Source organism: Phocaeicola acetigenes (assembly GCF_027529745.1).
In the GTDB taxonomy this organism is placed as follows: domain Bacteria; phylum Bacteroidota; class Bacteroidia; order Bacteroidales; family Bacteroidaceae; genus Phocaeicola; species Phocaeicola acetigenes.
On record NZ_JAPZVM010000004.1, the window covers coordinates 115,343 to 173,013 of the forward strand.

At 43.1% G+C, this 57,671-nt stretch carries 43 protein-coding genes (2 of these 43 running past the window's edge); 34 read left to right on the forward strand and 9 right to left on the reverse strand.

The annotated features are described in order from the left end of the window. Positions 1-442, forward strand: the 3' portion of a protein-coding gene (locus O6P32_RS06895; RefSeq protein WP_269877639.1) for a polysaccharide biosynthesis/export family protein. It extends 356 nt beyond the left edge of the window; 442 of the gene's 798 nt are visible here — the last part of the coding sequence; the start codon falls outside the window, past its left edge; it ends in the stop codon at positions 440-442. Positions 443-560: 118 nt separating this feature from the next. Next, positions 561-2,978 (forward strand): GumC family protein, encoded by a 2,418-nt coding sequence (locus O6P32_RS06900; protein ID WP_269877641.1) that lies wholly within the window; start codon positions 561-563, stop codon positions 2,976-2,978. A gap of 155 nt (positions 2,979-3,133) precedes the next feature. On the opposite strand, the gene O6P32_RS06905 is transcribed toward O6P32_RS06900, so the two are convergent. From O6P32_RS06905 to O6P32_RS06915, 3 genes are all read right to left on the reverse strand, one after another. After that, complete coding sequence (locus tag O6P32_RS06905; RefSeq protein ID WP_269877643.1) at positions 3,134-3,565, reverse strand: N-acetylmuramoyl-L-alanine amidase; 432 nt, start codon at positions 3,563-3,565, stop codon at positions 3,134-3,136. Positions 3,566-3,752: 187 nt separating this feature from the next. Then, positions 3,753-3,860, reverse strand: a complete 108-nt coding sequence (locus O6P32_RS06910; protein WP_269877645.1) for a smalltalk protein — start codon at positions 3,858-3,860, stop codon at positions 3,753-3,755. Positions 3,861-3,951: 91 nt separating this feature from the next. Continuing rightward, positions 3,952-4,434 (reverse strand): HU family DNA-binding protein, encoded by a 483-nt coding sequence (locus O6P32_RS06915; RefSeq protein WP_269877646.1) that lies wholly within the window; start codon positions 4,432-4,434, stop codon positions 3,952-3,954. A 311-nt stretch (positions 4,435-4,745) separates the two neighbouring features. Between O6P32_RS06915 and O6P32_RS06920 the strand changes: the two genes are divergently transcribed. Further along, positions 4,746-4,997: a DUF4248 domain-containing protein gene (locus tag O6P32_RS06920; protein ID WP_269877647.1), complete on the forward strand. Its 252-nt coding sequence runs from the start codon at positions 4,746-4,748 to the stop codon at positions 4,995-4,997. A gap of 110 nt (positions 4,998-5,107) precedes the next feature. Here the strand turns inward: O6P32_RS06920 and O6P32_RS06925 are convergent, their stop codons facing one another. Further along, positions 5,108-7,219: a VapE domain-containing protein gene (locus tag O6P32_RS06925; RefSeq protein ID WP_269877649.1), complete on the reverse strand. Its 2,112-nt coding sequence runs from the start codon at positions 7,217-7,219 to the stop codon at positions 5,108-5,110. Between the two features lie 175 nt (positions 7,220-7,394). On the opposite strand from O6P32_RS06925, the gene O6P32_RS06930 reads away from it, so the two are divergent. From O6P32_RS06930 to O6P32_RS06980, 11 genes are all read left to right on the forward strand, one after another. Beyond that, positions 7,395-7,604: a hypothetical protein gene (locus O6P32_RS06930; RefSeq protein ID WP_269877651.1), complete on the forward strand. Its 210-nt coding sequence runs from the start codon at positions 7,395-7,397 to the stop codon at positions 7,602-7,604. 460 nt (positions 7,605-8,064) lie between these two features. After that, on the forward strand, positions 8,065-9,591 hold the full coding sequence (locus O6P32_RS06935) for a lipopolysaccharide biosynthesis protein (protein WP_269877652.1): 1,527 nt from the start codon (positions 8,065-8,067) through the stop codon (positions 9,589-9,591). 236 nt (positions 9,592-9,827) lie between these two features. Further along, a complete protein-coding gene (locus O6P32_RS06940) occupies positions 9,828-11,009 on the forward strand; it encodes a glycosyltransferase (protein ID WP_269877653.1) in 1,182 nt (393 codons plus the stop codon). 2 nt (positions 11,010-11,011) lie between these two features. Beyond that, complete coding sequence (locus O6P32_RS06945) at positions 11,012-11,548, forward strand: acyltransferase (RefSeq protein ID WP_269877654.1); 537 nt, start codon at positions 11,012-11,014, stop codon at positions 11,546-11,548. Positions 11,549-11,555: 7 nt separating this feature from the next. Further along, the gene (locus tag O6P32_RS06950) at positions 11,556-12,731 is read left to right on the forward strand and encodes a hypothetical protein (RefSeq protein WP_269877655.1); all 1,176 of its coding nucleotides are present in this window, start codon (positions 11,556-11,558) and stop codon (positions 12,729-12,731) included. A gap of 9 nt (positions 12,732-12,740) precedes the next feature. Next, complete coding sequence (locus O6P32_RS06955; protein WP_269877656.1) at positions 12,741-13,646, forward strand: glycosyltransferase family 2 protein; 906 nt, start codon at positions 12,741-12,743, stop codon at positions 13,644-13,646. 1,119 nt (positions 13,647-14,765) lie between these two features. Beyond that, a complete protein-coding gene (locus O6P32_RS06960) occupies positions 14,766-15,386 on the forward strand; it encodes an acyltransferase (RefSeq protein WP_269877657.1) in 621 nt (206 codons plus the stop codon). Between the two features lie 24 nt (positions 15,387-15,410). Continuing rightward, positions 15,411-16,457, forward strand: a complete 1,047-nt coding sequence (locus O6P32_RS06965) for a glycosyltransferase family protein (RefSeq protein WP_269877658.1) — start codon at positions 15,411-15,413, stop codon at positions 16,455-16,457. Between the two features lie 623 nt (positions 16,458-17,080). Beyond that, on the forward strand, positions 17,081-18,187 hold the full coding sequence (locus tag O6P32_RS06970; protein WP_269877659.1) for a glycosyltransferase family 4 protein: 1,107 nt from the start codon (positions 17,081-17,083) through the stop codon (positions 18,185-18,187). 6 nt (positions 18,188-18,193) lie between these two features. Next, a complete protein-coding gene (locus tag O6P32_RS06975; RefSeq protein WP_269877660.1) occupies positions 18,194-19,267 on the forward strand; it encodes a glycosyltransferase in 1,074 nt (357 codons plus the stop codon). Then, a complete protein-coding gene (locus O6P32_RS06980; protein ID WP_269877661.1) occupies positions 19,245-20,369 on the forward strand; it encodes a glycosyltransferase family 4 protein in 1,125 nt (374 codons plus the stop codon). The genes O6P32_RS06975 and O6P32_RS06980 overlap by 23 nt, the downstream gene beginning before the upstream one ends. An 8-nt stretch (positions 20,370-20,377) precedes the next feature. On the opposite strand, the gene O6P32_RS06985 is transcribed toward O6P32_RS06980, so the two are convergent. Continuing rightward, entirely contained in the window at positions 20,378-20,632 is a 255-nt protein-coding gene (locus O6P32_RS06985; protein ID WP_269877662.1) for a hypothetical protein, read from the reverse strand. Positions 20,633-20,687: 55 nt separating this feature from the next. Here O6P32_RS06985 and O6P32_RS06990 point away from each other — a divergent pair, with 55 nt between their 5' ends. The 11 genes from O6P32_RS06990 (at position 20,688) to O6P32_RS07040 (ending at position 40,510) form a co-directional block, all read left to right on the forward strand. After that, entirely contained in the window at positions 20,688-21,407 is a 720-nt protein-coding gene (locus tag O6P32_RS06990) for a WecB/TagA/CpsF family glycosyltransferase (protein ID WP_269877663.1), read from the forward strand. An 11-nt stretch (positions 21,408-21,418) separates the two neighbouring features. After that, a complete protein-coding gene (locus O6P32_RS06995; protein ID WP_269877664.1) occupies positions 21,419-22,756 on the forward strand; it encodes a nucleotide sugar dehydrogenase in 1,338 nt (445 codons plus the stop codon). Positions 22,757-23,324: 568 nt separating this feature from the next. Continuing rightward, entirely contained in the window at positions 23,325-27,146 is a 3,822-nt protein-coding gene (locus O6P32_RS07000; protein ID WP_269877665.1) for a GDSL-type esterase/lipase family protein, read from the forward strand. 113 nt (positions 27,147-27,259) lie between these two features. Continuing rightward, the gene (locus O6P32_RS07005; protein ID WP_269877666.1) at positions 27,260-27,589 is read left to right on the forward strand and encodes an L-rhamnose mutarotase; all 330 of its coding nucleotides are present in this window, start codon (positions 27,260-27,262) and stop codon (positions 27,587-27,589) included. A gap of 136 nt (positions 27,590-27,725) precedes the next feature. Next, positions 27,726-30,599: a bifunctional fucokinase/fucose-1-phosphate guanylyltransferase gene (locus tag O6P32_RS07010; RefSeq protein WP_269877767.1), complete on the forward strand. Its 2,874-nt coding sequence runs from the start codon at positions 27,726-27,728 to the stop codon at positions 30,597-30,599. 1 nt (position 30,600) lies between these two features. Next, the gene (locus tag O6P32_RS07015; RefSeq protein WP_269877667.1) at positions 30,601-31,806 is read left to right on the forward strand and encodes a sugar MFS transporter; all 1,206 of its coding nucleotides are present in this window, start codon (positions 30,601-30,603) and stop codon (positions 31,804-31,806) included. Positions 31,807-32,294: 488 nt separating this feature from the next. Then, entirely contained in the window at positions 32,295-35,315 is a 3,021-nt protein-coding gene (locus O6P32_RS07020; protein ID WP_269877668.1) for a SusC/RagA family TonB-linked outer membrane protein, read from the forward strand. Between the two features lie 21 nt (positions 35,316-35,336). Then, a complete protein-coding gene (locus tag O6P32_RS07025) occupies positions 35,337-36,848 on the forward strand; it encodes a RagB/SusD family nutrient uptake outer membrane protein (RefSeq protein ID WP_269877669.1) in 1,512 nt (503 codons plus the stop codon). 26 nt (positions 36,849-36,874) lie between these two features. Next, on the forward strand, positions 36,875-37,771 hold the full coding sequence (locus tag O6P32_RS07030) for a DUF4843 domain-containing protein (protein ID WP_269877670.1): 897 nt from the start codon (positions 36,875-36,877) through the stop codon (positions 37,769-37,771). A 21-nt stretch (positions 37,772-37,792) separates the two neighbouring features. After that, positions 37,793-39,403: a PKD-like family lipoprotein gene (locus O6P32_RS07035; RefSeq protein WP_269877671.1), complete on the forward strand. Its 1,611-nt coding sequence runs from the start codon at positions 37,793-37,795 to the stop codon at positions 39,401-39,403. Between the two features lie 27 nt (positions 39,404-39,430). Further along, positions 39,431-40,510, forward strand: a complete 1,080-nt coding sequence (locus O6P32_RS07040; RefSeq protein ID WP_269877672.1) for a thioredoxin family protein — start codon at positions 39,431-39,433, stop codon at positions 40,508-40,510. Between the two features lie 132 nt (positions 40,511-40,642). Here O6P32_RS07040 and O6P32_RS07045 read toward each other — a convergent pair whose 3' ends face one another. Together O6P32_RS07045 and O6P32_RS07050 are read right to left on the reverse strand one after the other, a co-directional pair. Then, positions 40,643-40,918: a putative quinol monooxygenase gene (locus O6P32_RS07045; protein ID WP_269877673.1), complete on the reverse strand. Its 276-nt coding sequence runs from the start codon at positions 40,916-40,918 to the stop codon at positions 40,643-40,645. A gap of 137 nt (positions 40,919-41,055) precedes the next feature. Then, on the reverse strand, positions 41,056-42,441 hold the full coding sequence (locus O6P32_RS07050; protein WP_178266732.1) for a threonine/serine exporter family protein: 1,386 nt from the start codon (positions 42,439-42,441) through the stop codon (positions 41,056-41,058). A gap of 85 nt (positions 42,442-42,526) precedes the next feature. Between O6P32_RS07050 and O6P32_RS07055 the strand changes: the two genes are divergently transcribed. The 7 genes from O6P32_RS07055 to O6P32_RS07085 all read left to right on the forward strand — a co-directional run bounded on the left by O6P32_RS07055 (position 42,527) and on the right by O6P32_RS07085 (position 53,164). After that, positions 42,527-42,835: a nitrous oxide-stimulated promoter family protein gene (locus O6P32_RS07055; RefSeq protein WP_178266723.1), complete on the forward strand. Its 309-nt coding sequence runs from the start codon at positions 42,527-42,529 to the stop codon at positions 42,833-42,835. Between the two features lie 223 nt (positions 42,836-43,058). Further along, positions 43,059-44,237 (forward strand): efflux RND transporter periplasmic adaptor subunit, encoded by a 1,179-nt coding sequence (locus O6P32_RS07060; RefSeq protein ID WP_178266722.1) that lies wholly within the window; start codon positions 43,059-43,061, stop codon positions 44,235-44,237. 36 nt (positions 44,238-44,273) lie between these two features. Then, positions 44,274-47,384, forward strand: coding sequence for an efflux RND transporter permease subunit (locus O6P32_RS07065; RefSeq protein ID WP_269877674.1), 3,111 nt, complete (start codon positions 44,274-44,276; stop codon positions 47,382-47,384). Positions 47,385-47,396: 12 nt separating this feature from the next. Continuing rightward, the gene (locus O6P32_RS07070; RefSeq protein WP_269877675.1) at positions 47,397-48,806 is read left to right on the forward strand and encodes an efflux transporter outer membrane subunit; all 1,410 of its coding nucleotides are present in this window, start codon (positions 47,397-47,399) and stop codon (positions 48,804-48,806) included. A gap of 192 nt (positions 48,807-48,998) precedes the next feature. After that, the gene (locus O6P32_RS07075) at positions 48,999-50,207 is read left to right on the forward strand and encodes an L-serine ammonia-lyase (protein ID WP_178266719.1); all 1,209 of its coding nucleotides are present in this window, start codon (positions 48,999-49,001) and stop codon (positions 50,205-50,207) included. A gap of 67 nt (positions 50,208-50,274) precedes the next feature. Then, positions 50,275-50,628 carry a hypothetical protein gene (locus tag O6P32_RS07080; RefSeq protein ID WP_178266718.1) on the forward strand — a complete coding sequence of 118 codons (354 nt, stop codon included), beginning with the start codon at positions 50,275-50,277 and terminating at the stop codon, positions 50,626-50,628. 265 nt (positions 50,629-50,893) lie between these two features. Then, positions 50,894-53,164 carry a TonB-dependent receptor gene (locus O6P32_RS07085; RefSeq protein ID WP_408636054.1) on the forward strand — a complete coding sequence of 757 codons (2,271 nt, stop codon included), beginning with the start codon at positions 50,894-50,896 and terminating at the stop codon, positions 53,162-53,164. Here O6P32_RS07085 and O6P32_RS07090 read toward each other — a convergent pair. Continuing rightward, the gene (locus O6P32_RS07090; protein WP_269877678.1) at positions 53,154-53,393 is read right to left on the reverse strand and encodes a hypothetical protein; all 240 of its coding nucleotides are present in this window, start codon (positions 53,391-53,393) and stop codon (positions 53,154-53,156) included. The two genes, O6P32_RS07085 and O6P32_RS07090, sit on opposite strands and share 11 nt — an antisense overlap. A gap of 157 nt (positions 53,394-53,550) precedes the next feature. Here O6P32_RS07090 and O6P32_RS07095 point away from each other — a divergent pair, with 157 nt between their 5' ends. Then, positions 53,551-55,755, forward strand: a complete 2,205-nt coding sequence (locus O6P32_RS07095; protein ID WP_269877679.1) for a sodium-translocating pyrophosphatase — start codon at positions 53,551-53,553, stop codon at positions 55,753-55,755. A gap of 6 nt (positions 55,756-55,761) precedes the next feature. On the opposite strand, the gene O6P32_RS07100 is transcribed toward O6P32_RS07095, so the two are convergent. Continuing rightward, positions 55,762-57,003, reverse strand: a complete 1,242-nt coding sequence (locus tag O6P32_RS07100; RefSeq protein WP_408636052.1) for a BamA/TamA family outer membrane protein — start codon at positions 57,001-57,003, stop codon at positions 55,762-55,764. A gap of 164 nt (positions 57,004-57,167) precedes the next feature. Between O6P32_RS07100 and pepT the strand changes: the two genes are divergently transcribed. Then, positions 57,168-57,671: the start of a peptidase T gene (gene pepT, locus O6P32_RS07105; RefSeq protein ID WP_269877681.1), read on the forward strand. The gene runs 723 nt beyond the window's last position; only the first 504 of its 1,227 coding nucleotides appear in the window; the start codon lies at positions 57,168-57,170; its stop codon lies beyond the right edge, outside the window.

The window sequence follows — 57,671 nt, forward strand, 5'->3', positions numbered from 1 at the left end:
TCAGGCAGAAGAATTAATTCGCGAAGGACTAAAGCCTTATCTGAAAGAGACCCCTATCGTTACCGTCCGTATGGTTAATTATAAGATTTCTGTACTGGGAGAAGTCAAGAACCCGGGTACCTTTACTGTTTCCAATGAAAAAGTCAATGTACTCGAAGCACTTGCCATGGCAGGAGATATGACTGTCTATGGAGTACGCGACAATGTAAAACTGATTCGTGAAGACGCACAGGGAAAACGTGAGATTATTATGCTCGACCTCACCAAATCCGATCTCGTGCTCTCTCCCTACTTCTACCTGCAGCAGAACGACATCCTGTATGTCACTCCAAATAAAACAGTAGCAAAGAACTCTGGTATCGGTAATGCCACCACCATTGCCATCTCGGCCACCTCTATCCTGGTGTCCATTGCCAGTTTGATTGCTACGCTTGTAAAATAATTTTTTAAGTCAACAAGGTAACCAGAAAAATTGACAATTGACAGTTGAGAATTGTCAATTGCAAACGCCTCGTTACCTGAAAAACAAACTAAAAAACTCAAAAACTTAAAACAATCTTATGAACGAAAACAACCTATTCGATACACCGGAACAGAAAGAAGAACACTTCAACCTCTACCGCGTGATTTTCAAATACCTTATTTACTGGCCCTGGTTTGTAGCCAGTGTCCTTGTCTGCGTAGTGGCAGCCTTTATCTATCTCCGCTACCAGACACCTGTATATAATATTACTTCAGCAGTCCTTATCAAGGAAGACGATCCCCGCACACGTGCCATGCAGGCAAACAGCGGAGCCTTGGAAGCCTTGCAAAGTATGGGAGGACTCTCCATGACCAGCAGTTTCGACAATGAGGTGGAAATCCTGAAATCACGTACGCTCATCCAGAAAGTAGTCACCCGCCTGGGACTCTATATCTCTACCGTAGAAGACCGCAGTTTCAGTTACGACCGTCCTCTGTATAAGAGTGCTCCCGTACAAGTGTACTTGACTCCAGAAGAAGCCGGCAAACTGGAAGGAGGAGCCAAACTAAAAATGACCTATACACCGGAAGGAAAACTGAGTGTAAAAGCAGAATATATCTTGAACCAGGAAAAACAGAGCGAAGAAAAGACCTTCGATGCTCTGCCTGCCGTACTTCCTACCCCTGTAGGAGTATTCAGTTTTACAAAAAACGACTCCGTTGCTGCTCCTACAAAAGAGGTTAAACTGACCACGTATATCAGCTCCCCTGTTGCTGTAGCGAAAGGCTATGCAAGTGCCTTGACTGTAGATCCTACCTCCAAGACTACTACTATTGCCAAAGTCAATTTCCAGAATAGCCACAAACAGCGTGCGGTAGATTTCATCAATACCTTAGTAGCTTTCTATAATCAGGATGCCAACGACGAGAAAAACGAAGTAGCACAGAAAACGGCTGATTTTATCGAAGACCGTATTGCCATTATCAACCGCGAACTCGGTACCACCGAAAGCCAGCTGGCAGACTTCAAGCAGAAATCAGGGCTGACTGACCTCACTACCGATGCCCAACTGGCACTTCAGGAAAACTCCAAGTACGAACAGCTCCGCATCGAAAACCAGACACAAATCCGCCTGGTAGAATTTCTGCGCGACTATATCAACAATCCAGCCAATGCCGACGAAGTCATTCCTTCTAATGTAGGTTTGCAGGACCAGAACCTCAGTACAGTCATCGACCATTACAATACCTTGATTATCGAACGCAAGCGTCTGCTCCGTACTTCTTCCGAAAACAACCCGGCTGTCATCAATATGAAGACCGGCATCGAAGCCATGCGCCACAGCGTACAGACCACCGTGGCCAGCGTACTCGAAGGATTACGTATTACCAAAGGCAACCTTGACCGCCAGGCAAGCAAGTTCGAAGGACGTATCAGCAATGCGCCCCAACAAGAAAAGGAATTCCTGACTATCGCCCGCCAGCAGGAAATCAAGGCACAGCTCTATATTATGCTGCTCCAGAAGCGTGAGGAAAATGCCATCACCCTGGCTGCTACAGCGACCAACGGGCGCATCATCGAACAGGCATTGCCTGACAAAGATCCTGTAGCACCTAAAAAGAAAATGTTCCTCTTGGCCGCTTTGGTGTTAGGCTTGGGTATTCCGGTCGGTATCATCTACCTGATTGACCTGCTGAAATACAAGATTGAAAATGCAGAGGATGTACAGAAACTGACTTCCGTTCCTCTGGTTGCCGAACTTCCTCACTGCCAGAAACCGGCACAGGGTGCCATCGTGGTACGCGAAAACCACAACGACATCATGGAGGAAACCTTCCGCGGACTCCGTACCAACCTGATGTTTATGATGGAAAGCGGAGAAAAGGTCATCATGGTTTCTTCTACCCAACCCGGAGAAGGCAAGTCTTTCGTAGCCGGAAATCTGGCAGTCAGCCTGGCCTTGCTCGGCAAGAAGACCCTGATTGTAGGCATGGACATCCGCAAGCCCGGTCTGAACCGTGTATTCAATCTCTCGCACCGTGAACATGGTATCACCAACTACCTGAGTGATCCGGAACATACTGACCTCTTCGCACTGGTACAGCCTTCGGGTATTCATACCAATCTTGATATCCTACCGGGAGGAGCTGTACCGCCCAATCCTACCGAGCTGGTAGCCCGTCCGGTACTGGATCATGCCATTGTACAGTTGAAAGAACGCTACGACTACATCATTCTCGATACCGCTCCTATCGGTATCGTGACCGACAGTGCCATCGTAAGCCGTGTGGCCGACCTCTGCCTCTATGTCTGCCGTGCAGAAGTCACTCCGAAAGTAGCCTACCAATACATCAACGAACTGAAAGCCGAAAAGAAGTTTGCCAAACTGGCCACTGTCATCAACGACATCGACATGACCAAGCGCAAGAACAGCTACGGATACGGCTATGGCAAGAAATACGGTTATGGGTATGGATACGGCTATGGATACGGATTCCAGAAGAATGAAAAATGAATAATGTAGAATGGAGAGCGAAGAAAATATTATTAAGGAATGAAACACAAAAAATGAAGAGCCGGCAGGCTAACCGACACTAAACTTATGTATTAATAAATTAATTTCTGCCGGAAAACCGGAGGCTCTTCACTCTTCAATCTCCGTTCTACATTTTATAGCTCCGCATACTCCTTCCTTGCATCAAAGCAGGGACAGGCTTTACGGATATAGGGACTCAGTTGGGTATGCCCTACAATCCGTGCCTGTGGATAGTCCGCCTTCAGCTGGCGAAGCAGATCCAGCAAGGCACATTTCTGGGTCAAGGTACGGGTATCGGCAGGACGGCCTTTCCGGCTCAGTCCCCCTTCGTAACACACTCCGATGCTGTGCTCGTTCCATCCGGCTGCATGTGCACCGATCTGATGCAAAGGCCGGCACGGATGAATCACTCCGTCGCGGGTAATGTAAAAGTGATAGCCGATATCGGCAAATCCCCGTTCCCGATGGCAGCGCCGAAGTGCTTCCACCGGAAAATCCCGGTCTTCACGCGTCGCACTGCAATGGATCACGATGGTATCTATTTTTCGGAAGTTCTGGAAGTACATGGGTGATGAGTTTTTAAGTTAGGTTACAAGGTATCAGGTAACGAGTTGACAAGGCACTTGTTAGTATAAGTTTGTAAGTTTTTTAGTTTGCCAGTTTGTTGATGTCCTCATACGCAAACTCATAAACTTAAGAACTACGAAACTCATAACACCTTGTTCCCTTGTCAACTGGTCAACTCGTCAACTTCTACACAAACGAACTCAGTCCCAGCGCTCCGGCAATAGCCGTAGCTACGGTGATGATGACTTTGAGGACGATGCCCCACACATTTTTAGGTTTTGAAGAATTTTCCATATAAAGATAAATCTAACAAATATAATTCTAATTTAGTTTTAGGTTAGGTCCGGGCCGCCTGCGTGAGCAACCGGTCCCGGAATTTTTTTAATCAGACAAGAGGATCTTCGCCGGCTTTTTCCGGGGTGATGTCTACGGTGGTTTCACCAGCCTTCTGAGCTTTCAATACTTTACGCACGGCATCACGGGTCGGAACCGGTGTAAATTCCATTCCGGCAAAGATGTTTTTCAGGTCTTCACCCGGTACAAACTGGATGTTTACATCCTTGATGTAATCCGAAGTAAAGGTTTCCGCATTTTCGGCACCCTCGCTGCTGATTTGCAGACGAAGCTTGCCCAGTTCGCCCAGGTCTACCTGGTTGCCCTCACGGAGCACTTCAAAGATGTTGTCCACCAGGGCGGTAAGTACCGCCATCACATCGGCACGGTTCACCGTGGTCTGCGAAGCGATTCGCTTCGACATGGTTTTCAGACTTACGTTGCTGCCGATCTGAGCTTTTGCATACGCTTTTTTCACTGCTTCCGGATCCGTAGGATTGGAAGATCTCATCGAGATACTGTAATTTAAGGCCATAAGCTTTAAGTTTTTAAGGTTATTAATTAGGTTACAAGGTTTCAGATGACAAGTTGACAAGGCGCTTGTTTAGATTACAAGGTTTCAGGTAACGAGTTAACGAGGCTTTTCTTGTTCCCTTGTCAACTCGTCAACTTGTTCCCTCTCTCAATCTGAAACAAAGATACAACACGGAAAAAGAGGTGTGGAAGAAGAGAAAAGAACATAGAAGAAGATGCAATAAAATCGTATAAAATAATTCTCTCAGGCAATGGATATTAGCGGATTTTTTGCTATATTTATAGTAATAAAACAATAATATTCAAGCAATTATGAGAGACACAAGTATTCCTGAAGAGAAGATAGAAAAAGAGTGGGAAATCCATCCTTACTACCGTAGAGAACTGGCCATGGCCTATGCGCCCCAACTGACTCCCGAAGCGGCGGTGAACCGGCTGACGCGATGGCTGAAGCAGAATAAGGCGCTGTTCAAGGAACTTCAGGACTACGGCTACCGTCCCAACCAGCAGATGTTTACCTCCATTCAGGTGGAAATTCTTTTCCGCTATCTGGGACGGCCCTGAATCCGGCTAAAACGTGACTTGTATCGTAAGCCTGCGATACAAGTATCATTCGCTGACGATACAAATCACGCAAGCCATCGGTACAGGTCACGTACAGTCTCCGTCTTTGTTCAGACAGAGGCTTCTCCTTCGGCAGGAGGCTCGGTATACCGTCCCATTGCCAGACGGTTGTGGTGAATTTCCTCATCGTTCAGCGGAATCACCCGGTAGCCCCGTTTTCCGGCAGCCCGGACCTGTTCGAAGCCTAATTTCTTCAGTGCCAAACCGATTTTTACCGTACTGAGCGGCATTTTCAGCATAAATCCGGCACGGGCCATGATGTCCGTAACGGTCATGAACTGACACTCCTCTCCCGGCATGGGACGGCGGTATCCGGTCTGAATCACTTCCAGCTCCATGTTGGTCGTTTCAAACTGTTCGTTGTGCGCATTGATTTCACGAATCTCGTCGTTGGCAAACCAGAAGCAGAATCCCTCCTTCCAGAGCGCCAGCGCCTGGGCATAGACTCCTTCGTAGTCGATGGGCGTATCGTAGGGATTCTGGATTTGCTTCACTTCGAAAGGCAGCCAGCGGCGGTGTCCGGTGGGGTCGTTCAGAAAGTTGGCATTGTTTGTCGTACCGCAGAAACTGGCAATGTGCGCCCGCTTTTCCTTGTAGTGCCCGTAAGGCCGGCGCTCGTTGATGTCGGGTGAAGTCACCAAAGCCTTCAGCTGATTCATTTCCGACGGACGCATCTCGTCAATCTCTTCCAGACAGACGAAAGCAAACTCGGAGAGTGTCATCATATCGTCCTTGGTGAGATGACTGCTGTTGGTTTTCAGATAAAAATACGCCCTGAGCTCTTCGGGCAAAAGGCGGTTAAACCAGGTGGTTTTATACACCCCCTGCGGTCCCACCAGTACCAGAATCTCGTGATTGATGATACGCGGATCGAGAATGGAAGCCACGGCTGCCACCAGCCATTTCCGGAAACACTTCCTGAAATGCTCCTGATTGCCGCACACCTCCACCATATCGGCCAGCTTTCCGATGTAATCCGTTTTTCCATCCCAGGCAGGCAGATAGTTGAAATAATGCACAAAAGGATTGTAATCCTCTACATATTCCGATTCCAGCACATTGCGCAAATCGGACAAGCGGAGATTTTCTCCCTCCTTGCACATCCGGCTCCAGAGCGTATTGACCATGCGGTCGGTCACTTCCACGAAAGGAGCATCCTCGTCGCATTCTTTGGGACGCATTTCATATTTTCCGGTAATCACATTGTGCCGGAATACTCCCTGTGTATCGAGGAACTGCTCGATGTCGTGTACCGTCGCCATCCGTTTCACCGCTTCGGTGCCTTCTTTCCGTCCCCTGCCCCTCACCGGCACACGCGTATCAAACTTCGTGCTGTCGGCATAACAGGAACGGAAGATAGAAGCCACATCGCCCGTATAATCGGTAAACCGGCCCTCTGCCCACTGCAAGGCTTCCTCCATCGGAATGCCGTACTCATTGAGCAGATAGCCCGTACGCATGATATAGTCGTTGCGATGATGCGCCTCGTACACCACACCGGCCTGTTTCAGTTCACGGTTGATGGCAGCCGTCACGCGCTCCAGTTTGCCGTTTCGTACAGGCTCCAGGTCCTTCGCTGAGAATTTGAACGGCACAGCCTCCGGATTGAAGAACACGTCCGGATCGGCAGCCAGTCCGCTCAGCCTGGTAGGATTCTTGCAGGCCCCGTCGCACTCCACACCCGTCAGTCGGGTATAATAGGCATTGGCAGCCAGAAAGGCTTTTTTATAGCGTTCTATCTTTTTGGCAGCAGACAGCCCCTCCATAGGCACATCCATGCGGAAGAGAATACGTATTCCCTCCCCGCTGATGGTGACATAAGCCAGTACCGTATGCTCGTCTTCGCGAACACGCTGCAGCACTTCCTGCATCCGCTGTGCAGGCACATGATCGAGGTCGGCAAGCGAGAATCCGGTCCACGAAGCAATGTGCTTCTGTTGTTTGCCACCGGAAAAACGGACTGCCACTGCGAAACAGGGACACGAAGCCTTCTCCCGGGAAGCCGGAGCCTGATACCCTTCGGAACGGTAATAACGATACTTCTCCGTATGGTTCTTTACGGTTTGGTCTTCGCGGATAAGGTGTAGAAGATGAGCCAATGTGGTTTCGGACGGGCACGTGTCCGAATAGCCTTTGAAAAGGCTGAAAGTAGTTTTTTCCATAGTTTAGGTTAAAATTAAAACACGCTCAAATGTAGCAGGCAAGTTTGTAGCATGCAAACGTGCGTTGCAACTATGACAGCAACAAATATAACAAGTATAAACAATGCTTAACAGATATTAGCAGTAAGAACAGTCTCGGACAATAGTGTCCGGGATAACTTAAATAATTTCATTTATGAAACATTGTACTCCTCTCAGCATTGCACTGGGAGCATTTTTCGACGAAATCCGTCGGACAACTCTGGTGAATGGCAAGATTCTTTCCATTCACGAAGTAAGCAGAATCACTCGCATGGGCGAAAGCACCTACATGCGTTTAAAAAAAGGGATTCAGACAGTATCTGGAATTTTTACAGAATCTACTATCTGTATGCAAATGCATTGAAAGACGACCCCGAGAAATGGTTGGAATTTCATAAAAAGATAGGCAGGATTTTCCAGAGCGACTATATAAATATTCATTGCAAGAATACATAATCGTGTCGGGGTTGGCAGGGTTGTCACCCTATTTTATAAAACTTTTACGTGTGAGTGTGGAGAGAATGAATTTTATATCTCTCCACACATTTCCATAAAAAGTTTAAGAAAATGCATGTCAACCCCGACAACCCCGACAAGCTGAAAAATTAATCACCTGATTTACAACTACGTTCATTTTCGGTAAAATGTCGGGGTTGTACAGTTTTCCCCTGTTCTCCACACCTCTCCACCATGTGGAAAATCTGAAATATTTACATCATTTCAGGGTGGTGGAAAAGTGGTGGAGAAGTGGTGGAGAGAAATTTGAAATGTTAAAAACATTATTATTTACTCATTCAAACGAATAAAATTCACACTGGTTCTTTATGACAAATACAGCAGAGAATAATAAGAGGATAGCGAAGAATACGATGTTGCTATATGTAAGAATGTTATTCATCATCATTATTGGTCTATATACAAGCCGTGTAGTACTCCAAACATTGGGAGTAAACGACTACGGTATATATAATGTAGTAGGAGGCATTGTAGCCATGCTAGCATTCTTGAATTCGGCCATGACTGCAGCTTCACAACGGTTTATCTCTTTTGAACTAGGCACAAAAAATTTTCAAAAACTAAAAAACGTATTCTGTACTTCAGTAACTATTCATCTAGTAATAGCTGGTATTATTTTTATTATTGCTGAGACAGTAGGATTATGGTTTTTAAACACACACATGAATATCGCAGCCGATAGAATGACTGCCGCCAATTGGGTTTATCAATGCTCCATATTTACATTTATGATTACTGTAATAAGCGTACCTTATAATGCCTGTATTGTAGCACATGAACACATGAAAACATTTGCATATATCAGTATCGTAGAAGTTGGATTGAAGTTAGTAATAGTTTATCTACTCTTGATTCTTCCTGCAGACAAACTAATTACATACGCCATCCTTATTCTCAGCGTTTCATTAATCATAAGAGCAATTTACGGTATATATTGCAAAAAAAACTTTGAAGAATGTACCTATCAGTTCAATTTCGATAAAAAATTATTCAAAGAGATGTTTGCCTTTGCCAGTTGGAGCATTATAGGAAACCTAGGCTTTTCCTTAAAAGATCAAGGGTCAAACATTATACTAAATCTTTTCTGCGGAACTACTATCAATGCAGCCAGAGGAGTTGCACTACAAGTAAATGGTATTATTTGTAACTTCTCTAATAATTTTATAATGGCCCTAAATCCCCAAATTACCAAACAATATGCAGCTGGAAATCTCCAAGAATCTATACAATTGGTATATACTGGATGTAGATATTCTTTTTACTTACTATCAATCATATCTATTCCAGTCATAGTAAATCTAGATTACTTACTACACTTATGGTTAGGAACTGTACCACCATATACTACTGAATTCCTATTTTTAGCACTTATTGCGGCTCTAATAAACTCTATGGCTGGGCCATTAGTTACAGCCATGCAGGCCACTGGAAAAATAAAAAATTTCCAAATTATAATCTGTATTATAATGATGTGTGAATTACCATTAACCTATATCATACTAAAATTAGGATATAAACCATATATGGCTATGATCCCAAGTATAATAGTTATAACCATAGGGTTACTCGCCAGACTACTGCTACTAAAACAATTAATAAAATCATATAGTATAAGTTATTTTTCTTTACACATAATACTAAAAAATATACTGATAGTAAGCGGATGTACAACATTGGCTATCTTCATACACGGATATTTCGGTAAAATAAGCTTCGCTAATTTTATACTGACCTCATTTCTCGCCTTCGTAATAACCATTATTGGAATATATATATTTGGAATTACTTGTCAAGAAAAAAAGATCATCAATAATAAAATTAAAGCTATTTTTTAATACATTTATTTACCATAGAACATATACCATTTAAGAAAAGTAAAGAACAAGAATCAACTTCTGAAAAAGAATCAAAGGATGTAAAAATTATAATTCTTTTTATTTATAGAAACTTAAATCAATACTAACAAGATAAAAAACAAAAAACATTCTCCATGTTTATTTAAGAGAAAAATATTAACTGATGAGTTTCATTTATAAGATAAACATAACACATTTATAAATTCTTTTAGAAAATGAAAACAATTTTAATCGTTTATAACACCTTATCTATAGGAGGAAGTACAACATCATTACTTTCACTATTGAATGAAATTGATTATACAAAATATAATGTTGATTTATTACTTCAAGGAGAAGGTGAATACAATTCATTCATCCCCAAATCAGTAAATATACTTCCATATTTTGTACCTTCAAATAAACAGTTAACTTTCAAAAAAATAACTTCAATAAAAAGTATTTTAAATTTAGTAAAAGCATTATATTACGATAAAGTATTGAAAAGATCAAACGTCCGTAGTCAAATAATGTCTCTAGATACTTTGAGGTATTGTAAACCTTTAATAAAAGAATACGATGTAGCCATATCTTTTATAGAAAATCTTCCCCTATATTACACTGTATCCAAAGTAAAAGCCCAAAAATATATAACATGGATCCACGTAGATTATATAGGAGCTAGACTTAATGCCAATATAGATAAAAAATATATCAACAAGGTTGATAATATCGTATTAGTTTCCAATTATTGTAAAGAAAGTTTTAATAAATGTTTTCCATTTTTATCAAATCGTAGTGTAACAATTGAAAATCTATTATCAAATAAACTTGTTATCCAACGCTCCTTAGAACCAATTAATTATACCTTACCTAATATTAAATCAAAGCATTTGAAGTTCGTATCTACATGTAGAATAGTCTTTTTCCATAAAGGACTTGATCGTGGAGTAAAAGCATTAGCCCAACTAAAAAAAGAGGGACTATTAAGAAAAGATTTTGCATGGTACATAATTGGTGACGGAAAAGATTACAATAAACTTAATTCTATGATAAAATCTGCTAATCTCACAGATATAATTTATCTCTGCGGTGCACACAAGAACCCTCTCCCATTATTAAAACAATGTGATGTTTTCTTTCTACCCTCACGATACGAAGGAAAACCAATGGCTGTTACAGAAGCGCAAATGTTAGGTCTTATACCTATTGTTACTGAATACGCATCAGCAAAAGAACAAATTATAAATAACAAAAACGGTATTATCTTACCCAATGAAGATGCCTCTGTTTACACCTTTTTCAAAGAAATAATGATTAGTGATTCCATAATATGGGATATTAAACCCAATGTACAGTCATATGACTATTCAAATATACAAGAATATAAGAATATTGAGATTTTAATTGATAAATAAGGATGAAACAAAATATCACATTTTATATCAAGATTCTATTTAATGTATTATATATCTTACTTATAAAAATAAAAAATCCAAAACATTGTAATATTTCATTATATCAGCTATGGGAGTCCCCTCCAAAAATTAGATGTAAAAACAATGGTAAAATTATAATAGGAAGAAGAATGTTATCTCGTTCAAATATTCACTTATTAGTAGATAAAGGAAATCTAATAATTAATAAATATGTATTTTTAAATCATAATGTTTCCATTACTGCCCTCAATCATATCGAAATAGAATCCCATGTAACAATTGCAAACAACGTAGTCATTGTAGATCATGATCACAATATAAAAGATGGAGAAGAATTCATAACAGCTCCTATTTATATTAAAGAAGGTGCATGGATAGGAGCAAATGCTGTGATTTTAAAAGGAGTTACTATTGGGAAAAATGCAATAGTTGCAGCAGGAGCTGTAGTCACAAAATCTGTCCCTGACAACACAATAGTAATGGGCGTTCCAGCTAAAATAAAAAAAAGAATAAATTAAAAATATTATGATAATATTATACTTTTTTTTTCTACTATATTTATCTGCATCAATATATTATACTCCCAAAAACAAGCTTAAAAAAAGAATATTTCTTGTTTCAATAGCATTTGCTATATTGGCCTTTTTTCAGGAAGTTCAAAAAGATTCAGATTTAACAGTAGCATTTTATCATTTAGACATTTTACGTCAAAAAGGATGGAACTATTTTTCACATCCTGATTTAGCTCAGGATATATACTTTACCGGTAGAGATATTTTAAAAATCTATTTTTATATTCTAAGTTTACTACCTTATAACAATTTTTACTCTGCTATTTCAATTTTCTTTATCTATTTTTTACCTCTAAATGGTATTCTTACGATATGCCAAAATTATCAAATACCATATACGAAAACCAAATATTTATTAATCCTACTTTTATGGATGATAGATTTTTTTGATGGTTCAAATGGCGTCCGCAATATGCTATCTTTCAGTATATTTTCCTATGCGTTAATGAAAGATATATGCATAAAACAAAATAAATTATTAACGTGGGGGTTATACATTATATCAGCGTTACTTCATTCATCAGCTTGGATCTTGATACTTTTAAGGAGTATTCTTTATATAAAGAAAAAAAGAATTATAATTGCAATTAGTATTATGCTGATTGTTTGGCCTATAGCTTTACAATATATTCCTTTTCTATCAGGAAACGATAATGCTATTATGAATTCAATGCAACACCATGCAAATGCGTATACCCATACAGGGTCTGATTCCGGAAATTTCAATTCTGATAATTTTAACAATAGTACATCGTATATACTTATGAGGATATTCAGAATAGTACATGTTTTACTCCTCACATATATGATTTTATACACATGGAAGAGAGCAAAAACATTACCTCCGTTTTACCTTTTCATGCTATTGCTCTCTGGCTTTTGTATCGGCTCCACCTCCCCTTCTATCGCGAACAATGTTCTATCACGTTATTCATTTGCGATGATTTTTTTGACCCCCTTAACATATTTAATCTACAATCAATTAATAAAAAATAAGAAATATATTATTATTGGAAATTACAAGATAGAATTTTTTGCATTAGCATTGATTTTTATCACTATATTATTTAATTATTACATGTTCAGGTATCATTATCACTACATGTTTTTTGGTTTTAATCTTTATTAAGTTATCAGCATGAATGAATTAATTTCAGTTATTATTACAACCTATAAAAGGGAAATGCCCATTTTAAAAAGAGCGATTGATTCAATTATCAACCAAAGTTATCAAGAGATTGAAGTTTTAATAATAAATGATTTTTATCCTTATAAGGAACAAATTGATAAACTTATAAACTCATTTAATGAGATAAATTTTACTATACAAGTCTTCCATAATAGCCAAAATAAGGGAGCATGCTATTCTCGAAATATAGGAATAAAAAATGCACAAGGAAAATACATAGCCTTTCTTGATGATGATGATGAATGGAAAAGTGAAAAGCTTCAAGAACAATATTCACTCATGAAAGAAAATACAGCTATGGTATATTGTTCTGGCCTAAATATATATGTAAATGGAAAAACATCAGAAATGACTTTCATAAAAGGATATCCTAAAGAAAAACAACTTGAAAAATTACTTTCATGTAATTATATGGGCGGATGTTCTTTTCCATTAATAAAAACAGATATTTTACGGAAGTTAGAAGGATTTGATGAATCTCTTCCTTCATCTCAAGACTTTGATTTATGGATACGAATTACAGAAACATATAATGTAAGTTTCATCAATAAACCTTTAGTATTATACCATATTATGCCTGATTCTATAACAAGAAGTGATACAAAAAGAATAAAAGGTTTTTATATCATACTCAAAAAGCATAAAAAATTATATAATAAATATCCTAAAAGTGCTGTCCAAATTTATAATTCTATCATTACAGTCAATATTGAACATAAAAAATATCTTAAAACTATACTTCCATTCATCAAATCATTTGCCTTTTTTCCACATAACCTATCAATTATTTCATTTTGGTTTTCCATCTTAATTCAAAAAAGTTTTAACCATAAAGATAAGAACAGGAAAAACTAAATCTGATTAAATATCAGGGAAGTATACTAAAATAATAAAACAATAGCTGCTACTTTCAAAGATAGTTATTTAGATACTGATAACGTAAAAACGTAAGCGTGTAAGCATCCTATTTTGACGTATTACCCTGAAATATAAAAACATGACCTTCGCTACTGTAATTCAAAACTAAAAATATGTGCATGATAACAGTGTTTTCGAAAGTCTATTCATCCGCAACAAAACAGAAGCTACATAGGAAGGTGTTTATGTAAGAATACACAACAATCATACCAATACAAATAGTAGGCAAAACACTGCTAGGAACATCAAAGAAAGAAGCCAGCTTTTCTCTTCAAAAAGACAGAAAAATATAAAATATCAACCAGTAATAATTATGACAAATAAATATGAATTCTATGCAAAAATTAATATTATTTGACAAGTATTTCATACTACGTAAGGCTGACAAGCAGAAAGAAAAAATTTCTGGAAAAAGAAATAGAACAAGTAAGCAGCTATTAAGTCCAAAGAAAAACTCTCAAATAAAAAGCTAAAGCAGATGATAACCCCATGAAATATCCTGATAGAAAAACTTCAGGAAGAAAATACAAACTCTGAAAGAGCAAATAAAACAGGATATAAAGAATCTGTATGTTTCAAAAGCCAGAAGACATCAGTTGGAAAGGAAAAAACAACCTTAAAAGAAAAAAAATAAAGATGACTTTGAAGGCGTCCGCTCCTGTAAGATGTTTCAGCAATGAATTAAATAATCCACACACAACCGACTAAGAAAGAAAAAGCTGTACTGAAAGAAGAATGTTATACAAACCTATGAGAGCATATATAAAAACAGAGGTGTCAATTGGGAAACAGAAACAAATTTGATGTATTAATTACAGAAAATGTCTCCACCACATACCATACACTAATTTTGACTAGTAGAATGAATGGTATATCGCAGTCAATTACTTGAAAAAAGTATTTTCAAAACTGTCAAAGGATAAAGAAATCACGAAATTTAATTACATTTTTGATCTATTTAAGAAGAAAACGCCTAAAAGCAGATTTTTCTATACAATATGTTAAAATTAGATATTTCCCAAAATTAATCACTATTTATATTACAATATTAGAACAATGAAAAAAATAATCTGGATATATAAGGGAGCAAAAATTAGCTGGGCGAGATTCTATTGCTTAGCTACAACCTTCATAACAAAACTTTACTTTATCCTAAACAACGTTAAGTTTAAACGTGGTCTAAAAAGTTCTGGGACACCAGTAATTCACTTATCTATAAACGCTTCTTGTTACATAGGCGAATATTTAACTTTAGGCAATTGGGTACAAAATAATGCATCTGGAATTATTGCTCGTTGTAAGATAGAAGTTAGAAATCAAGCCATTTTACAAATAGGAAACCATGTAGGAATAACAGCAACAACTATTATATGTCACAATAAAATAATTATTGAAGATCATGTAAAAATTGGTGTGGGGACACATATATATGATACAAATTTTCATAATATAAACCCAAAAGACAGAATTTATCTAGATAAACTAGAAACTGTAAGAAATGCTCCTATTTACATTAAAAAGAATGCATTTATTGGAGCCTTTTGCATCATTCTAAAAGGAGTGACAATTGGAGAAAACTCTATTATCGCTGCAGGTTCTGTTGTTGTACATAATGTTCCTGCCAATGAAATATGGGGAGGAAACCCTGCTCAATTTATAAAAAAAATAGATTTCTAAATTATCAATTCATAATATATACAAATGAAAACACTTTATATAGCAGATGTTCGAAGTATGAACAATAATGGTATCTCACCAGGTCATTATTTTCCAGTAGCAAGTAATTATTATAACATGTTTAAAGACACTTGTAAAGTCCTAGTAACTGGAGGTCCTATTTATAAAACAAAATTTAATAATACGTATCTTTTACCATATGATACTTATAGCCAAAAATCTAACATCATTAACAAAATAAGAACTTTAAAAAATTTGATGTTCTTATTCAAGCATAAAAATGAAAATGACATTATTATCATTCAAAGTAGTTCAGTAGCAACAGCACTTATCGGTATAGCTCTTTTTAAACAATCAAAATGTAAAGTTTATACAATACAATACAATACAGAATGCGTAAACAGTCCTATAAAAAAAATAATTTATAAACTAGCTTCTTCAAAAATAAATGGAATTATTTGTCCAGACAAAAAAATAGGAAATGCCTATAAACGGCCATATTGCATTGTTCCCGATTATATCTATACAGGTCATAATGCAAAAAAAATCTTACCTTTTTCTGAAAGAAAATATGATTTTAGTCTATTAGGATTAATTTGCAAAGACAAAGGTGTAGTAGAAGTTGCACAAAAATTAAAACATACAAACTATCGAATTCTTATTGCAGGTAAGCCTCAAACAGAAGAGATAAAAAAAGAGATTATTGAGATTTGCAAAAACAGTAATAATATTGAACTAAAACTTGAATATTTATCTGATGAAGAGTATGATACAACAATCAGAAACAGTAAATATTGTATATTAAATTATTCAGGAGCTTACTCAGAGCATAGTAGTGGTGTAGTTTTTGATATAATATTTAGAGGAACTCCAGTAATTGGTAAAAAATGTAAGTTTTTAGATTTTATTACTGTCTATAACATTGGAAGAATATTTGATGAAATAGAAAATTTCTCTCCTACAGAAGTTCTTATCCCTTCTGTTCATCAAAATTACATTAATAACATTAACAATTATTATTTAACACATCAACAGCATATTTTATCTTTAAAAAATTTCTTAAATTTATAAATTATCTTTTAGTGTCTAAAGCTGAAGCAGATGATAGCAGATCTTAAAAAAGCAGAATGAATTACTTCTGAAGGGGACGACGCTTTAAAGGTACTGAAAAAACTAGACAAAAAGAATCTATTAAAAACTAGAAAACATTGACTGTAAAGCAGCAAACAATCTCAAAAGTAAAAGATGAGAACGATTTTGACAGTAACCAGAATCCAAGAGATTGCTCCGGATGTAAGCCCCAATATACGTACAACCGACCAAGAAAAAGGAAAGACCGTACAAAAAAATGTAATACAAACGCATGAAGATAAATACAAAAATGAAGATAATCGGAGGCGTTCGATATACTAAGTACATAAAATACCTCAACAACATACCATACATAGATTTCAAATGTAGGATGAATGATATATCGCGATCGATAACATGAAAAAATTATTCCGAAACATTACTGAAGGACAAAGGAATACAAAAATCTTTTGTCAATAACGATTAAAAACAATACTAAATTAAAATTTAGCTCCAATTTTTGATTTATTTAGAGGGAAATACTGAAAAGTCTCTTTCCCAATACGACATATCAAAATTGAACGCTAACGATATCAATAGTTTAATACTAAATATAAAAACCAATGAAAAATTTACTTATATTTCATTCTGCATTAGCTCCATATAGACTTGATTTTTTCAATACTTTAGCAGACAATTATAATTGTCACATAGTATTCCTATCACGCAATAACAGAAATCAACCTTTTAATCAAAAAGAACTTTTAAGTAAAGCTCGCTTTACTTATTCTTTTATGGATATAAAAATTGTTATTAAAAATAGGGATTTTAATATTGGATATTTATATCATATTATCAAATATAAACCCGATATTATAATTGGTGGAGAATATGGCTTACCAGTATTAATACCATATTTCTATAAAAAATTATTTCGACAAAAATATACTATTTATACCATATGCGATGACAGTTTAAAAATAGCTCAAGAATGTAAAGGAATAAGAGCAAAATTACGGTCTTATTTAGTACATAAATTAGATGGTTTTATTTTTATTTCATCCCAAGTATCTCAATGGTATAAAGAAAATTTTAAAATCAAAAAAAAAATAATTGTATTTCCTATAATTAAAGAAGAAAATAATTATCAATTACAATTAAAAAAATCGTTGCCCATATCTATATCTTTTCAAGATAAGTTTAAGTTAAAAGGGAAAAAAATAATTCTCTATATTGGAAGGTTAACAGAAGTAAAAAATTTAAATTTACTCATTAACGCATATAAACAAATTGCTAATCCTAACTATACTTTAATATTAGTAGGAGAAGGAAATCAAAAAAAACAATTACAAGAGAAAGTACAAAAATTAAACTTATCAAATCAAGTTCTTTTTGTTGGAAGATATGAAGGTAATGAATTATATGCCTGGTATAATTTAGCTAATATTTTTGTTCTTCCAAGTGTATATGAACCATTTGGAGCAGTGACAGCAGAAGCACTACAAGCCGGCTGTCCCGTTTTATGTTCACAAAATGCAGGTTCTGCAGAACTTATAAAAAACAATATTAACGGACATCTCTTTGATCCTCAAAATGAAAATCAACTTGCAATATTATTAAAAGAGTATATAAATAATGCTCCTAATATAAATTTAAATCAAATACGTTCCTCAATCTTAATAACAACATTTGAATCATGCAAAAATAAATTAATCCAATCCTTAAAATAAAATTTCATGAAAGTTTTCCATATCATCAGCCATTTTGATTTAGGAGGAGCTGAAAGAGTAGCTATAAATATTGCAAAATCAAAATCTCCAGACTTTCAATACTTCCTTTTTGAAGTTGTAAAAGGAGAATCTTCATTTACCAATGAACTGAAAAAAGAATTGGAACAAAATGATATAAATTATTATTGTTCTCCTTTTAAAAATAAGAAAATAGCTCTTTGTCTGTTTTGGAGTTGGTTTATTATAAAGTATGCAACAATTAAGCCCAATATCATACATACACATACAGAAATCCCTGATTTAGCATTGTGGATCTTTCGAAAAATAGCTTGGATTCTTTTTTGGATAAAGCCTAAATATATCAGAACGATTCATAATACGGAACTTTGGAATGAATGGAAAGGAATTGGCAAAATTGTAGAGCGATTTTATAAAAAAAACAATTGTAATATTGCTATATCCACTTCTACACAACAAAAATATCAAGAAGCCTATGGAGGTATACTCCCTCCTATTATCTATAACGGTCTGGAAATAAAACCACAAAGAAAATTCTCTAATGTCCAAACAGATAAAATCAATATCCTTTTTGCTGGGCGACTGGAATATCAAAAAGGAATAGATGAACTAATTGCTGTAGTAACTGCACTAAAACAAGATAAACGTTTCTTCTTCCATATCATCGGAGATGGTTCTATGAAAGAAAAACTAACTAATGCCATACAAGGACTAAATAATGTAACTTTATATCCTAAAGTATATAATTTATCGGAATATTTAGGATCTTTTGACTATCTATTTATGCCTTCTAATTTTGAAGGATTAGGGTTAATGTCTATTGAAGCAAGTTTAGCCTATACACCTTCTATTATTAATTCATGTTTAGGATTAAATGAAACACTTCCTAAGAATTGGGAACTAATAGTAGAAAATAACTCCATCGAAGATTTTCTAACCATTTTCAACCACCTGCCTCAATATGATTATCAATATCTATGTGAAAAAGCCTATCAATTTGCAAGTACCCATTTTTCAATAGAAAAAATGCAACAAGAATATGAAAGAATCTATAAACAGTAAAATGAGAGTGCTGTTTATCATGCACATGCCCCCTCCTGTTCATGGAGCAGCTATGATGGGAAAATATATTCACGACAGCCGTGTAGTGAATGAAGCATTCGACTGCTACTATATTAATCTTGCTACAGCAAAAGACTTGGCAGATATAGGAAAGATACGACTGCAAAAGTTTACGCAGTTTTATCAATTACTTAATAAGATTCGTAAAGAAGTAAAACGTATCCGACCAGAGTTGGTATATGTAACTCCCAATGCAAAAGGAGGTGCTTTCTACAAGGATTTTATTGTGATACAGATACTGAAAAGTATGGGGTGCAAGGTAGTAGTGCATTATCATAATAAAGGGGTATCGCTAAGACAAGATAAGGTAATAGACAATTTATTGTATCGTACTTTTTTTAAGAATCTGAAAGTGATACTACTGGCAGAAGCACTTTATGCGGATGTACAAAAGTATGTATCCCATAAAGATGTATGTATCTGTCCGAATGGGATTCCGGAAGCATTGGCAGCCGAACCTTCTGCAGGAAAACATAATGCAATTCCTAAACTTTTATTTTTATCGAACTTATTGATTGATAAAGGGGTATTTACCTTACTGGATGCTTGCAAGATTTTGAAAGAAAAAGGATATCAGTTTACCTGTGATTTCGTGGGAGGCGAAACGGCTGATATCAATGCGGAACGTTTTAATCAGGAGGTTGCAATACGAGGAGTGAATGAACAAGTATGCTATAAAGGAAAAAAATACGGAGTAGAAAAAGAAGAAATATTGAAAAATGCAGATTTGTTTGTTTTCCCGACTTACTATTCGAATGAATGTTTTCCTCTTGTGTTACTGGAAGCTATGCAGCAGGGACTTCCTTGTATCAGTACCAATGAAGGGGGAATTGCGGATATTATTATCCCCAATGAAACAGGGTATATTGTACCCAAAAAGTCAGCACAGGATTTGGCTGATAAAATAGAAATTTTATTAAAAGATACTTCCTTGCGTCTTGAAATGGGGAATAAAGGATTGGAACGATACAAACAGTTCTTTACGCTAGAGGCTTTTGAACAACGTATTGCATCGATTTTGAAGGAAGCTATACTATCGTAAATCCATCCTCACTCCTCCTCCATCAACTCCCTCTGCACCGCCTGCCACACAGAGGATTCCAACAGGAAATAAGGCACAGCTTCCCGGCTTCCCTCAAAATAAAAGAATAAATGCTTGATCCCGAGTGCCTCGGAATAGGCATAAGGCTGGATGCGGACAATGGCAATGCCCTGCGCCTGAAGACGGGACAATAAACGCACACGCTGACGCTTGTTCAGCGATTTATACTTCTGATAAAGGGTATCTATGTCGTAAGATTTCATTATGCTCTACTGATTGGACTTGGATACGCAAAAATAATATTTAATCTTATTATATATGCTTAAACTGAAAGAGTTATCTCTTCTGACTTCCAGAAGAGAGCTATCGTCGTTGCCTGATGGCAAGTTACTTATCAATACGATTAATGCTCATTCTTATAATACGGCACTGAAAGACAGTCTGTTTGCCGAAGCACTGACCAAAGGGGATGTACTGATTCCCGACGGGGCCAGCGTGGTGATGGCGTGCCGGTGGCTGAAGGCGAAATCGCAACCCACGGAACGTATTGCGGGATGGGACTTGTTTGTACACGAAATGAACAGACTGAACCGGAAAGGGGGTACGTGTTTCTTTATGGGGAGCAGTGAGAAAGTGCTGGAACTGATCCGGAAGCGGGCGGCTGTGGATTATCCGAACATCAAGGTGGCAACGTATTCGCCTCCGTATAAGCCGGAGTTTAGCGAAGAGGATAACAAAGGGATTATTGAAGCGATTAACAGGGCGAATCCGGATTTGCTGTGGATTGGGATGACGGCGCCGAAGCAGGAAAAGTGGACGTATACGCACTGGAAGGAACTAGATATTCACTGCCACGTGGGAACGATTGGGGCGGTGTTTGATTTCTTTGCGGGTACGGTGGAACGTGCTCCGCTGTGGTGGCAGGAGCATGGTCTGGAGTGGTTGTACCGTTTGCTGAAGGAGCCGAAACGGATGTGGAGACGCTATATCATAGGGAATACGCTATTTCTAAAGAATATTTTAAAGGAAATAAATTAATAAATGAAACAATGAAAAATTTAAGAAATCTGAATATCGCCGTAGCCGGAACTGGTTACGTTGGTCTTTCTATTGCCACTTTATTGGCACAGCATCATAAAGTAACTGCAGTAGATGTAATACCTGAAAAGGTAGAAAAAATCAACAATCGTATCAGCCCGATACAGGATGAATACATCGAAAAGTATCTGGCAGAAAAAGAACTAAACCTCACCGCTACATTAGACGGAAAAGCTGCTTATAAAGATGCTGATTTTGTAGTGATTGCAGCTCCTACCAATTATGATCCGGTGAAGAATTACTTTGACACCAGTCATGTGGAAGAAGTAATTGATTTGGTACTGGAAGTGAATCCGGATGCCGTTATGGTCATCAAGAGTACTATCCCGGTAGGTTACTGCCGTAGCCTGTATGTGAAATATGCAGAGAAATTTGCAAATACTCCTGCTCTTGCCGGAAAGAAATTCAATTTGCTTTTCTCTCCGGAGTTTCTGCGTGAAAGCAAGGCACTGTATGACAATCTCTACCCCAGCCGTATCATTGTAGGCATCCCTAAAATAATCAAAGGACAGGATAAAGAAAATGAAGCGATTACTTCCATTGCAGGAGAGCATCTGGAAGAGGCAGCTCATACTTTTGCAGCTCTCTTGCAGGAAGGGGCTTTGAAAGAGAATATCGACACCCTCTTTATGGGAATGAAAGAAGCGGAAGCTGTGAAACTGTTTGCTAATACTTATCTGGCTCTGCGTGTATCGTACTTTAACGAACTGGATACCTATGCAGAAATGAAAGGTCTGGATACACAGGCGATTATTCAGGGTATCAGTCTGGATCCGCGTATCGGTTCTCATTATAACAATCCTTCTTTCGGTTATGGGGGCTATTGCTTGCCGAAAGATACTAAACAGCTGTTGGCAAACTACCAGGATGTACCAGAAAATCTGATTGAGGCGATTGTAGAATCGAACCGTACCCGTAAGGACTTCATTGCAGACCGTGTACTGCACATGGCGGGATATTATGATTATTACAACCGTGGCGATTATAACCCTTCGGAAGAGAAAACTTGTACTATCGGTGTATACCGTCTGACCATGAAATCGAACAGTGATAACTTCCGCCAAAGCTCTATTCAGGGAGTGATGAAGCGTATCAAGGCGAAAGGTGCGACAGTGATTATCTATGAACCGACATTGGAAGATGGTAGCACATTCTTTGGCTCACAGGTGATTAATAACTTGGATGAATTTAAGAAACTGTCTCAGGCTATCATTGCTAATCGCTATGACAATTGCCTGGATGATGTGAAAGAGAAAGTATATACTCGTGATATTTTCCGTAGAGATTAGAAATTCCACCTTTTATTTCAGCCAAACTGATGAAAAAAAGGACTATTTGACACCTATCAACTTATAGAAAGTTTCCTTACAGAAGGAAAGTGAACCGAGAAAGACACATTCAAAAGGAAAGATTTCATTTTTCTTGTTATTATTTCTATAAAAATAAAGGATTATTTTTATAGAAATGTCATATTCTCTTTTTTCTATTAATAAAGAAGAAGTGATCAAGCGTGTTTGTCTTTCTCGTTTTTTTAGTATAATTACTGTATATAGCTTAGATCTCTACCACAACAAGACATTGATAGTAATATACACGAAAAACATACCTTAAAGAATAAGTAAAGGCAAGAATCTACAAAAGCGGTTTACGTGGGTATACAAATTCATATCTACTGAAGCCGCTTTTTCATTAAATACAAAATATATATTGTGTTTTGTAATAACGTTATACTGCTGTATAAAACTGTAGTTATTTATTATTGGCTTGCGAATATCAAGGTTTTTTGCGATTATTGCATATAATTTGTATAATAAATAGGGGGAGAATTTATAAATCGCAAACTTTAAATCTGAAAAAATGAGACACTTGTTTATGGGCAGGCTTTGGGTAATAGGCCTTCTTCTTTTGTTTGTATGTAATGTTTCGGGTGCAGAGAAATGCATTAAAGTGGCCTGTGTGGGCAACAGCATTACTTATGGGGCGGGAATCAATCATAGGGAAAAGAATGCGTATCCTGCGCAATTGCAGTATTTCCTGGGAGACGGGTATCGGGTGCAGAACTTTGGCTCGAACGGGGCGACTGCACAGACCGACGGGGACTATCCATATGTCCGGACTGAGGTTTACAAAAATTCGCTGGCATTTGAACCGGATATCGTGCTGATAAAGCTGGGTACCAATGATACCAAGCCGCAGAACTGGAAGGGAAAAGAGCGGTTTATGGAGGATTTACAGCATTTGATTGATGCTTACAAGGGGTTGCCGTCGAATCCGAAGGTGGTGTTGCTGACACCGGTGAGGTGTTTTCTGACTGAAAAGAATACCATCAGCCCTAAACTGATTGAGAAGGAGGTGCGGGAGTCGGTAGAGGAACTGGCTTACAGGAACGGACTTGGTATTGTAAATTTGTTCAATATTTTCGGTGATCAATGGGACGGTGCCTTAATGCCCGACCGTCTGCATCCGTCTGCCATTGGGGCTGGCATAATGGCAAGAAAAACAGGTGAGTTTATTCTGAATATGACCGGAGGAAAGGAGGTGGCTCCTGCTTCTTACGGGGGAACGGCGTTTAACTTTCACGGATACAGGGGCGAGGATTTTAAAGTGGATGGCGTAGAGTGTAAGATTGTAAAGCCTGCGAAGGAAGCGAAGGGAAAGCCTTGGGTATGGAGGGCGCGGTTCTGGGGGCATGAGCCTCAAACGGATATCGACTTGCTGGAACAGGGGTTTCATATTGCATATTGTGATGTGGCTGACTTGTATGGTGCGGATAAGGCGGTAAAACGTTGGAATAGATTTTATCGGTTTATGACCGGACGGGGATTCAACAGGAAGGTGGTGCTCGAAGGGATGAGCCGGGGCGGACTGATTGTGTATAACTGGGCGGCACAAAATCCGGATAAGGTGGCTTGTATTTATGCGGATGCTCCGGTGATGGACTTCAAGAGCTGGCCGATGGGAAAAGGGAAATATGCGGGTTCTGAAACCGATATTCAGCAGCTGATGAAGGCGTATGGGTTTAAGAACGAAGCGGAGGCTTTGAAGTGGCACGGCAATCCGCTGGATCATGTGGAGAAAATTGCCCGGGCGGGATTCCCTGTCTTGCACGTGGTGGGGGATGCGGATGAGATTGTACCGGTGGAAGAGAATACGGCTCTTTTTGAAAAGGGCATGAAGGAGAAAAAGGGGAATATAAGGGTGATTCATAAACCGGGTATCGGGCATCATCCTCATTCTTTGAATAATCCGGAGAAGATTGTGAACTTTATACTGAAGGCTACAGGGCATTTTCTGAATCCGTGTACGCGTGCGGTACCGGGGAATGAATACCGGTCGGGGGCCGGATGGAAGGAAGGTGCCGAATGGCATGCAATTGCCGGAGAGGTGGAAAGTGAACTGGACGGACGGGAACTGGATGTGCTGTTGGTGGGAAATTCTATCACGCAGGGATGGGGAGGCGAACGGAAGCTGGTTACGTATAAGCCGGGGAAAGCGGCTATGGACCGTATGGCTGGTGAAGGGAACTGGGCCAGTGCCGGGATTTCGGGAGACCGTACGCAGAATGTGCTCTGGAGATTGCGGAATGGAAACTATAACAGATGTCGTCCGAAGAATGTGGTGATTGCGATTGGTATTAATAATCTGATTTCGGGAGGGGATGATGCGGAGGATACTGCGGAAGGGATTATCGCGGTGACTGAAGAGGCGTGCAGAGAGTTTCCGGAATCGAAAATTATTTTACTGGGGCTTTTCCCTTCGGGTAAGGAGAAAGACTGTGAGGTGCGCCGGCAATGTAATCGGATACATGAGGTGCTGGGCGGACACGGCTTCGACAAAAGAGTGGTGTATGTGAATCCTACGGAGTGGTTCCTGGATGAGAAGGGAACGATTAAGGGGGATTTGTATAGCGGGGATTATATTCACCTGACTGAAAAGGGTTATGAGTGTGTGGCTGAAAAGCTGAAGGAGCTTATTGAGAGGGATAAGGCGGTCCGTACGGTGTGGTATGAGCCGGCTAAGGATTCCTGCTTGCCGGTTCATGGACGGTGGTGGAATGCGGAGATAGGTGGACATTTTCAGAGATTGCCGGATAGAGCGGCGGAACTGGTGAGAAAACCGGTGTGGGATTTATCGCTGCAGACGGCGGGAGTGTATGTGAAGTTTTATACGAATGCAACGTCTGTGCGGGTGAGGTATCAGGTGACTGGCGGACTTTCGATGGTGCACATGCCTGCTACCGGAGTGAGTGGTGTGGACTTGTATTCCATGGATTGCGACGGTGTGGTGAACTGGTGTGCCGGGAATTATCAGTTTGGGGATACGATACAGTATTCTTATGAGGATCTGACTGACCGGAATACGCATAAGAAAGGGAATGAATATACGTTGTATTTACCGCTGTATAATGGTGTGAAATGGTTGCAGATCGGGGTTCCGGAGGGATGTAGAATGGATTTTGTGAAACCGTCGGTGGAAAAGCCGGTAGTGGTGTATGGTACTTCGATTGCGCAGGGGGCGTGTGCGTCGCGCCCGGGTATGGCGTGGACGAATATATTGCAGCGGAAACTGGACAGGCCTGTGGTGAATCTGGGATTTTCCGGCAACGGACAACTGGATGAAAGTATGTTCAGATTGTTGTCTGAGTGTGATGCGGCGGTGTATGTCATCGACTGTATGCCGAATATGACGAAGGAAAGAGTGAAGCTGATCCGGGAAAGACTGATAAAGGGTATCGGTATCTTGAGAGAGAAAAACGAGACTCCTATCTTGCTGGTGGAACATGACGGGTATATGGGGTATCGGGCTTCGGATAAGAAAGGGGCTTTGTTTACCCAGACGAATAGGGAATTGAAGGCGGCTTATGAAGCGCTGAAGGATAGTGTGAGGAACTTGTATTATCTTAGTTTTGAGGAGATAGGAATGGGGATGGATAGTCAGGTGGACGGAGTGCATGCGACTGACCTGGGCATGCAGCAGTATGCAGAGGCTTATTACAGGAAAATTACCAGCGTGCTGTATCCGGAACTCCAGCCGACTGTCTTCGTGCCGGCGAGACAGCATCGTGACTCGTATACTTATCAGTGGAACGACAGGCATGAGGAGATCTTGAAGTATAACGAAACGGAGAAGCCTGAAATCGTGATGTTGGGTAACTCGATTACGCATTTCTGGGGAGGTGAGCCTTTTGAAAAGCGCAGAGTGGCGGACGAGGTCTGGCAAAAGTTGTTTAAAGGGAAAAGAGTGGTGAACCTTGGTTTTGGATGGGATCGGCTGGAGAATGTGATGTGGAGAATCCAACATGGGGAACTGGATGGGTATAGCGCACAGAAAATATTTATGATGCTGGGGACGAATAATCTGAGTGTGAATACAAACGAAGAAATTGTCTCGGGTATTAAGGAGATTGTATCGTGGATTAAAATCAAACAGCCTGATGCGAAATTGTATGTGGTGAAAATATTGCCTCGCCGGAATATGGAGGAAAGGTTGGGTGTGCTGAATGGGTTGCTGGAGGAAGCAGTGGCTACAGATCGCAAGGTGCAGGTGATTGATTTGACTGATGTCTTTATCGGAAAGGATGGAAAGATAGACGAGAAGCTTTTTTCGGATGGTCTGCATCCTAACTGTGAGGGGTATAAACGGATTGCAAAAGTATTGAGGAAATATGTCATGCAGTAATGCATTGTATCGCATGATGATTGAATAAAAGAGTATAGTTTAAAAGAGGCCTGTTTTTCAGACCTCTTTATTTTTATATCACTGTGAATAATTAATTTATTTATTACAAGAGAATGAAAAGATATTGCCAGACTTTGGATCTCTACGACGACAAGGAGCTGATAGCGGCGTACGTGGAGGAGCATGCCCATGTATGGGAGGAAGTGAAGGCGGGAATCCGCGAAGTGGGAATCCTGGATATGCAGATTTATATCCACGGAAACCGCCTGTTCATGATTATGGATACAACAGACGAGTTTGATATGGAACGTGACTATGCACGGCTGGCTACGCTGCCACGCCAGGCGGAATGGGAAGCGCACATGGCCAAGTACCAGAAGGCTGCACCCGGACAGGCCGCTAACGAGAAATGGAAACTGATGGAGAGAATTTTTAAATTGTAGTTGACAATGGGACAAGGTGTTATGAGTTTCTTAGTTCTTGTGTTTATGAGTTTGATAACACCAACCAACTAAAAAACTTAAAAACTCAAAAACTTAAACAAGTGCCTCGTCAACTCGTCACCTGATACCTCGTCACCTGAAAAATAAAACTAAAAAACTTACAATGAAGAAACTACTGTCATTGCCTCCCAACTTAGTGGAGTGCTTTCATGATATTGAAAAGGCAGACCGCAACGAGTGGTTCTGCACGTCGGACCCGATAGGAAGCAAGCTGGGGTCCGGAGGAGGTACGGCCTGGCTGCTCAGGGCGTGCATGGAGAGTGAGAATACAAGTGAGAATCTGGCCGGATGGCTGGCGAAGGAGAAGCGTATCCTGCTGCATGCGGGAGGACAGAGCCGGCGTCTGCCTGCCTATGCGCCTTCGGGTAAGATCCTTACGCCGATTCCGGTGTTCCGCTGGGGACGCGGGCAGAAACTGACACAGAACCTGCTCTCGCTGCAGCTGCCGCTTTACGAAAGGATTATGGAAAAGGCTCCGGAAGGGCTGCATACGCTGGTGGCAAGCGGGGATGTGTACATCCGTGCGACGGAAGCGCTGCAGGAGATTCCGGATGCGGACGTGGTGTGCTACGGACTGTGGGTGGACCCGCAGCTGGCAAAGAACCACGGGGTGTTTGTTTCCTCGAGAAAGGAACCGGACCGGCTGGACTTCATGCTGCAGAAACCGAGCGTGGAGGAGCTGGGAGCACTGATGAAGGATTATCTTTTCCTGATGGACATCGGTATCTGGCTGCTGAGCGACCGGGCTGTGGAACTGATGGTGAAGCGTTCGGAAAAGGACGGAAAGATTGGATTCTATGATATGTACTCGGACTTCGGACCGGCACTGGGAGCGCATCCGCGCCTGCACGACGAGGAGCTGGCGCAGCTGAAGGTGGCGATTCTGCCGCTGCCGGGCGGGGAATTCCACCACTACGGTACGAGCCGGGAGATGATCTCCTCTACCCTCGCCGTGCAGAACTGTGTGATGGACCAGCGGGCCATCATGCATCATAAGGTAAAACCGCATCCGGCTATCTTCGTGCAGAACGCGAAGGTGGAATGCAGGCTGACTGCGGAGAATGCGGAGGTGTGGATCGAGAACAGCCACGTGGGAAAGGAATGGAAACTGAACAGCCGCAACATCATTACCGGTGTGCCCTGCAACGCATGGAAGATGGAGGTGCCCGAAGGGGTCTGCATCGACGTGGTGCCGATGGGTGAACGGGGTTTTGTGGCAAGACCGTACGGATTCAACGATGCGTTCAAGGGGGCGCTGGACAAGGAGGGTACGCTGTATCAGGGTGTACCGGCGGCGGAATGGCTGAAGGCCCGCGGAATGAAGCCGGAGGAGATCAGAGGAAATCAGGACCTGCAGGCGGCAGCAATCTTCCCGGTGTGCGAATCGGTGGAGGATCTGGGTACGGTGCTGCGATGGATGACGGCGGAACCGGAACTGGAAGAGGGAAAGAATATATGGCTGAAGGCGGAAAAGATGTCGGCGGACGAAATCTCGGCGTATGCCAACCTGAGAAGACTGACCGCGCAGCGTGAGGAGTTCCGCAAGGTGAACTGGAAGACGCTGGCGGAGAACCATGGAAAGAGTGTGTTCTACCAGCTGGACCTGCAGCAGGCGGCGGAAGAGTACAGCCGTCTGGGACTGGAACTGCCGGCGGAACTGGATGAGACGACTCCCCTGCTCACACGTATCAGTGATGCGATGTTCCGTGCACGGACAATGCAGCTGGCAGGTGCCGGAGAGCAGGAAGTGAAAGCGATGGAGGAAAAGGCGTTTGCACTGATGCGCAACGGACTGGTGAGTACGGTGGACTTCCGCCAGCATCCGAAGCTTTCGGTGTATGAGGACCAGATTGTGTGGGGAAGAAGCCCGGTACGTGTGGATCTGGCAGGGGGTTGGACGGATACCCCGCCCTACAGTCTGATGGAGGGGGGTAATGTGGTGAACATTGCCATCGAGCTGAACGGACAGCCTCCTTTGCAGGTGTATGTGAAGCCGTCGAAGGAATACAAGGTGATTCTGCGCTCCATCGACCTGGGGGCCATGGAGGTGGTGACCTCGTACGAGGAGCTGCATGCGTTCAATAAGGTGGGCTCGCCTTTCTCCATACCGAAGGCGGCGCTGGTGCTGGCGGGATTCCACCCGGATTTCAATACGGAATGTTATGCCTCGCTGGAGGAACAGCTTAAGGCTTTCGGTGCGGGTATCGAGGTGACACTGCTTTCGGCTATTCCGGCGGGATCGGGACTGGGTACAAGTTCGATTCTGGCGGCTACGGTGCTGGGAGCGGTGAACGATTTCTGCGGCCTGAACTGGGACAAGCAGGAGATTGGAAGCCGCACGCTGATTCTGGAGCAGCTGCTTACCACAGGCGGAGGATGGCAGGACCAGTACGGCGGCGTGCTGCAGGGAGTGAAGATGCTGCAGACAAAGGCGGGATGGAACCAGGAGCCGATGGTGAGATGGCTGCCCGACTATCTGTTTACGGGAAGCGAGTACCGCAAGTGTCATCTGCTGTATTATACGGGTATCACGCGTACGGCGAAGGGGATTCTGGCGGAGATTGTACGGGGAATGTTCCTCAACTCGTCGAAGCACCTGGAGCTGCTGGGTGAGATGAAGGGGCATGCCGTGGATATGTATGACGCGATCCTGAGAAATGACTTTACCGCAATGGGACGTCTGGTGCGCAAGACCTGGAAGCAGAACCAGCTGCTGGACGAGGGCACGAACCCGCCGGCAGTGCAGGCGCTCACGGAACTGGTGGACGACCTGTGTCTGGGTTACAAGCTGCCGGGAGCAGGGGGCGGAGGCTATCTGTACATGGTGGCCAAGGACCCGGAAGCGGCTGCGAGAATACAGCGGATTTTGAATGAGAACAGACCGAACGACAGGGCGCGTTTCGTGGAGATGAGCCTCTCGGAAAAGGGTCTTGAAATAAGCAGAAGCTGATATGGAAAGAAACGGTCTGGTGAGAACGAAGGAGGGACGGAGTTTCCTCCTTCCGTTTATTCTGATTACAAGCCTCTTCTTTCTCTGGGGCTTTGCACACAGTATTCTGGATGTGCTGAACAAGCATTTCCAGGATACGATGGAGATTACAAGGACACGCTCGGCGCTGATTCAGGCCGTGGTGTACGGGGGATATTTCATCATGGCGCTGCCGGCGGGGAACATCATCCGGCGTTTCGGATACCGCGCGGGGGTACTGACGGGACTCGTGCTGTACGGCGTGGGGGCGCTGCTCTTCATTCCGGGGGGAAAGATCGGCTCGTTCGAGTTCTTCCTGTTCTCGCTCTTTGTGATAGGGTGCGGACTGACCTGCCTGGAAACGGCGGCGAACCCGTATGTGACGGTGCTCGGAGACCCGGAAGGGAGCGAGCGGAGACTGAACCTGGCGCAGTCGTTCAACGGACTGGGGTGGATCTGCGGACCACTCGTGGGGGGATTCTTCCTCTTCGCGGGAGGCGGGGACGTGAGTACGCCGTATGCCATCATCGGGTGTATCGTGCTGGCGGTGGCGCTGGTCTTTGCACGGGTGAAGCTGCCGGAAATCGGGGACACTCCTGCCCCCAGAATGAAGGAGGAAAGCACGGACAGCAGAGGGCTGTGGAAGGAAAGTACGTTTACCTTCGGTCTGGTGGCGCTCTTCCTGTATGTGGCGGCACAAACGGGTATCAACAGTTTCTTTATCAACTATGCCACGGAAACGGCGGGAATTTCGGCACACGAGGCGTCGGTATGGCTGTCGTTCGGGGGCATGGGACTCTTCATGGCGGGACGCATGGGAGGAAGCTGGCTGATGCGCTCGGTAAGGGCGGAAAAGGTGCTGACGGCATGTGCCGTGGGAGCGGTGGCAAGTATGGCTGCCGTGATTCTGCTGCCGGGAAGGGCAGGATGGTACGGACTGCTGTGCTGTTTCCTGTGCGAGTCGATCATGTTCCCCACCATCTTTGCACTGGCGCTGAGGAAGACGGGAAGCAATACCAAGAGGGCGTCGTCGTTCCTCATCATGTCGATTGTGGGCGGGGCCATCGCTCCGGTGCTGATGGGGGCCATCGCGGATACCAGCTCCATGGCTACGGGATTCTCCGTTCCGCTGGTATGCTTTGTTGTGATTGCGGTGTATGCGTATAGATATAAGGCGATAAGTTTGTAAGTTTTTAAGTTTGTGAGTTTGTAAATTCATAACCAACTTAAAAAGTTACAAACTAAAAAACTCAAAACAGACAAGACCTTGTCAACTCAAAAAACTCAAAAACTAACAAACTAAAAAACTCAAATTAATATTGACAAATAGTAGGCTCACGGTATTCGTACCGTGGGCCTGCTTTGTTTTTATGCTTTCCATTTTTCTCTATAAACACATTTTTAATATTAAAAAGACTATTTGTGTTAAAAGACGCAGAAGTAATTTAAACAACATTGCATATTTTAAAAAATAAAAACTTTTATATAAAGTTGTTTTATTATATACAATCACATATATTTGCGATGCATTAGATAAATATCCTAACAAATTGATGGGAAGTATGAAAAAAACACTATCACAAATTAATCTGCCACCCTCTTAAAAACAGATGGTGCAATGCTAAACTTTGTTATTTTATTCTAGCAATAGGTGCTTCGCCAATATGCAACCAACAAATGTGTTTAGCGGCAGAAAACCACAACTACCAAAAGACAAAAGATGTAAACAATGAGGGAAAAATTACTTATCAGGGCGTAGTTGTAGATGATACAGATATGCCACTTCCTGGCGTAAATGTAACATTCAAAAACGCCAAAGGAGTAGGTGTTGTAACCGATCTGGATGGAAAATTCTCAATTGCTATTCCGGAAAATGTACGCAGCCTTATTTTCTCTTATGTAGGTATGAAAACGCAGACCATAAATCTTTCCGGAAACAGAGACAATATAAAGGTACGTCTGGAACCGGATGTAGTATCGCTGCAGGAAACTGTTATCACCGGTATCTATACCAGAAAGGTAGAAAGCTTTACCGGTTCTATGGCTACTTATTCTGAAAAGGATTTGAAAATAATAGGCAACCAGAATGTATTGCAGAGCTTGAAGGCACTGGACCCGTCGTTTATTATTCTGGAAAACAATCTTGCCGGTTCTGACCCGAATGCGACAATGAATCTGAATATCGGAGGTAGTACAAATATCGTAGGATTGGAAACTGAATATACTACCAACCCGAACCAGCCGCTGTTTATCCTTGATGGATTTGAAACAACTCTTTCTACTATCACCGACCTTAGTATGGACCGTATTGCCAGCATCACCATCTTGAAGGATGCATCGTCTACCGCAATCTATGGTGCAAAGGCAGCCAATGGTGTAGTAGTAGTAGAAACCAAGAAACCGGAAGCCGGTAGATTGAGATTCAACTACAACGGTAACTTTGGTGTAGAATGGGCTGATCTGACAGACTATAACCTGATGAATTCTGAAGAAAAACTGCAATATGAAAAACTGGCAGGATATTATGGTGATCTGGGTGAAGACGGACAAATTATTGATGAATATTATCGCACACTGTATAACCAACGTTTGCTGAGAAGTAAACAGGGACTGGATTCGTACTGGCTGAATGAGCCGCTGCGTACAGGTTTCACACAGAGTCATAACATCTTTGCAGAAGGTGGTGACGCGGCGTTCCGATATGGTATCGGTATGACTTATACCAATACACAGGGCGTAATGAAAAACTCAAGCCGTGACATTTTGAACGGTAACGTACAGTTGACCTACCGAATTGATAAGTTTGCGTTCTCCAACCAAACCAATATTACCAATACGGGTATAGAAAATCCGATGGTATCGTTCAGCAGCTTTGCCAAAACAAACCCGTTCTACGATAAATACAATGAATATGGAGAAGTAGAACAGGTCATCGAAACAATTAAGACTCCAAGTGGTACACAGTATATTACTAACCCGTTGTGGGACTTGCAGCAGAAGAGTTTCGACAAGACCAACCAGCTGGCATTTACAAATAACTTCCAGATTGAATACAGACCGCTGACTGAATTGAGAATCAGAGGTAAATTCGGACTTACTGTAGGACGGAGTACCGCAGAAAAGTTCCAGTCACCGAAAATGAGTACATACCTGACTACAGATCAGCTGAAACGAGGAAGTTACTCGGAATCAAATACAAAATCTTCTTCATACGACGGTAGCTTGGATGTATCGTATGGTAAGACTTTCGGAGATCATACCATCAACGCAATCGGAGGTATGCAGATCAGCGAAAGCAATACAGACTTGTCGCAGTTCTCTGCAATAGGTTATTCCAGCGACTTGTTCTCGAATCCGAACTTCTCAAACGGATATCCGGATGGTGGTAAGCCGTATTCAACCATTTCGAAAACAAGACATGCCAGCTATTATGCCAACTTCAACTATGGATATAAGCTGAGATACCTGGTAGACCTTAACCTCCGTACCGACGGTTCGTCTGTATATGGTGTAAATAATCCGTTCTCTACTACCTGGTCATTCGGTTTGGGATGGAACATCCACAACGAAGCATTCTTCAAACCGAACGATATTCTGAATTACCTGAAACTGCGCTACTCATTGGGTAACCCGGGTAATGCCAACCTGAACGCTAAAATGGCGAACAGTATCTATACTTATTATACAAGCTATCCGAATATGTTCGGACTGGCTGCGTTAATCAGTACTTGGGGTAACAGCGGATTGCAATGGCAGCGTACCAACGAACAGAACTTTGGTATCGACGTGGAAATGTTCGACAACAGATTTAAACTGAGTACAGACTTCTTTATCAAGAAAACCGACCCGCTGTTGCTGAACATCGACTTCCCGCCTTCATCAGGTATTTCGAAAGTGCCTATGAACGTAGGTGCAATGAAGAACCGTGGTGTAACCTTTACAACAAGCTACATCCTGATGAGAAGCAACGACCTGAACTGGACCATCAATGCAAACTTGAGACACATCAAGACTACTTATTACAACATTGGTGATTTGCTGGAAAAATACAATGAACAAGGTAGAACCAACCAGACTCTGATACGATACTACGATGGAGCCAGCAGTACAGCAATGTATGCAGTGCGCTCGGCAGGTATCGATCCGATGACCGGTAACGAAATCTTTATCAAGAAAGACGGTTCGTACACCTTTAAATGGGATTCGGCCGATGAAGTAATTTGCGGAGATACGACTCCCGACATAGAAGGTTCTTTCGGTACTTATCTGTATTGGAAGGGATTCTCAATAAACGCAACCTTTACTTACCGTTATGGCGGACAGGCTTTCCTCTCTACCCTATTCAACAAAGTAGAAAACATCAGCGATGTAGAAGTGAAATACAACCAGGACAAACGTGCACTGTACGACCGCTGGCAGAAACCGGGAGATATCGCGAAGTTTAAACGTATCGACGATACAAGCCAGACAAATATGTCTTCACGATTTATCGCAGATGACAACACACTGGAACTGTCGTCTTTGTCGGTAGGTTACGAATGTACTGACGTAAAATGGCTGAAAACAATCGGAGCTTCGGCATTCAACATCCGTTTGTATGGTAATAACCTGTTCCGTCTTTCTACAATCAAGGAAGAAAGAGGTATAGATTATCCGTTCTCAAGAAAAATTTCAGCTTCAATTGGTATCCGCTTCTAAAACTGCTAAAATTATTACATTATGAAAATAAAAAAATATCTGACCAGATTCATGCTTGTTTGTTGCATGGGAATCGCCACTTCTTCTTGCGCCGAATGGTTGAAAGTTGATATGGAAGATGGTATTATGGAAGATGCATTATATCAAGAAAACGAAGGATTCCTGACTGTACTCAACGGAGCTTACAGCAGCTTAAATGAGGTGTATGGAAGCATCTGGTCGATGGGGCCGCTTGATGTAATGGCTCAATATTACAATGTACCGGCCAACGGTACTCATCCGTATAAAGTATATGCAAGCTACAGCTATACTGACGCTACATTTGAAAGTACATCTGGTAGCATATGGACCAGACTGTATCAGATAATCGCCAACCTGAACGTCCTGATTGATCACTGCGACAGAGAAGGTAGTGCCATCTCGCCGAGATATTATCCTTTCGTAAAAGGAGAAGCACTGGCTATGAGAGCCATGCTCCACTTCGATTTGCTGAGATTCTACGGACCGATCTATTCATCACAGACAGAATCGACTCCGGCAATCCCTTATCTGGATATCCCGAACAACAAGGATATGGTGGCTATATCTTCGGCCAAGGAAGTATGCGAAAAGGTATTGAAAGACCTGAAAGAAGCAGAAAAGCTGCTGAATGAAGACCCTATCAGAGAAGAAGGAACAATGGCTTCGGATTCGGAAATACCTAATGAATCGAATGATTTGAGATACAGACAGTACAGACTGAACTACTATGCGGTACAAGGATTACTCACTCGTCTGTATATGTGGATGGGCAACAAGACAGAAGCCTACAATTGTGCAACAACATTGCTTAAAGAAGTAACAGAAAAAGAAACATTCCCATGGGTTACCAAAAGTGCAGCCACTTCTGTAAGTGCTCCGGACAGACTCTTCTCTACCGAAGTAATGTTCGCACTGTACAATACCAGCCGCGATAATCTGTACGACGCTCTTTACGGACAAAGCCTGGAAGGTAATGCACTGACTTTCGTAGGTGGTCTTTCGGGAGAAAACTCAAAACTGGAATCGTTCTACGGTAAAAACAGTTCAAGCGACTACAGACGAAAGATGTGGGAAGAAGTGGTAATTACCGGCGACGACGATGACGAAGGTGCTGCTACCGAAAGTACCGGTATCACCTACTTCCTGAAATATGAAAAAGTGAGCACTGATTCACACTTCAGATACATGATTCCACTGATGAGAATAAGCGAAATCTATCTGACAGTAGCCGAATGCAGCAACGACTTGGAGGAAGTGGCAGACTGTCTGCATCAGATAAGATGGAACAGAAACCTGACACAGGACGAAGATGTGACAGAAGAAAACAAAATGCGTCTTATCACCGAAGAATTTGCACGTGAAGTCATCGGAGAAGGACAGTTGTTCTATTTCTACAAGAGAAATGCTATGACGGACTTCCCGTCGGGTACAGAAGCAAACGGTACTTATAAGATGTTGCCGTCATCGTATGTGGTACCATTGCCGAAAGTAGAAACAGATAACAGACAATAACAAACACTTGATAATAATTGATGAGTATGAAAAAAATAAAATATTGCACATATGCCCTGATGGCTATGATGGGACTTTCGTCCTGTGAAAAGGAAATCATGAGTTATGAGGGAGTGGATGGACTGTATTTTGACGTTCGCTGGGGATCGGCAGAAAGAGACCCGGAAACACAATGGGGACATCAGTCGTATACTCCGGTGGAATTTGGAAATATGACAGAAGAGTCGTATACTGTGCAACTGAGAGTGAGAACAAGCGGAACTGCCAAGGATTATGACAGACCGTTCTCTATCATCATCGGCAAGGATAGTACCAACGCAATAGCAGGTGAAGATTATGTAGAATTTGCAAAAGATTACGTGATAAAGGCAGGAGAACAGTTTGCTTACATCGATGTAACCATCAACCGTACTGAAAGAATGCAGAACGATACAGTTGCATTGCAGCTCAGACTGATTCCGAACGAATACTTCACTTGTCCGTTTACCAACTACGAGGATAATCCGGTATTCGATGCTCCGGAAAAACGCTATGGATATAACCCCGATGCAACCGTTCACAAAATTGTGGCATGCGACGTGATGGCAAAACCGGAAGGATGGTGGGGAGACTTTACCGGTAGCGGCGGTGGACCGTTCGGTAAATACTCAAGAACCAAATGGCTGCTGATGATGGAAGTAACCAATACGACTGTAGAAGATTATGCTTCACGTATCGGAACCAATCCTACCATGCCGATGGCTCGTGCCAACGCCATCAGTGAAACTTTTGCCAACTATTTGCTGGAAGAAGCCAAAAAAGGACGGGAACATGCAATCTTGGACGAGGATAATACCATGATGTGGTGCAGCTACGTAAACACCATCGATCCGAATGCATGGAAAGAGTTTGATACTCCGGATGATTATTATAAAGGTGAATAATTAACCTAATATCTGACATTTATGAAATTTAAATATATCTATTTGACAATACTTGCAGGAGGGTTGAGCCTGAATGCCTGTGTAGACGACAAAGGTTCATACGATCGCTTGCCTGTAAATGAGCTAACTGTAGAAGGAGTAGAAACAGAATACTCTGTGTTGGCCGGTATCACAGAGTTGGAGATTAATCCGACAATCAAGGGAAGTGTACTGGGAGAAGATGAAAGCCAGTATAAATATACCTGGTATATCTGTCAAAGTACCATTATCAACAACGATCATACACATACAGTATTAGGTAATGAAAAGAACCTGAAAACTGTAGTGGTAGCCAATCCGGGAACCTACAAGCTGTATCTGGAAATTACCGATGCATCGACAGGAATTGAATGGGTAGCTTCTGAATCTTCACTGACCGTAACCACTTCGCTCACCACCGGATTTTATCTGTTTGGCGACGATGCAAACGGTAATGTAGCCATGGATTTCCTCAGTATGCCGGACAGTGAAGGCGATACTGCAGTCATCCATAATATCTTTACCAATTCGGCACAGCTGAAGGGAGCCGAAGATCTGATGTACACCGGATATACTTACGCTTCAAGTGCTATCATCAACTTGTGGGCTGTCACAGAATCGGGTTCCTATAAACTGGAAAACTCTATTCAGGATAAGACCATCTTCGATATAGACAAGAATTATAACGAATCGTATACCTTCCCTTCCGGTTTGATACAGCACCCTGTAAAAGTATTGGAACAGTTCCCGCAACAGTATGTATATGGCTATGCAGCCAAATATTCGGACAGAGGTTTTATCACAGAAGACGGTGTATTTATCGCTTCCATCATGCTGGGCGAAGTGTTTGCCAGCCCTGTAAACCGATACTCACTGTCGAGCACCAAACTGTTCAAGCCTTATCCGAAGGCATTCTACTACTGGGACGGATCGTCAACCAACACTTCATTAAAAGCAATCGTACTGTATGATATGGATGCAAACTGCTTCGTAACAGTAGAAAAAACCGGTAGTTCTTACAGCAGTATCTTTACCGAAAAGAACTGTAAGAAGCTGGTCGATCAGGGTGGAGCATTCCCATGGAATCAGGACAAACGTACTATTGTATACGGAGAGAACAACTGGGCCAACAGCTATGCACTGATGAAGAGTACAGAAAACAATACCGACTTCTATATCTACAAAATGCTGGTTAGAGATCCGGTGAACCCGACAAAGGTAGGAGGATACTCACTGACTACCACAGAGGCACCCGAACTGGACAAGGCGAAGTTCATATCATTCTCTCCGGAATATCCTATCATGATTTATGCTACCGACCGGACTTTCTATAAATACAACTATGAAACGAAGAAAGCAGATGTCGTGAAAACTTATGACGGAGAAATCACTTATGCTGCATTCGACTGGCGTTCAAGAGGACAGCTTGATATCGTAATTTGTACCTACGATGCAAGTGCAGAAGAAGATAAGAGAGGTACCATCTATAAGTATGAATTGGGACAGACACTGGAAATCACTCCTATCATGACAGGTAGAGCGCTCGACAAAGAGTTTGTATACAATACTCCACTTAAAGTAAAGAAGGTGGAATACAGAAACAGTACACGATAAGTAAAAACATCATTATTTTATTGATTCATGAAAAAAACAATAATAGCCCTTGCATTGGGAATGGTTGGATTTGTGCCTCTTATGGCACAAACCAACTTCAGACACATAAGTTTTGAAGAAGCCGTAAAACAGGCTAAAGCAGAAAAAAGACTTTTGTTTGTCGACTTTTATACAGACTGGTGCGGTCCATGCAGAAAAATGGCTCAGGAGGTTTTCCCACAAAAGAAAGTCGGAGATTTCTTCAACGAGCAGTTTGTATGCATTAAGCTGAACGCAGAAAAAGAAGGAAAGGAATTGGCAAAACGTTACAGCGTAAAGGTCTACCCTACTTTTCTGGTAATAGATGATAAAGAGCAGGTAAAAGCAACCATTACCGGAGCTGCATCGGGAGAAGCCTTTATCGAGAAAGTGAAAAAGGAGCTGAACCCGGAACTGACACCGGAACGTATGAAAGAAAGATACGACAAGGGAGAAAGAACACCGGAACTGATTAATGCGTATGCCATGTCGCTTCTGGAGAAAAAGAAAATGAAAGAGGGCTTCGAAGTCATAAACGGCTATTTCGCATCGCTGACCGACAAGCAGAAACTGGCTAAGGAAAACTTCTTCCTGTATACACTTTACACCACTAACGTACGGGATGAAAAGGCTGAATATTTGCTTGCACACGTGAATGAATGTAAAGGAGAAACCAGACAGGAGGCTCTGAAGGTGTTGCAGAAGCTGTATTATTCGGAACTGCTTTCTTATCTTTCCGGACATTACTTTGCGAGCAAACAGTATAACCAGGAAGCGTATCAGGAAGTAAAAAACACCATCCTGTCGCTGAAACTGGACAAAGAATATCCTTTCCAGCCGTTGTTCGACATTGTGGAATGTTACGCCAAAGGGGACATGAGAGCACACTTCGAACTGGTAAAGAGTAAAAAGAAAGAAATGGCTGAAAAAGATTTCGAACTGATTCTGCTCAATGTAACCCGCCTTTATCCGAACTCTCCGGAACTGATTCCGGATGTAATCAGCTATATACGTAGCAGTCTTCCAGAGTTAAAAGCGGCAAACATCATGATGATGGGACAGATTCTGATGCAACTGGAAAAGAAATAATTCCCTCATATCCGCAAAATCAATAAAAAACGCGACTTGTATCAACGGGCAACGCGACTTGTATCGATAAGCAACGATACAAGTATCGCAAGCCTCCGATACAAGTCGCGTTTTTTGTATCAATAGATAAAATCAGAATTCAAACTTTTCGAGTTTCATGGCTGCAAGCTCCTGTATCTTTGGAACCAATGTGGTAAAATGAGTTGCCTGTTCGTGTGCAGATAAAGAAGCGGCATCTTTCCATGTTTCGCAAATCATCAACACATCTGCGCGGGTAGCACTTTCAAACAAGTCGTATGCTACACAACCATTATCCTGCAAAGATGCAACAACCAATTCTTTGGCCAAAGCTACTACAGCTTCGCGATTCTGTTTTTCTACCTGAATAAATACGTTCAATCGAATCATAACTAACTATCTGTTTTAAATTGTTATACATAAAAGGACATCAGCCCTCAAAAAAAAGCCACTGAAAGAAAAACGGAGATTTACATGAAATGTTCATATAAACCTCCGTATTTTCATTTATATACAATAAAATGCGTTTACCATTCTATAAACTTACCTCTTGCCTTACGTTCTTTGAGCAGTTCTGCCAGACGTTTGTTTTTGGAAGAAGCAATGTACTTACGACCGAAGATATTCGGAATGGCTACTCCCAAGGCAATGACCATAATGACGAGACCGGAATTGACACCGCTCTCGATGGCTTTCATCAGTGGAGTTACCTGATCGATAGACTGTACATTGATATTGATGATACCAAACAGCATACGGTACATCAATACTCCCGGAATCATCGGGATAACCGAAGGGATGGTAAGTACGTGGTTAGGTACATGGAACCAGTGTACGGCTTTCACGGCAATAAGGCTCACCAGTACCGAACCTGAGAAAGAACCGATAACCAGACCCATATCCAAACCGATATTGTCTGTGCTGGCACCCAGATTGACAAAGTTACGGGTACATACCGCAATGATACCACCAATTGCTACTACCCACAACAAACGGCGCTGGATGTTGAAAATCATCGAGAAGCCCATTGCCGAGATTGCAGCTGCAATGGCATATTCCCAATAAGCATGGTGAGGCACCATACTGATAGTCGGGAAGAAGTCGGCAATGTGACACAGTTTCACTGCAAAGGCAATACCGAATGCCATCGCCGCTACCATCAGAAGGGTATTGACAGCTCGTACAATACCTACCTGTATATAATTGTCGAGCATATCGTCGACAAAGTTAATCAAAGGAACACCCGGTACGATGAACAGGGCACAAGCCAACAGCGGGTGCCACGGAGTAGTGGTCCACTCTGCCGGAAGCAATGTAGATGCCCACGCCAGAATAGTAGATACAAAGGCAGCAATCGCAATACCCATATAATGATTCAAACCGGACTCGTTGCATTTGGCACGCACACGCATACCGATAATGGCTGCAATGGAAGCATAAAGGAAAGCCATCCAGTCGCAACCGAACTGAATACAGAATCCACCGCAGGCAAAACCGGCACCGATGGCTACCTGCCAGGGAGTATAATTACGCTTCTTGGTACGGATTTTCTCCAATTCTTCTTCGTAACGGTCGAGTGAATAATCTTCCTCAATGGCACGCCATGAAAGTTTGCTGACTTCGGAAATAGCAGTCATATTCACCCCATGAGTTTCAATACGCTGGAATTTGGTAAACGAATAATCGCCATCGCTTACGTTTACCATCAGCATGGTGTAACTGACATTGATATGGAGCTTCTCTTCAGGGATACCCAAATAAGCGGCTGTACGCTTCATGTTTCTGACTATACGGTTGGTATCGGCCAAACTTTCCACCAAAAGTTTTCCCGTACGCAACAATAGATCCACTCTACGATGCAACAGCTGATCGTGAGCCTTTACAGTTGTCTCTAAATGTTCCTCTAATATCATTTTGTTATAAAGATTTTTTCGGGGTGCAAAGTTAAGAAAAATATCTTTAAAATCAGTACCTTTGCACCCCGAAGTTAAAAAAACGATGAAGAAAGTATCGAGAATAGAACAAGAGAAACAGACGGTAAGGCAGATGATACATTTCTACTGCCGGCACAAGGAAGGAAACAAAGAACTCTGTGCAGCGTGCAGTGAGCTGCTGGAATATGCGCTGGCACGTCTATCGAAATGTCCTTTTGGAGAAGAAAAGAAAACCTGCCGTTTGTGTAAAATCCACTGCTACAGCCCGAAAATGAAGGAACGTATCTGCGAGGTAATGAGATATGCCGGGCCACGCATGATGATTTACCATCCCATTACCGCATTGAAACATTTATGGAGAGAACTTGACTGAAAAATAATTACACAGAAACAAATTGAACTAAACTTCCAGACTCACCATTATTCACAAATTGAGGATTTTTTCTACAAAACCAATCTACACTCTTCTACAGAAGAAGGAGATTGAAGAGATTTACCACATTGATTTTCAACATTCAAATAAAATCTGTATCTTTGGCATATATATTGCCCATAACCACATAGTGGCATCTAAAACAACAAAAACTTAAATGATTATGAGACGTTTTTTGACAAAGAAGGACTTAAAGATTAAAAGGAAACAAACTATTTACACAGGGATAGGTATTCTGATTATCATTGCGTTGTATCTTTTCCTGACCCGCGAAAAGAAACCTGTACCCGAAGCACCGGTAGTTTGCGTAACACCAACACAGCAGCAGGATGTGGAAATTTATGGGGAATATGTAGGACGAATCAGAGCACAGCAGTTTGTAGAAGTACGCGCCCGTGTAGAAGGGTTCCTTGAACAGATGTTGTTTGCGGAAGGTACTTATGTAAAACGGAATCAGGTGCTGTTTGTCATCAACCAGGACCAGTACCGTGCCAAAGCGGATAAGGTAAGGGCACAATTGAAAAAGGATGAAGCACAGGCGCATAAGGCAAAACGCGACCTGGATCGTATCCGTCCGCTATATGAACAGAATGCAGCCAGCCAGCTCGACCTCGACAACGCAGTGGCTGCTTACGAAACAGCGGTAGCCAGTGTAGGCATGAGCCAAGCCGACCTGGATCAGGCAGAACAGGAACTGGGATATACCATTGTACGCTCTCCTATCTCAGGTCAGATCAGTGAACGTCATGTCGACTTGGGTACACTGGTGGGTGGCAGCGGTAAATCGCTTCTGGCAACAATCGTAAAAAGTGATACAATCTTAGTAGACTTCAGTATGACTGCACTGGATTATCTTAAGGGTAAAGAACGTAACGTCACTCTGGGACAAAAAGACTCTACCCGCTCATGGCAACCTACCGTTACCATTACTTTGCCAGACAACAGCGTATATAAATATAAAGGACTGGTGGACTTCGCCGCACCTCAGGTAAACCCGAAAACAGGAACATTCTCCGTTCGTGCCGAACTGGCCAACCCGGATCACGTGTTGCTGCCCGGACAGTTTACAAAAGTAAAGGTATTGCTCGACGTACGTAAAAATGCAACGGTTGTTCCACAGAAAGCTTTGATTATAGAAAAGGGTGGCGCTCATATCTTTGTAATGAGAAAAGACTCGACTGTAGAAAGACGCTTCATCGAACTGGGACCTGAATTCCAGAACAATGTAGTGGTAGAACGTGGTCTGTCGGCCGGAGAAATCATCGTAAGCGAAGGATTCCACAAACTGACTCCAGGCATGAAGGTACGAATTGGAAAACCAGCAGCCGAAACACAAGAGTAAAGCGGATTTAGTAAGAACCCTTAAAAACAAACATTCATGAAAGTCAGCTTTTTCATCGACAGACCGGTATTCTCGGCTGTCGTCTCCATATTAATTGTCATTGTGGGTATCATCGGTCTGATGATGCTTCCAATCGACCAATATCCCCAGATTACCCCTCCGGTGGTAAAAATCAGCGCTTCGTATCCGGGTGCCAGTGCCGTAACCGTTTCGCAAGCGGTGGCTACTCCTATCGAACAGGAGTTGAACGGTACTCCGGGAATGATTTACATGGAATCGAACAGCTCCAACTCCGGAGGTTTCTCGGCAACTGTTACATTTGATATTTCTGCCGACCCGGATCTGGCGGCTGTGGAAATACAGAACCGTATCAAACTGGCGGAGTCCCGACTTCCGGCAGAAGTGATACAGAATGGTATCAGCGTAGAAAAACAGGCTCCAAGCCAGTTGATGACCATCTGTCTGACCTCGGACGATCCGAAGTTTGATGAAATCTACCTTAGTAACTTTGCTACACTGAACGTAATCGACCTGTTGAGACGTATTCCGGGAGTAGGTAGAATCTCGAACGTGGGTGGACGTTACTATGCCATGCAAATCTGGGTAGATCCGGCCAAACTGGCCAATTTCGGACTGACCGTACAAGATGTCCAGAATGCCCTGAAAGACCAGAACAGAGAATCGGCAGCCGGTGTATTGGGACAGCAGCCTGTCACAGGACTGGATATCACCATTCCTATCACCGCACAGGGACGTCTGTCTACTGCCGGACAATTTGAAGAAATTGTACTGAGAGCCAATCCGGACGGATCGCTTATCCGCCTGAGAGACGTAGCAAGAATTTCGCTGGAAGCTGCATCGTATAATACCGAAAGTGGTATCAACGGAGGAAATGCAGCCGTACTGGGTATCTATATGCTTCCGGGAGCCAACGCTATGGAAGTCGCAGAAAATGTGAAAAAGGAAATGGAGAATATCAGCCGGAACTTTCCGGAAGGACTGGAATACAACATTCCGTTCGATATGACTGATTACATTTCCCAGTCTATCCACGAAGTATACAAGACCTTGTTCGAGGCACTTGTGCTGGTTATCATTGTGGTATACTTGTCACTGCAAAGCTGGCGGGCCACTCTGATTCCGGTAGTAGCCGTACCGATTTCTTTGATTGGTACATTCGGATTCATGCTGATATTCGGGTTCTCACTGAATATGCTGACGCTTTTAGGACTGGTACTGGCCATCGGTATTGTGGTGGACGACGCCATTGTGGTGGTAGAAAATGTGGAACGAATCATGGAAGAGGAGAAACTCAGTCCGTACGAAGCGACCAAGAAAGCCATGGAAGGCCTGGTAGGAGCAGTCATTGCTACCTCACTGGTACTGGCTGCGGTGTTTGTGCCGGTTAGCTTCCTGTCGGGTATTACCGGTCAGCTGTACAGACAGTTTACCGTGACCATCGTAGTATCCGTACTTCTGTCTACGGTAGTAGCCTTGACGCTGAGTCCTGTAATGTGTTCATTGATTCTGAAACCGGAAGATCCCAACAAACCCAAGAACCGGGTGTTCCGTGCCATAAACAACTGGCTGAACATCGGAAACAACCATTACGTAAAATGGATTAGCCAGACTGTCAAGCACCCACGCCGTGTAATCGTAGGATTCGGTATGGTACTCATTATGATATTTGTATTCCACAGACTGACTCCGACCAGTTTCTTGCCGATTGAGGACCAGGGATACTTTACCGTAGAGCTGGAACTGCCGGAAAGCAGTACACTGGAAAGAACACGCGAAGTAACCGACCGTGCCATCGACTTTCTGATGAAGGAACCGGGTGTAGCCTATGTACAGAATGTGACTGGTAGCAGTCCGCGTGTCGGTACCAACCAGGCAAGAAGCCAGCTGACAGTCATCCTGAAGGAATGGGAAGACCGGGACAAAATCACCATCGACGAAATTATGGACCGCGTACGCAAAGAGTTCAAAGAGTATCCCGAATGTAAGGTCTATCTTTCTACCCCGCCGGTAATCCCCGGACTGGGTACATCGGGAGGTTTTGAAATGCAGCTCGAAGCACGTGGAGACGCTACTTTCGACGACCTCGTGGCAGCAACAGATACACTGATGTATTACGCATCGCAATGGAAAGAAATAGCCGGACTCTCGTCTTCACTGCAGGCAGAGATACCTCAGCTTTATTTCGATGTAGATCGCGATAAGGTGAAACTGACCGGAGTACCGATGGCAGATGTATTCTCTACCATGAAAGCTTATACCGGTTCGGTTTATGTAAACGACTTCAACATGTTCAACCGTATTTACCGTGTTTATATACAGGCTGAAGCTCCTTACCGTGCACACAGAGACAACATCGGACTCTACTTTGTACGCGGAGGAGACGGGGATATGATTCCGCTGACTTCTTTGGGAACAACCAGCTATACTACCGGACCGGGAAGCATCAAGCGCTTCAACATGTTCAACTCTGCCGTAATACAGGGTACAGCAGCCAACGGAGCCAGCTCCGGACAGGTAATGGAAAAACTGGAACAGCTTGCACGAGAAAAACTGCCCGACAACATCGGAGTAGAATGGAGTGGTCTTTCTTATCAGGAAAAGAAAGCAGGAGGACAGACAGGTATCATCCTTACCCTGGTATTTATCTTCGTATTCCTGTTCCTTGCAGCACTGTATGAAAGTTGGACCGTGCCTGTAGCCGTACTGATATCATTGCCGGTAGCCGTATTGGGAGCATACGCCGGTGTAGCACTCTGCGGACTGGAGAATGATACTTATTTCCAGATTGGTCTGGTCATGTTGATTGGTCTGGCTGCCAAGAACGCCATCCTGATTGTAGAATTTGCCAAAGACGAAGTAGACAAAGGAAGAGGGCTCATCGAATCGGCCTTACATGCAGCCCAGTTGCGTTTCCGCCCTATCCTGATGACCTCACTGGCCTTTATCCTCGGAATGATTCCGATGGTTATTGCAAGCGGTCCGGGTTCGGCAAGCCGTCAGGCAATCGGTACCGGTGTATTCTTCGGAATGCTTGTAGCCGTAACCATTGGTATCGTATTGGTTCCGTTCTTCTTTGTAATGATTTACAAGGCTACCAACAAACTGAAAGCAAAAAAAGCTAACTAATTCGGACGACTCATGAAAAAAACGAACTATATATATCTGGTTTTATGCACACTGACAGCTACCCTATTCCTGGGAAGCTGCCAGTTGGGAAAGCACTACACACGCCCTAAACTCAACCTGCCGGAGACCTTGGACAGCACCAGCGTAGACTCCACATCGCTCGGTGATTACTCGTGGGAGGAAATGTACACAGATACCACTCTGCAGACACTCATCCGCAAAACGCTTACCTACAACAAAGACATGCTGATTGCAGCAGCCCGGGTAAAGGAACTGGCTGCCATGAAACGCATTGACTATGCCAATATGTTTCCGGCTGTAGGAGTTAAGGCTTATGGAGAAAAAGAAGGTGAAAACTATGGAGGAGACCATTACAAATCGAGCAACGAGTTCGACCTGAAAATCGGGGCAACTTGGGAACTTGACTTGTGGGGCAAACTGCGTTGGAACAGAGATAAAAGTCTGGCCGAATTCATGGGTTCCATCGAAAACCAGCGTGCACTGAAAATGACGCTCATCGCGCAGGTGGCACAGGCTTATTTCGAACTGGTGGCATTGGACAACGAGCTCTCAATTGTACGAAAGACCGTAGATGCACGTCGGGAAAGTTTACATCTGGCCCGTATCAGATACGAAGGTGGTCTGACTTCGGAAACTGCATTCCGTCAGGCACAGGTAGAGTTGGCCCGTACAGCCACTCTGGTTCCCGATTTGGAACGGAAAATAGCATTGAAAGAAAACGAAATTGCCTTCCTAAGCGGCGATTATCCTCACCACATCCAGCGCTCTATTCTTCCTGAAGAAGTAATGTTCACCAACAGCCTTCCGGTAGGCCTTCCTTCTACCTTACTGGAAAGAAGACCGGATGTACGCCAGGCAGAACAGGCACTGATTGCAGCCAATGCTTCTGTAGGAGCAGCCTTTACCAACCTGTTCCCGACTATCTCGCTGACAGCTTCTTACGGTGCTGAAAGTGCAGAGCTGAAAGACTTGCTGAAGTCGCCTTATCACCTGCTTTCGGTAAATATTCTGCAGCCCATCTTCGCCATGGGAAAGAACCGGGCCATGCTGAAAGCCAAGAAAGCAGCCTGCGAACAGGCAGCCTATGCCTACGAAAAAGCAGTGCTCAATGCATTTAAAGACGCCTACAATGCAATCGTTGAGTTCAACAAGATAAAAGAAGTATACGAAACCCGTCTGCGTCTGGAACAGGCTTCAAAAAGTGCCCTCGACCTGGCTCAGTTGCAGTATATCAACGGAGTAATCGGATATATGGACTTGCTGGACGCACAGCGTGGATATCTGGACGCACAGATCAGTCTAAGCAATGCCATCCGCGACAAGCAGATTACCATGATCAACTTGTATAAAGCTTTAGGCGGAGGCTGGAAAGAAAGCAACACTTCTCAACAGCCTATGTAAACTGACAATCTCCTTAATAACGTCTTATAAAAAGTGAAATGGCATCTTTCATTCTCTGAAAGATGCCATTTTTACATCCCCCTTCCCCCTTCTCTCTCCCACTCTTCCCAACTATCCTTTTTTTCCTTTTTTCTACACTCATATTCCCTGTTACGGCGAATTATATATTCAGTTTTTTATTACCTTTGCAGCATGAAATCAATCAGAGAATTATACCGCATCGGTACAGGTCCGTCGAGCAGTCACACGATGGGACCTCGTAAAGCCGCAGAACAGTTTCTGGCCAAACATCCCGAAGCTGCTTCCTTTCAAGTAACCCTTTACGGAAGCCTTGCAGCTACAGGCAAAGGGCACATGACAGATGTTGCCATCCTCGATACCATGGAGCCACATGCCCCGGTAGAGATTTTATGGAAACCGCACATCTTCTTCCCTTTCCATCCGAACGGTATGACCTTCAAATCGCTGGATGCATCGAAGAAAGTAACCGACGAATGGACTGTATTCAGTGTAGGAGGAGGAGCTTTGGCAGAAGAAGGACACGACCGTACAGCTACCCCCGAAGTGTATTCGATGGGTACCATGAGCCAGATTCTGTACTGGTGCGAACACACCGGAAGAAGCTACTGGGAATATGTAGAGCAATGCGAAGGTAAAGAAATATGGGACTATCTGGCAGAAGTCTGGGAAACCATGAAAGAAGCCATCCACCGCGGACTCGACGCGGAAGGTGTACTGCCTGGTCCGTTGAATCTCCGCCGTAAGGCATCGTCCTACTACATACGTTCCAAAGGCTATAAAGACTCGTTACGTTCCAGAGGAATGGTCTTCGCCTATGCACTGGCTGTAAGCGAAGAAAATGCATCGGGAGGAAAGATTGTAACAGCTCCTACTTGCGGAGCATGCGGAGTGGTTCCGGCCGTTCTATATCACCTGCAGAAGAGCCGCGATTTCAGCGACGCACGTATTCTCCGTGCACTGGCTACAGCCGGTCTGGTAGGAAACATCGTGAAGCACAATGCTTCCATCTCCGGAGCAGAAGCCGGATGTCAGGCCGAAGTGGGAGTAGCCTGCTCCATGGCCTCAGCCGCAGCGAGCCAATTGTTCGGAGGCAGTCCGGCACAGATAGAATATGCAGCCGAAATGGGACTGGAACATCACCTGGGCATGACGTGCGACCCGGTATGCGGACTGGTACAGATTCCGTGTATCGAACGAAATGCCTATGCCGCAGCACGTGCACTGGATGCCAATATCTATTCGGCTTTCACAGACGGACATCACCGTGTATCCTTCGACAAGGTAGTAGAAGTCATGAAACAGACCGGACACGACCTTCCTTCCCTGTACAAGGAAACCAGCGAAGGCGGACTGGCCAAAAACTACCAGCAAATGGACTGATGCCGCAAGGTCTCAAATATTTTTTAAACAATACAAGACATCTGCACCTTGCAGAGTATAGCAACCAATGAGTGGTAAAAAGAAAATAAACTCAATTATCCGTCTGTTTCTTCCCCTACTGTTTGTATTTTATTTAGGGGGAATCATGATGTTTACCCATAGCCATGTGGTAAACGGGGTAATTGTGGTCCACTCACACCCGGGTAAAGCAGAACATACCCATACTGCCGGACAGTTGGAAACCATTTTCTTCCTGTCTCATTTCTTCACTTCGGGAGAGGTACTTCCATCTTATCCGCTCCCACTATACCTGTGCCTTTGCTTCACTTTACTGATACCGGCCTTGCCGCGTAAGCAGTACCGTCTTCACAGCAAGGGCATCCGTCTGCGTGCTCCGCCCTCTTGTTGGTTTACTGCATAAAACAGACAAGTAAAAAACATCCTTACACATTTTATCCCTGCACGTTCTATCCTCTCCCCTGAGATGTATAGAACCTGATACTTGCATACACCCTGCACGTGTATGAGAGCGTGTGTACCCGTATTTCATTTTACAAAACCGGACAAACGCCCTCAGCACACTTTCATGCCGTATGCACGAAAGGGAAGATTGTGTACGGACAAAAACAGGAACCAATTTTATAATTACAAAAGAAATGAAAACTTTATATACATTCGTTTTAGGAATCATATTCACCTTGATTCCCTGTACTTTATATGCATATAATCCGGAAGGATCGGATGCCAACTTATTAGGACACGTAGTAGACAAGCATACACAGGAACATCTGTCGTTCATCAATATCTCACTGAAAGGAACTACCATCGGAACCGTGACCGACGAAACCGGACACTATTTCCTCAAGAATCTGCCGGAAGGGGATTTTACCGTAGAAGTCCGCTCGGTAGGCTATAAGACCGTAACCAAAAACGTTCATCTGAAAAAGGGTAAAACCGTAGAGATAAACTTCGAAATAGAAGAAGACATGATTGCCCTAGACGGTGTAGTGGTATCGGCCAACCGCAACGAAACGACCCGCCGACTGGCTCCTACACTGGTCAACGTAATGGACATGAAGGTGTTCGAAAACACCAACTCCAGCTGTCTGGCACAGGGCCTCAACTTCCAACCGGGTGTACGTGTAGAAAATAACTGCCAGAACTGCGGCTTCCAGCAGGTACGTATCAACGGTCTGGACGGTCCTTATACACAGATTCTCATCGACTCACGCCCTATCTTCAGTGCCTTGTCGGGAGTATACGGACTGGAACAGATTCCTGCCAACATGATTGAGCGTGTAGAAGTAATGCGCGGAGGAGGTTCTGCCTTGTTCGGTTCTTCAGCCATTGCCGGAACCATCAACATCATCACCAAAGAACCTACACACAACTCCGGACAGTTCTCGCATACCCTTACCGGTATTGGCGGTACTACTGTATTCGAAAACAATACTACACTGAATGCATCGCTGGTGACAGACAATCATAAGGCGGGACTTTACGTATTCGGACAGAACAGAGAACGTAGCGGTTATGATGCCGACGGTGATGGTTTTACCGAACTGCCGGAACTGAATAACCAGACCCTGGGGTTCCGTTCGTTCCTCAAGACCAGTACGTATACCAAGCTGACTTTCGAATACCATCATCTGCAGGAATACAGAAGAGGAGGTAATCTGCTGGAACGTCCTGCCCACGAAGCAGACATTGCCGAACAGACCAAACACAGCATCAATACCGGAAGTGTGAAGTTCGACTATTTCTCGCCCAATGAAAAACAGCGTCTGAGCATCTATGCATCGGCACAGCACATCAACCGCGACAGCTACTATGGCGGGAACCAGGACCTCAATGCCTATGGTTCTACTACCGACCTCACCTGGGTGGCAGGTGCACAATACAACTACAACTTCGACCGATGCCTGTTCATGCCGGCCGAATTTACCGGAGGTATCGAGTACAACGAAGACAAGCTGCACGACGAAATGTGGGGATACAACCGCTATACAGACCAGCGAGTGGGCATTGCCAGCGCGTTCTTCCAGAACGAATGGAAAAACAAGAAATGGGGATTCCTCATCGGAGGACGTCTCGACAAGCATAATCTGATGAATCATATCATCTTCAGTCCGAGAGCAAACCTCCGTTTCAACCCGACAGAAAACCTGAACTTCCGTGCCAGCTACTCATTCGGTTTCCGTGCGCCTCAGGCTTTCGATGAAGACCTGCACATTGCCAATGTAGGAGGTACCGTTTCGATGATTCAGTTGGCCAAAGATCTGACCGAAGAGAAATCGCAGAGTGTAAGCCTGTCTGCCGACATGTATCACCGCTGGGGAGACTGGCAAGGAAACTTGCTGATAGAGGGTTTCTACACCTCTCTGTCTGACGTATTTGCATTGAGACAACTGGGCACCATCGACGGTATCCTGATAAACGAACGCTACAACGAAAGTGGTGCTCAAGTATACGGCATGACCGTAGAAGGCAAGTTGGCTTACCGCAGTCTGCTACAATTCCAGGCCGGTGTCACCTTACAGCAAGCAGAATACAAGGAAGCACGAAACTGGAGCGACGACGCCGATCTCCCGCTGGAGAAACGTATGTTCCGCACTCCGAACCTTTACGGATACTTCACGCTGACTTACAATCCGGTGAAACCGCTTACCTTAGCTTTGTCGGGCACTTATACCGGTTCCATGCTGGTAGAGCACCGTGCCGGATACATCGAAAAAGACCGTACGGAAAAAACTCCGTCGTTCATGGAAGTGAACTTCAAGGCTGGTTACGAGTTTAATCTGTACAAGAATATCAACCTGCAGATTAATGCAGGTGTACAGAATCTCTTCAATGCATACCAGAAGGATTTCGACCAAGGTAAAGACCGTGACTCGGGCTACATCTACGGACCGGGAATGCCGCGCTCTTACTTTGCCGGAGTAAAACTCAGTTACTAACCCCGAAGTCTGTACAGTATCTGCACAAAGCCGTACAGGCAAAAAGGAAACCATAATCAGACCAGTCTGATTGTACAGTCACAAAAGAGGCTGTATCGGAAAACGAGAAAGCGATTTCCTCACTTCTCCTTCCCGGTACAGCCTCTTTTTCTGTCCTCTCTCCTGCCACTTCTACCCCCGTTTTACGCGACTTGTATCGTTGCCTGTCGATACTTGTATCGTAAGCCAACGGTAATAGTATCGTGAGCTCACGATACAAGTCGCGTAAAACGGAGAAAAATCAAAACCGCCTGCATCCGATAAAAAGAACAATAAAACCAAGTTTTTACACCTTCCATTTCGCTGAAAATCCATATATTTAGGCATAACTTTTAAATCGGATCAACATGGAAACATACCTCTTTTGGATTGTACCGGCTGCCTCGCTTCTGGCACTGGTACTGGCCGGTTATTTCTACCGGCAGATGATGCAGGAAAGCGAAGGTACTCCCGCCATGCAAAAAATAGCTTCACATGTGCGCAAAGGCGCCATGTCGTATCTGAAACAGCAATATAAAGTCGTGGCATGGGTATTCGCGGTACTGGTAGTGCTCTTTGCCGTCATGGCCTACGGATTCAATCTGCAAAATTCCTGGGTTCCGGTAGCCTTTCTTACCGGTGGATTTTTCTCCGGTCTGGCTGGTTATCTGGGTATGAAGACTGCCACTTATGCCTCTGCACGTACAGCTAATGCTGCACGAAGCTCACTCAACAAAGGGCTGCGCATTGCGTTCCGAAGCGGGGCTGTCATGGGACTGGTGGTAGTAGGACTGGGACTGCTCGACATTTCTTTCTGGTATCTCTTGCTGGATCACTGCGTTCCGGAAGATATGATGAATCCGACTTCGAAACTCTGCATGATTACCACAACCATGCTTACTTTTGGTATGGGAGCTTCTACTCAGGCTCTCTTCGCCCGCGTAGGAGGAGGCATCTATACCAAAGCAGCCGATGTAGGAGCCGACCTGGTTGGTAAAGTAGAAGCCGGCATTCCGGAAGACGACCCGCGAAACCCGGCAACCATTGCCGACAATGTGGGTGACAACGTGGGCGATGTGGCTGGTATGGGAGCCGACCTGTACGAGTCGTATTGCGGTTCCATTCTGGCTACGGCAGCACTAGGTGCGGCAGCTTTTATCGGTTCAGGAAATACGGATATGCAGTTTAAGGCTGTCATTGCACCGATGCTTATTGCCGCAGTGGGGATTCTGCTTTCCATCATCGGTATCTTTACGGTACGTACCCGGGAAGGGGAAAATATGAAAGAACTGTTACAGGCACTTTCACGCGGTACGAATCTGAGTTCCCTACTGATTGTAGCTGCTACTTTCGGAATCTTATGGTTGCTGAATATCACCAACTGGCAATACATCGCATGGGCAGTGGTAGTAGGACTGGCAGTAGGTATCATCATCGGACGCTCTACCGAGTATTATACTTCGCAATCGTATAAGCCCACACGGAAACTCTCCGAAAGCGGAAAGACAGGACCGGCGACTGTCATCATCTCGGGTATCGGACTGGGAATGATTTCCACTACCATTCCGGTAATCGCTGTAGTTGCGGGCATCATTCTATCTTACTGGCTGGCCTCCGGATTCGACCTTTCGAACATCAGCATGGGACTCTACGGAATCGGAATTGCAGCTGTAGGTATGCTGTCTACACTGGGAATCACACTGGCAACAGATGCCTATGGTCCGATTGCCGATAATGCCGGAGGTAATGCGGAAATGTGTGAACTGGGAGAAGAAGTGCGCAAACGCACCGATGCACTCGACTCGTTAGGAAATACGACAGCTGCCACAGGAAAAGGATTTGCCATCGGTTCTGCTGCACTGACCGGACTGGCTCTGCTGGCTTCGTATATTGAGGAAATACGTATCGGACTGGAACGCTTGGGAAATACCGTACTTCAGTTGCCCGGCGGAGAAAGTGTCCCTCTGCATAAAGCCAGTTTTACAGACTTCATGATATATTACGACGTGACACTGATGAATCCGAAGGTACTTTCGGGCATGTTCATAGGCAGTATGATGGCCTTCCTGTTCTGCGGACTGACCATGAATGCCGTAGGACGTGCAGCAGCCCACATGGTGGAAGAGGTACGCCGGCAGTTCCGTGAGATAAAGGGCATATTGGAAGGAAAAGCCGAGCCCGACTATGCCCGGTGTGTAGCCATTTCCACACAGGGAGCACAAAAGGAAATGTTGTTTCCGTCGTTGCTGGCTATCATTGCCCCTATCCTCACCGGACTAATCTTCGGAGTTCCGGGAGTAATTGGCTTGCTGACCGGCGGCCTGTCGTCCGGTTTCGTACTGGCCATCTTCATGGCAAATGCAGGGGGAGCCTGGGACAATGCAAAGAAATATGTAGAAGAAGGAAACTTCGGTGGCAAGGGAAGTGAGGTACACCGTGCCACCGTAGTTGGGGATACCGTAGGCGATCCGTTTAAAGACACCTCCGGTCCCAGTCTGAATATTCTTATCAAACTGATGAGTATGGTGGCCATTGTCATGGCCGGACTCACCGTATCGTGGTCGCTGTTCTAAACAGAATCAGAACGCCTCTGTCATGTTAAAGTAGAACAGATTCTGCCGGTTCACAAAGTTACGTCCGTAATCCAGACGCACATTCATACGGGGCTGCACTTCAATACGCAGCCCCAGTCCGGCATTAGGCAATACTCCTTCTATCTTCGCCGGAGTAGGTCCCATGAAACCGCATCCTCCCCAGGCCACAAATCCCAGACGGTAAATCAGTTTCTTAAACCAGTTGCTGCGGTCGGTATTAAACATATGACGGTATTCGGCCATCACTACATGCGAAGATTTATCGCGATACTGTCCCATATAGTATCCGCGCAAATCGAACGGTGTTCCGCTCAATACATATTTATTTAATGGTATATGAGAACCTAACACATGCTTGGTCTGAGCCGTCCAGGCAATTACCCTACGTTCTCCCACACTCTTGTACTGTCGATAATCCAGCTCGAAGCGGTAAAAGTTCTCGTCACTTCCCAACCATTTCTGATACATCAACCCCCTGAAATCCACATAAACACCTTTATAAGGATTGGCCGGTACATCGCGGGTATCGTATGTCAGCAGGAAACCCAGACCCGAACTGAAACTGGTATATCCATTGGCATTACCTCCGGCTGCCGCAAAATCTTCCTGTGTAGCCAGGTGTTTGGCCGGATCGGTAATCTTATCATAGTTCAAATCAATTTGTGGTCCTAAAAACACATTGCTGTCCTTTATACGAAACAGGAACCAGGGATTGAACTGTATTCCGCTATAACGGTACTGACTGGTAGAATCACTTCGCTCGTAGTTTTTATTGGTGCTGTATCCTACCCCGTAGAAATTTTCCTGCGTATTTTTATAACTGAATTGTCCGAATATACGGAACTTGTCGTCTTTGAAAAACAGCTGTGGCTTTACCATTATATTCAATCCTCCATTGAACATAAAAGCCATAGCTACCGGCAACACTGAACGACGCATGGTGGTGTCTTTCGGATTTAAACGGAAAGTCATCAAGGCACTTCCCCCTACCAGCAGACCGAAGTCGGGAGTATAGCTGGGACCACCTAATATATTATAATGTAGATTCCGCTGACTCTTTTTCAGTTTTCGTGCCTCTTTCTTGCTCATCAAAGAATCTTTTTGCAAGGTTTCCTGAAGAACTTTGGTAGGCTGAATAATATCTACAAACTGAATACTGTCTTGTGTCTGTGCAACTCCTCTGAGCAGATTCAGACACAATAAGAGGAATATAATTATTTTTTTCATACAATACTGTTAAAATACGGCTGCAAAGTTACAAAACTCCTTCCGATTAACTTAGACTATTTGTAAGACTTTGTGGTCTTGTATATCTTTTTAACGAATATATCCTTGTCTGTTCAATCTCGAATTGCTACCTTTACCTCATCTAAATTTAACAATTTAAAGATATGACTATCACAGAACGCTTTTTAAAGTATGTAGCTTTCGACACACAATCCGACGAAACCACCGAAGTAACACCCAGTACTTCCAAACAGATGGTTTTTGCACAATATCTGAAAACAGAACTCGAAGCACTTGGACTGGAGGAAATCAGTCTCGATGACAACGGATATCTGTTCGCCACATTACCGGCCAATACGACACGTAACATCCCAGTTATCGGATTCATTGCACATATGGATACCAGTCCGGACATGTCGGGAGCCAATGTAAAACCACGCATCGTATCTGCTTACGACGGTACAGACATTCCTTTGTGTGCAGAAGAAAACATTATCCTGTCGCCCCGCCAGTTCCCTGAACTGCTGGATCACAAGGGAGAAGACCTTATCGTAACCGACGGACACACCCTGCTGGGAGCCGACGACAAAGCCGGTATTGCTGAAATCATTTCTGCCATCGCTTATCTGAAAGAGCATCCGGAAATAGAACACGGAAAAATCCGTATC

Excerpts from the sequence above, each read along its gene's own strand:
- O6P32_RS06900 (WP_269877641.1), top strand. The coding sequence starts at position 561 with ATGAACGAAAACAACCTATTCGATACACCGGAACAGAAAGAAGAACAC.
- O6P32_RS06905 (WP_269877643.1), bottom strand. The coding sequence starts at position 3,565 with ATGTACTTCCAGAACTTCCGAAAAATAGATACCATCGTGATCCATTGC.
- O6P32_RS06910 (WP_269877645.1), bottom strand. The coding sequence starts at position 3,860 with ATGGAAAATTCTTCAAAACCTAAAAATGTGTGGGGCATCGTCCTCAAA.
- O6P32_RS06915 (WP_269877646.1), bottom strand. The coding sequence starts at position 4,434 with ATGGCCTTAAATTACAGTATCTCGATGAGATCTTCCAATCCTACGGAT.
- O6P32_RS06920 (WP_269877647.1), top strand. The coding sequence starts at position 4,746 with ATGAGAGACACAAGTATTCCTGAAGAGAAGATAGAAAAAGAGTGGGAA.
- O6P32_RS06925 (WP_269877649.1), bottom strand. The coding sequence starts at position 7,219 with ATGGAAAAAACTACTTTCAGCCTTTTCAAAGGCTATTCGGACACGTGC.
- O6P32_RS06930 (WP_269877651.1), top strand. The coding sequence starts at position 7,395 with ATGAAACATTGTACTCCTCTCAGCATTGCACTGGGAGCATTTTTCGAC.
- O6P32_RS06935 (WP_269877652.1), top strand. The coding sequence starts at position 8,065 with ATGACAAATACAGCAGAGAATAATAAGAGGATAGCGAAGAATACGATG.
- O6P32_RS06940 (WP_269877653.1), top strand. The coding sequence starts at position 9,828 with ATGAAAACAATTTTAATCGTTTATAACACCTTATCTATAGGAGGAAGT.
- O6P32_RS06945 (WP_269877654.1), top strand. The coding sequence starts at position 11,012 with ATGAAACAAAATATCACATTTTATATCAAGATTCTATTTAATGTATTA.
- O6P32_RS06950 (WP_269877655.1), top strand. The coding sequence starts at position 11,556 with ATGATAATATTATACTTTTTTTTTCTACTATATTTATCTGCATCAATA.
- O6P32_RS06955 (WP_269877656.1), top strand. The coding sequence starts at position 12,741 with ATGAATGAATTAATTTCAGTTATTATTACAACCTATAAAAGGGAAATG.
- O6P32_RS06960 (WP_269877657.1), top strand. The coding sequence starts at position 14,766 with ATGAAAAAAATAATCTGGATATATAAGGGAGCAAAAATTAGCTGGGCG.
- O6P32_RS06965 (WP_269877658.1), top strand. The coding sequence starts at position 15,411 with ATGAAAACACTTTATATAGCAGATGTTCGAAGTATGAACAATAATGGT.
- O6P32_RS06970 (WP_269877659.1), top strand. The coding sequence starts at position 17,081 with ATGAAAAATTTACTTATATTTCATTCTGCATTAGCTCCATATAGACTT.
- O6P32_RS06975 (WP_269877660.1), top strand. The coding sequence starts at position 18,194 with ATGAAAGTTTTCCATATCATCAGCCATTTTGATTTAGGAGGAGCTGAA.
- O6P32_RS06980 (WP_269877661.1), top strand. The coding sequence starts at position 19,245 with ATGAAAGAATCTATAAACAGTAAAATGAGAGTGCTGTTTATCATGCAC.
- O6P32_RS06985 (WP_269877662.1), bottom strand. The coding sequence starts at position 20,632 with ATGAAATCTTACGACATAGATACCCTTTATCAGAAGTATAAATCGCTG.
- O6P32_RS06990 (WP_269877663.1), top strand. The coding sequence starts at position 20,688 with ATGCTTAAACTGAAAGAGTTATCTCTTCTGACTTCCAGAAGAGAGCTA.
- O6P32_RS06995 (WP_269877664.1), top strand. The coding sequence starts at position 21,419 with ATGAAAAATTTAAGAAATCTGAATATCGCCGTAGCCGGAACTGGTTAC.
- O6P32_RS07000 (WP_269877665.1), top strand. The coding sequence starts at position 23,325 with ATGAGACACTTGTTTATGGGCAGGCTTTGGGTAATAGGCCTTCTTCTT.
- O6P32_RS07005 (WP_269877666.1), top strand. The coding sequence starts at position 27,260 with ATGAAAAGATATTGCCAGACTTTGGATCTCTACGACGACAAGGAGCTG.
- O6P32_RS07015 (WP_269877667.1), top strand. The coding sequence starts at position 30,601 with ATGGAAAGAAACGGTCTGGTGAGAACGAAGGAGGGACGGAGTTTCCTC.
- O6P32_RS07020 (WP_269877668.1), top strand. The coding sequence starts at position 32,295 with ATGTGTTTAGCGGCAGAAAACCACAACTACCAAAAGACAAAAGATGTA.
- O6P32_RS07025 (WP_269877669.1), top strand. The coding sequence starts at position 35,337 with ATGAAAATAAAAAAATATCTGACCAGATTCATGCTTGTTTGTTGCATG.
- O6P32_RS07030 (WP_269877670.1), top strand. The coding sequence starts at position 36,875 with ATGAAAAAAATAAAATATTGCACATATGCCCTGATGGCTATGATGGGA.
- O6P32_RS07035 (WP_269877671.1), top strand. The coding sequence starts at position 37,793 with ATGAAATTTAAATATATCTATTTGACAATACTTGCAGGAGGGTTGAGC.
- O6P32_RS07040 (WP_269877672.1), top strand. The coding sequence starts at position 39,431 with ATGAAAAAAACAATAATAGCCCTTGCATTGGGAATGGTTGGATTTGTG.
- O6P32_RS07045 (WP_269877673.1), bottom strand. The coding sequence starts at position 40,918 with ATGATTCGATTGAACGTATTTATTCAGGTAGAAAAACAGAATCGCGAA.
- O6P32_RS07050 (WP_178266732.1), bottom strand. The coding sequence starts at position 42,441 with ATGATATTAGAGGAACATTTAGAGACAACTGTAAAGGCTCACGATCAG.
- O6P32_RS07055 (WP_178266723.1), top strand. The coding sequence starts at position 42,527 with ATGAAGAAAGTATCGAGAATAGAACAAGAGAAACAGACGGTAAGGCAG.
- O6P32_RS07060 (WP_178266722.1), top strand. The coding sequence starts at position 43,059 with ATGAGACGTTTTTTGACAAAGAAGGACTTAAAGATTAAAAGGAAACAA.
- O6P32_RS07065 (WP_269877674.1), top strand. The coding sequence starts at position 44,274 with ATGAAAGTCAGCTTTTTCATCGACAGACCGGTATTCTCGGCTGTCGTC.
- O6P32_RS07070 (WP_269877675.1), top strand. The coding sequence starts at position 47,397 with ATGAAAAAAACGAACTATATATATCTGGTTTTATGCACACTGACAGCT.
- O6P32_RS07075 (WP_178266719.1), top strand. The coding sequence starts at position 48,999 with ATGAAATCAATCAGAGAATTATACCGCATCGGTACAGGTCCGTCGAGC.
- O6P32_RS07080 (WP_178266718.1), top strand. The coding sequence starts at position 50,275 with ATGAGTGGTAAAAAGAAAATAAACTCAATTATCCGTCTGTTTCTTCCC.
- O6P32_RS07095 (WP_269877679.1), top strand. The coding sequence starts at position 53,551 with ATGGAAACATACCTCTTTTGGATTGTACCGGCTGCCTCGCTTCTGGCA.
- O6P32_RS07100 (WP_408636052.1), bottom strand. The coding sequence starts at position 57,003 with ATGAAAAAAATAATTATATTCCTCTTATTGTGTCTGAATCTGCTCAGA.